General features: G+C 70.1%; 55 protein-coding genes and 1 tRNA gene (1 of these 56 cut by a window edge). 26 read left to right on the top strand and 30 right to left on the bottom strand.

Annotated features, from left to right (window positions below; genetic code table 11):
• Positions 1 to 11: 11 nt before the first annotated feature.
• Positions 12 to 3,257, bottom strand: a complete 3,246-nt coding sequence (locus A5713_RS17625) for a thioester reductase domain-containing protein (protein WP_068097580.1) — start codon at positions 3,255 to 3,257, stop codon at positions 12 to 14.
• 457 nt (positions 3,258 to 3,714) lie between these two features.
• Positions 3,715 to 4,701, bottom strand: a complete 987-nt coding sequence (locus A5713_RS17620) for a diacylglycerol kinase family protein (RefSeq protein WP_068097578.1) — start codon at positions 4,699 to 4,701, stop codon at positions 3,715 to 3,717.
• Positions 4,702 to 4,792: 91 nt separating this feature from the next.
• Between A5713_RS17620 and A5713_RS17615 the strand changes: the two genes are divergently transcribed.
• From A5713_RS17615 to A5713_RS17605, 3 genes are all read left to right on the top strand, one after another.
• Positions 4,793 to 5,692 carry an oxidoreductase gene (locus A5713_RS17615; protein ID WP_068097575.1) on the top strand — a complete coding sequence of 300 codons (900 nt, stop codon included), beginning with the start codon at positions 4,793 to 4,795 and terminating at the stop codon, positions 5,690 to 5,692.
• An 18-nt stretch (positions 5,693 to 5,710) separates the two neighbouring features.
• Complete coding sequence (locus A5713_RS17610) at positions 5,711 to 6,637, top strand: DMT family transporter (RefSeq protein ID WP_067917697.1); 927 nt, start codon at positions 5,711 to 5,713, stop codon at positions 6,635 to 6,637.
• Between the two features lie 293 nt (positions 6,638 to 6,930).
• Complete coding sequence (locus A5713_RS17605) at positions 6,931 to 7,857, top strand: cytochrome P450 (protein WP_197509012.1); 927 nt, start codon at positions 6,931 to 6,933, stop codon at positions 7,855 to 7,857.
• An 18-nt stretch (positions 7,858 to 7,875) separates the two neighbouring features.
• Here A5713_RS17605 and A5713_RS17600 read toward each other — a convergent pair.
• A tRNA-Tyr gene (locus A5713_RS17600) sits at positions 7,876 to 7,959 on the bottom strand.
• Positions 7,960 to 8,028: 69 nt separating this feature from the next.
• Here A5713_RS17600 and A5713_RS17595 point away from each other — a divergent pair.
• Together A5713_RS17595 and A5713_RS17590 are read left to right on the top strand one after the other, a co-directional pair.
• A complete protein-coding gene (locus A5713_RS17595; protein ID WP_068097571.1) occupies positions 8,029 to 8,520 on the top strand; it encodes a YajQ family cyclic di-GMP-binding protein in 492 nt (163 codons plus the stop codon).
• Positions 8,521 to 8,689: 169 nt separating this feature from the next.
• Positions 8,690 to 10,201, top strand: coding sequence for an NAD(P)/FAD-dependent oxidoreductase (locus A5713_RS17590; protein WP_067917703.1), 1,512 nt, complete (start codon positions 8,690 to 8,692; stop codon positions 10,199 to 10,201).
• An 18-nt stretch (positions 10,202 to 10,219) separates the two neighbouring features.
• On the opposite strand, the gene A5713_RS17585 is transcribed toward A5713_RS17590, so the two are convergent.
• Positions 10,220 to 11,590: a trypsin-like peptidase domain-containing protein gene (locus tag A5713_RS17585; protein ID WP_231980476.1), complete on the bottom strand. Its 1,371-nt coding sequence runs from the start codon at positions 11,588 to 11,590 to the stop codon at positions 10,220 to 10,222.
• 294 nt (positions 11,591 to 11,884) lie between these two features.
• Here A5713_RS17585 and A5713_RS17580 point away from each other — a divergent pair, with 294 nt between their 5' ends.
• The gene (locus tag A5713_RS17580; protein ID WP_067917705.1) at positions 11,885 to 12,910 is read left to right on the top strand and encodes an NAD(P)H-dependent glycerol-3-phosphate dehydrogenase; all 1,026 of its coding nucleotides are present in this window, start codon (positions 11,885 to 11,887) and stop codon (positions 12,908 to 12,910) included.
• Between the two features lie 245 nt (positions 12,911 to 13,155).
• Entirely contained in the window at positions 13,156 to 14,709 is a 1,554-nt protein-coding gene (locus tag A5713_RS17575) for a SulP family inorganic anion transporter (protein WP_067917707.1), read from the top strand.
• Positions 14,710 to 14,725: 16 nt separating this feature from the next.
• Here A5713_RS17575 and A5713_RS17570 read toward each other — a convergent pair whose 3' ends face one another.
• From A5713_RS17570 to grcC1, 3 genes are all read right to left on the bottom strand, one after another.
• Positions 14,726 to 15,082: a type II toxin-antitoxin system HicB family antitoxin gene (locus A5713_RS17570; RefSeq protein ID WP_067917709.1), complete on the bottom strand. Its 357-nt coding sequence runs from the start codon at positions 15,080 to 15,082 to the stop codon at positions 14,726 to 14,728.
• 196 nt (positions 15,083 to 15,278) lie between these two features.
• Complete coding sequence (gene htpX, locus A5713_RS17565; protein WP_067917711.1) at positions 15,279 to 16,139, bottom strand: zinc metalloprotease HtpX; 861 nt, start codon at positions 16,137 to 16,139, stop codon at positions 15,279 to 15,281.
• 82 nt (positions 16,140 to 16,221) lie between these two features.
• Complete coding sequence (gene grcC1, locus A5713_RS17560) at positions 16,222 to 17,238, bottom strand: nonaprenyl/(2E,6E)-farnesyl/geranylgeranyl diphosphat synthase (RefSeq protein ID WP_068097566.1); 1,017 nt, start codon at positions 17,236 to 17,238, stop codon at positions 16,222 to 16,224.
• Positions 17,239 to 17,253: 15 nt separating this feature from the next.
• Here grcC1 and menJ point away from each other — a divergent pair, with 15 nt between their 5' ends.
• Both menJ and A5713_RS17550 read left to right on the top strand, forming a co-directional pair.
• Positions 17,254 to 18,501: a menaquinone reductase gene (menJ, locus tag A5713_RS17555; RefSeq protein WP_156751926.1), complete on the top strand. Its 1,248-nt coding sequence runs from the start codon at positions 17,254 to 17,256 to the stop codon at positions 18,499 to 18,501.
• 92 nt (positions 18,502 to 18,593) lie between these two features.
• A complete protein-coding gene (locus A5713_RS17550) occupies positions 18,594 to 18,947 on the top strand; it encodes a DUF732 domain-containing protein (RefSeq protein ID WP_067917714.1) in 354 nt (117 codons plus the stop codon).
• Between the two features lie 7 nt (positions 18,948 to 18,954).
• Here A5713_RS17550 and A5713_RS17545 read toward each other — a convergent pair whose 3' ends face one another.
• Positions 18,955 to 19,647, bottom strand: coding sequence for a demethylmenaquinone methyltransferase (locus tag A5713_RS17545; RefSeq protein WP_067917716.1), 693 nt, complete (start codon positions 19,645 to 19,647; stop codon positions 18,955 to 18,957).
• Positions 19,648 to 19,747: 100 nt separating this feature from the next.
• On the opposite strand from A5713_RS17545, the gene A5713_RS17540 reads away from it, so the two are divergent.
• Positions 19,748 to 20,572 carry an SDR family oxidoreductase gene (locus A5713_RS17540; RefSeq protein ID WP_068097563.1) on the top strand — a complete coding sequence of 275 codons (825 nt, stop codon included), beginning with the start codon at positions 19,748 to 19,750 and terminating at the stop codon, positions 20,570 to 20,572.
• Positions 20,573 to 20,581: 9 nt separating this feature from the next.
• On the opposite strand, the gene A5713_RS17535 is transcribed toward A5713_RS17540, so the two are convergent.
• Genes A5713_RS17535 through A5713_RS17510 form a run of 6 tightly spaced genes read right to left on the bottom strand, consistent with a single transcriptional unit; the run spans position 20,582 to position 27,366 of the window.
• Positions 20,582 to 21,736, bottom strand: coding sequence for a glycosyltransferase family 1 protein (locus tag A5713_RS17535; protein WP_068097561.1), 1,155 nt, complete (start codon positions 21,734 to 21,736; stop codon positions 20,582 to 20,584).
• A gap of 38 nt (positions 21,737 to 21,774) precedes the next feature.
• Positions 21,775 to 22,308 carry a DUF3592 domain-containing protein gene (locus A5713_RS17530; RefSeq protein WP_156751925.1) on the bottom strand — a complete coding sequence of 178 codons (534 nt, stop codon included), beginning with the start codon at positions 22,306 to 22,308 and terminating at the stop codon, positions 21,775 to 21,777.
• Positions 22,309 to 22,315: 7 nt separating this feature from the next.
• The gene (gene menD, locus A5713_RS17525) at positions 22,316 to 23,941 is read right to left on the bottom strand and encodes a 2-succinyl-5-enolpyruvyl-6-hydroxy-3-cyclohexene-1-carboxylic-acid synthase (RefSeq protein ID WP_068097558.1); all 1,626 of its coding nucleotides are present in this window, start codon (positions 23,939 to 23,941) and stop codon (positions 22,316 to 22,318) included.
• A 55-nt stretch (positions 23,942 to 23,996) separates the two neighbouring features.
• Entirely contained in the window at positions 23,997 to 24,779 is a 783-nt protein-coding gene (locus A5713_RS17520) for an alpha/beta fold hydrolase (protein WP_067917722.1), read from the bottom strand.
• Complete coding sequence (locus A5713_RS17515) at positions 24,776 to 25,756, bottom strand: o-succinylbenzoate synthase (protein ID WP_068097555.1); 981 nt, start codon at positions 25,754 to 25,756, stop codon at positions 24,776 to 24,778. The genes A5713_RS17520 and A5713_RS17515 overlap by 4 nt, the downstream gene beginning before the upstream one ends.
• Positions 25,753 to 27,366 carry an amidohydrolase gene (locus A5713_RS17510; RefSeq protein WP_068097552.1) on the bottom strand — a complete coding sequence of 538 codons (1,614 nt, stop codon included), beginning with the start codon at positions 27,364 to 27,366 and terminating at the stop codon, positions 25,753 to 25,755. Before A5713_RS17510 ends, A5713_RS17515 begins: the two co-directional genes overlap by 4 nt.
• A 77-nt stretch (positions 27,367 to 27,443) precedes the next feature.
• Between A5713_RS17510 and fadD8 the strand changes: the two genes are divergently transcribed.
• A complete protein-coding gene (fadD8, locus tag A5713_RS17505; protein ID WP_068097550.1) occupies positions 27,444 to 29,045 on the top strand; it encodes a fatty-acid--CoA ligase FadD8 in 1,602 nt (533 codons plus the stop codon).
• 58 nt (positions 29,046 to 29,103) lie between these two features.
• Here the strand turns inward: fadD8 and A5713_RS17500 are convergent, their stop codons facing one another.
• A complete protein-coding gene (locus A5713_RS17500) occupies positions 29,104 to 29,667 on the bottom strand; it encodes a TetR/AcrR family transcriptional regulator (protein WP_068097548.1) in 564 nt (187 codons plus the stop codon).
• Between the two features lie 82 nt (positions 29,668 to 29,749).
• Here A5713_RS17500 and A5713_RS17495 point away from each other — a divergent pair, with 82 nt between their 5' ends.
• Genes A5713_RS17495 through A5713_RS17485 form a run of 3 tightly spaced genes read left to right on the top strand, consistent with a single transcriptional unit; the run spans position 29,750 to position 32,056 of the window.
• Complete coding sequence (locus A5713_RS17495; protein WP_068097545.1) at positions 29,750 to 30,673, top strand: aldo/keto reductase; 924 nt, start codon at positions 29,750 to 29,752, stop codon at positions 30,671 to 30,673.
• Positions 30,674 to 30,684: 11 nt separating this feature from the next.
• Entirely contained in the window at positions 30,685 to 31,140 is a 456-nt protein-coding gene (locus tag A5713_RS17490) for a nitroreductase family deazaflavin-dependent oxidoreductase (RefSeq protein ID WP_068097542.1), read from the top strand.
• A 13-nt stretch (positions 31,141 to 31,153) separates the two neighbouring features.
• Positions 31,154 to 32,056 (top strand): 1,4-dihydroxy-2-naphthoyl-CoA synthase, encoded by a 903-nt coding sequence (locus A5713_RS17485; protein ID WP_068097541.1) that lies wholly within the window; start codon positions 31,154 to 31,156, stop codon positions 32,054 to 32,056.
• A gap of 3 nt (positions 32,057 to 32,059) precedes the next feature.
• Here the strand turns inward: A5713_RS17485 and A5713_RS17480 are convergent, their stop codons facing one another.
• The gene (locus tag A5713_RS17480; RefSeq protein WP_068097540.1) at positions 32,060 to 32,965 is read right to left on the bottom strand and encodes an AEC family transporter; all 906 of its coding nucleotides are present in this window, start codon (positions 32,963 to 32,965) and stop codon (positions 32,060 to 32,062) included.
• A 131-nt stretch (positions 32,966 to 33,096) separates the two neighbouring features.
• Between A5713_RS17480 and A5713_RS17475 the strand changes: the two genes are divergently transcribed.
• The 7 genes from A5713_RS17475 to A5713_RS17445 all read left to right on the top strand — a co-directional run bounded on the left by A5713_RS17475 (position 33,097) and on the right by A5713_RS17445 (position 38,936).
• The gene (locus A5713_RS17475) at positions 33,097 to 33,993 is read left to right on the top strand and encodes an SDR family oxidoreductase (protein ID WP_067917736.1); all 897 of its coding nucleotides are present in this window, start codon (positions 33,097 to 33,099) and stop codon (positions 33,991 to 33,993) included.
• Between the two features lie 30 nt (positions 33,994 to 34,023).
• Positions 34,024 to 34,434, top strand: a complete 411-nt coding sequence (locus A5713_RS17470) for a VOC family protein (protein ID WP_067917738.1) — start codon at positions 34,024 to 34,026, stop codon at positions 34,432 to 34,434.
• A 93-nt stretch (positions 34,435 to 34,527) separates the two neighbouring features.
• Positions 34,528 to 35,769 carry an inorganic phosphate transporter gene (locus A5713_RS17465; protein WP_068097538.1) on the top strand — a complete coding sequence of 414 codons (1,242 nt, stop codon included), beginning with the start codon at positions 34,528 to 34,530 and terminating at the stop codon, positions 35,767 to 35,769.
• Positions 35,769 to 36,068, top strand: coding sequence for a hypothetical protein (locus A5713_RS17460; protein ID WP_068097536.1), 300 nt, complete (start codon positions 35,769 to 35,771; stop codon positions 36,066 to 36,068). Before A5713_RS17465 ends, A5713_RS17460 begins: the two co-directional genes overlap by 1 nt.
• A 50-nt stretch (positions 36,069 to 36,118) precedes the next feature.
• Positions 36,119 to 36,421 carry a DUF3349 domain-containing protein gene (locus A5713_RS17455; protein ID WP_067917744.1) on the top strand — a complete coding sequence of 101 codons (303 nt, stop codon included), beginning with the start codon at positions 36,119 to 36,121 and terminating at the stop codon, positions 36,419 to 36,421.
• 68 nt (positions 36,422 to 36,489) lie between these two features.
• Positions 36,490 to 37,572: an o-succinylbenzoate--CoA ligase gene (gene menE, locus A5713_RS17450; RefSeq protein WP_068097535.1), complete on the top strand. Its 1,083-nt coding sequence runs from the start codon at positions 36,490 to 36,492 to the stop codon at positions 37,570 to 37,572.
• An 11-nt stretch (positions 37,573 to 37,583) separates the two neighbouring features.
• Positions 37,584 to 38,936 carry a hypothetical protein gene (locus A5713_RS17445; RefSeq protein WP_067917748.1) on the top strand — a complete coding sequence of 451 codons (1,353 nt, stop codon included), beginning with the start codon at positions 37,584 to 37,586 and terminating at the stop codon, positions 38,934 to 38,936.
• A gap of 6 nt (positions 38,937 to 38,942) precedes the next feature.
• On the opposite strand, the gene A5713_RS17440 is transcribed toward A5713_RS17445, so the two are convergent.
• The 3 genes from A5713_RS17440 to A5713_RS17430 are packed head-to-tail and all read right to left on the bottom strand — an operon-like array spanning position 38,943 to position 41,998.
• A complete protein-coding gene (locus tag A5713_RS17440) occupies positions 38,943 to 39,605 on the bottom strand; it encodes a DUF2064 domain-containing protein (RefSeq protein ID WP_068097534.1) in 663 nt (220 codons plus the stop codon).
• Positions 39,602 to 40,255: a glycosyltransferase family 2 protein gene (locus A5713_RS17435; RefSeq protein WP_067917752.1), complete on the bottom strand. Its 654-nt coding sequence runs from the start codon at positions 40,253 to 40,255 to the stop codon at positions 39,602 to 39,604. The genes A5713_RS17440 and A5713_RS17435 overlap by 4 nt, the downstream gene beginning before the upstream one ends.
• A 6-nt stretch (positions 40,256 to 40,261) precedes the next feature.
• Positions 40,262 to 41,998 (bottom strand): hypothetical protein, encoded by a 1,737-nt coding sequence (locus A5713_RS17430; protein ID WP_068097533.1) that lies wholly within the window; start codon positions 41,996 to 41,998, stop codon positions 40,262 to 40,264.
• A 278-nt stretch (positions 41,999 to 42,276) separates the two neighbouring features.
• Between A5713_RS17430 and A5713_RS17425 the strand changes: the two genes are divergently transcribed.
• Entirely contained in the window at positions 42,277 to 43,947 is a 1,671-nt protein-coding gene (locus A5713_RS17425; RefSeq protein WP_068097530.1) for a hypothetical protein, read from the top strand.
• Between the two features lie 5 nt (positions 43,948 to 43,952).
• Here A5713_RS17425 and A5713_RS17420 read toward each other — a convergent pair whose 3' ends face one another.
• Positions 43,953 to 44,981 carry an NAD(P)-dependent oxidoreductase gene (locus A5713_RS17420; protein ID WP_068097527.1) on the bottom strand — a complete coding sequence of 343 codons (1,029 nt, stop codon included), beginning with the start codon at positions 44,979 to 44,981 and terminating at the stop codon, positions 43,953 to 43,955.
• The gene (locus A5713_RS17415) at positions 44,978 to 45,754 is read right to left on the bottom strand and encodes an S-methyl-5'-thioadenosine phosphorylase (protein WP_068097524.1); all 777 of its coding nucleotides are present in this window, start codon (positions 45,752 to 45,754) and stop codon (positions 44,978 to 44,980) included. The genes A5713_RS17420 and A5713_RS17415 overlap by 4 nt, the downstream gene beginning before the upstream one ends.
• Before the next feature lie 74 nt (positions 45,755 to 45,828).
• Between A5713_RS17415 and A5713_RS17410 the strand changes: the two genes are divergently transcribed.
• Positions 45,829 to 46,701 (top strand): 1,4-dihydroxy-2-naphthoate polyprenyltransferase, encoded by an 873-nt coding sequence (locus A5713_RS17410; RefSeq protein WP_067917805.1) that lies wholly within the window; start codon positions 45,829 to 45,831, stop codon positions 46,699 to 46,701.
• Between the two features lie 145 nt (positions 46,702 to 46,846).
• Entirely contained in the window at positions 46,847 to 47,854 is a 1,008-nt protein-coding gene (locus tag A5713_RS17405; RefSeq protein WP_067917762.1) for a beta-ketoacyl-ACP synthase III, read from the top strand.
• A gap of 7 nt (positions 47,855 to 47,861) precedes the next feature.
• Here the strand turns inward: A5713_RS17405 and A5713_RS17400 are convergent, their stop codons facing one another.
• Positions 47,862 to 48,233, bottom strand: a complete 372-nt coding sequence (locus A5713_RS17400; protein ID WP_082973007.1) for a DUF4229 domain-containing protein — start codon at positions 48,231 to 48,233, stop codon at positions 47,862 to 47,864.
• 46 nt (positions 48,234 to 48,279) lie between these two features.
• On the opposite strand from A5713_RS17400, the gene A5713_RS28380 reads away from it, so the two are divergent.
• Positions 48,280 to 48,441: a hypothetical protein gene (locus A5713_RS28380; RefSeq protein WP_102418829.1), complete on the top strand. Its 162-nt coding sequence runs from the start codon at positions 48,280 to 48,282 to the stop codon at positions 48,439 to 48,441.
• An 8-nt stretch (positions 48,442 to 48,449) separates the two neighbouring features.
• Here A5713_RS28380 and A5713_RS17395 read toward each other — a convergent pair whose 3' ends face one another.
• The 8 genes from A5713_RS17395 to A5713_RS17360 are packed head-to-tail and all read right to left on the bottom strand — an operon-like array spanning position 48,450 to position 56,113.
• Positions 48,450 to 49,745, bottom strand: coding sequence for a MinD/ParA family protein (locus tag A5713_RS17395; RefSeq protein WP_067917807.1), 1,296 nt, complete (start codon positions 49,743 to 49,745; stop codon positions 48,450 to 48,452).
• A 43-nt stretch (positions 49,746 to 49,788) separates the two neighbouring features.
• Positions 49,789 to 50,766, bottom strand: a complete 978-nt coding sequence (gene ccsB, locus A5713_RS17390) for a c-type cytochrome biogenesis protein CcsB (RefSeq protein WP_068097518.1) — start codon at positions 50,764 to 50,766, stop codon at positions 49,789 to 49,791.
• Entirely contained in the window at positions 50,763 to 52,352 is a 1,590-nt protein-coding gene (locus A5713_RS17385) for a cytochrome c biogenesis protein ResB (protein WP_067917768.1), read from the bottom strand. Before A5713_RS17385 ends, ccsB begins: the two co-directional genes overlap by 4 nt.
• Positions 52,353 to 52,399: 47 nt before the next feature.
• On the bottom strand, positions 52,400 to 53,179 hold the full coding sequence (locus tag A5713_RS17380; protein WP_067917770.1) for a cytochrome c biogenesis CcdA family protein: 780 nt from the start codon (positions 53,177 to 53,179) through the stop codon (positions 52,400 to 52,402).
• A complete protein-coding gene (locus A5713_RS17375; RefSeq protein ID WP_068097515.1) occupies positions 53,176 to 53,763 on the bottom strand; it encodes a TlpA disulfide reductase family protein in 588 nt (195 codons plus the stop codon). The genes A5713_RS17380 and A5713_RS17375 overlap by 4 nt, the downstream gene beginning before the upstream one ends.
• Positions 53,764 to 53,765: 2 nt before the next feature.
• Complete coding sequence (locus A5713_RS17370) at positions 53,766 to 54,374, bottom strand: histidine phosphatase family protein (RefSeq protein ID WP_067917774.1); 609 nt, start codon at positions 54,372 to 54,374, stop codon at positions 53,766 to 53,768.
• Positions 54,374 to 55,717 (bottom strand): glutamate-1-semialdehyde 2,1-aminomutase, encoded by a 1,344-nt coding sequence (gene hemL, locus A5713_RS17365; RefSeq protein WP_068097512.1) that lies wholly within the window; start codon positions 55,715 to 55,717, stop codon positions 54,374 to 54,376. Before hemL ends, A5713_RS17370 begins: the two co-directional genes overlap by 1 nt.
• Positions 55,718 to 55,768: 51 nt before the next feature.
• Positions 55,769 to 56,113, bottom strand: a complete 345-nt coding sequence (locus A5713_RS17360) for a hypothetical protein (protein ID WP_068097508.1) — start codon at positions 56,111 to 56,113, stop codon at positions 55,769 to 55,771.
• 73 nt (positions 56,114 to 56,186) lie between these two features.
• Between A5713_RS17360 and A5713_RS17355 the strand changes: the two genes are divergently transcribed.
• Positions 56,187 to 56,199, top strand: partial view of a nitroreductase family deazaflavin-dependent oxidoreductase gene (locus A5713_RS17355; RefSeq protein WP_068097502.1) — the 5' end (the start) only. Its footprint extends 380 nt past the window's final position; only the first 13 of its 393 coding nucleotides appear in the window; the start codon lies at positions 56,187 to 56,189; the stop codon falls past the right edge of the window.

Here is a 56,199-nt window from a genome sequence, read left to right as displayed (position 1 = left end):
ACCCCCTTGAGTCAGGCGCTGCGCGCCTCGTCCTCAGCCTCGGTGATCAGGCGCTCGCTACGCAAGAACCGGACCAGGTTGTCGACCGTCTCGGTCAGGGCCGGTTCGCGCAGGCGGATATCGGCCAGGGCGCGCGCTCGCTGGTATTGGGTGTTGCCGTAGCGCTTGTCCCGCATCGCCGCGATCTTGTCCGCCGAGCGCGTCAGGAAGTCGACCAGCGGGTAGATCGGGTCCCTGGGCGTGCACCGACGGTTCATCTCGGCGGCGAACGACGGAATGTCGTGGTAGTCGAAGCGGTAGCCGTAGCGCTCCGACAACACCCGGGTGATGTCGGTCAGGTTGTAGTAGTCGTCGGCCGTCATATTAAAAACGTTGCCGCACACGGTGTCGTCCTTCGGCAGGTCCATCAGCGCCACGATGTGGTCGGCGATCAGGTCCGCCGGCAGCAGGCTGAGCTGGTTGAGCGCGTCGGCGGCGACGCCGTGCTCGATCATGAACGCCATGGTGCGCACCAGGATGTCGTCCTGGCTGCCGAAGCCCGCCCCGGTCGGTGAGATCAGCGAGGGCCGGAAGATGCGCACGTCCAGCCCTTGCCGCTGGGCGGCGAAAGCCAGCTGTTCGGCGACCCACTTGGTCTGCGAGTAGCCGAAGTCCAGGGCGTTCATCTCCAGGTTGGCGTCGGACTCGCCAACCACCGGTTTGACGCTCCACCCGTAGATGAAGGTGCTGGACACCAGGTGGAAGGTCTTCCGGTGCCCCGTCATGGCCAGCCGCAACAGCTCGTGCGTCCCGGCCACGTTGGCGGGCCGCAGGGCGTCGTAGGTGCGCACGTAGTTGACGAGGGCGCCGTTGTGGACGACGGCGTCGACGCTCCCGGCCAGCCGCCGGAACCCCGCCTCGCCCAGGCCCAGCTGCGGCTCGGCGAGGTCTCCGCAGACCACGCGCACCCGCTCCCGGACCTGCGCTTCCAGGGCCGGAGACCACAGCCGGGCCTTGCGCAGCGACGCGACGATCCGGTCCAGCCCGTGCGCGGTGTCCGTGGCGCGGATCAGGGCGTGCACGGTGTGAGACGTGCGGCCGAGCAGGCTGCTGACCAGGAACGGCCCCAGGAAGCCCGTCGCCCCTGTCAAGAGGATGTCGCTGGGCGTGCCCGGCCGCGCCGGCGGTAGCGCCGGCAACCGAAGCTGGGCGTCGGCCCGCATCCGCGCGACCTCGTAGGCCTCGTACTCGGCCGAAATCTGGTCCAGCGCCTCGCGCAGCGCGTCGAGCGGTTGCCCGGACCCCTCGCCGAACTGCCGCATGAGCCGGAAGAACTCGGCCACCGTCAGCCGCTGGAGCAGGCGCGTGTTGACGTCTTCGGCCAGCTCCCCGGCGCCGTGCTCTTCCAGCAGGGCCTGCAGGTCCGCCCGCAGCTCGGCGAGCGCCAGCGAGTCGATGCCGAGGTCCGCGAAGGAGCAGTCCTCGTCGCCGGTGAGGTCGTAGCTCTCGATCAGGTTGCGGAACCGGTCCAGTGGGCCCGCACCGTCCTGCGCCGCATCGTGGGGCTGATGGGTGTAGGTGGCCAACACCGGCAGTTGACCGTCCAGCCAGAGCTGGCGCGTGGACGAGCGCCGGATCTTCCCCGAGGTGGTCTTGGGGATGCTGTGCGCGGGCACGAACGCGATGGCGTGCGGGTCGATGTGGCCGTGCCGGCGGATGGCCCGCGCCAGTGCCTTGCCGTCCGGCAGCGCGTCCGCGTCGCGGACCTCGGCCACCACGGTCAGCACTTCCTGCTCGTCCTGCTCCACCGCGAAGGCGGCGACACAGCCACCGCGGACCTGCGGGGCCGACCGCTCCACGATGCCCTCGATGTCCGAGGGGTAGCAGTTGACGCCCCGCACGATGATGAGGTCCTTGCTGCGGCCGCAGACGAACAGCTCACCCTCGTACAGGAAGCCGAGGTCGCCGGTGCGCAGGTAGGTGTGCACGTCGTCGCCGGGGATGCGGGCGGCGAAGGCCTCCGCGGTCAGTTCCGGGCGGTTCCAATAGCCGCCCCCCTTCGAGGGCCCGTCCAGCCAGACCTCGCCGACCCGGCCCTCGCCGAGCGCGTGCCCGGACTCCGGGTCGACGATCCGGACCACGTTGCCGTCAATGGGCTTGCCGCAGCTCACCACCGGGGCCTGGTTGCGGTTCTCGGGCTGCGCCTTTTCGACCCGCGCAAGGTTCTTCTCCAGGGCGCGCTTGTTCAGCGCCAGCGTCTGGCGTCCGCGAAGCGAGACGATCAGGGTGTTCTCCGCCATGCCGTAGGCGCCGGTGAGCGCGTTGGGCTCCAGGCCGTAGGGGGCGAAGCGCTGCCGGAAGCGGGCGAACGTGCTGGCGCGCAGCGGCTCGGCGCCGACGACGATGCTCTGCAGGCTGCTCAGGTCGACCCCTTCCAGCTCGGACGTGGGCAGCTTGTCCTCCCGCAGGCACAGCTCCAGGGCGAAGTTGGGCACCGGGGTGTGGGTGGCGCGCACGTCGCTGATCAGCCGCAGCCACGCCGAAGGCCGCTTGAGGAAGTCCAGCGGCGACATCGCGTGCGTCGTCCCGCCGCCGAGCAGGACGAAGAGGTATGCGGAGATCAAACCCATGTCGTGGTGTTGGGGCAGCCAGCTGACCAGGACCTCGCCCCCGGTGAAGGCCGAGGCGTTGGCGATGACGTTGGCGTGGGTGACGACGACGCCCTTGGGGTCGCTGGTGGAGCCGGAGGTGTATTGCAGGAAGAGCACCGGAGCCGGTGTGTCGGGGACGGGGGCGCCGCCGAACTCCTGCGTGCCATCGGTTCCGAACCACGGCAGTTCCGGGGGACGTTGGGTCTCCGGCCACGGCGACTCGCTCTCGAGGTGATTGACCAGCAGGCGGTAGTCGTACTCGAACTGCTTGGTCGACAGCACCGCCTTGGCCTGGCAGTCCCGCGCGATGAAGGCCAGTTTGGCCAGTCCCGACTCGAACGACATCGGCAGCGGTGGGCTGACCGGCACGGCGATCACCCCGATGCGGGCGCAGGCGTAAAACGCCGCGACCATCTCCAAGCTGGGCGGGTATACCAGCAGCACGCGATCTCCCCGGCGCAGCCCGGCCTCCGTCGCCAGGTAGGCGGCCAGCTCACGTGTCCGCTCGGCGAAAGTCTGGTAGGTGTAGTGCTCCTGCTCCCGGCCCTCGGCGTCGACGAAGCGGAAGAGGGTCTTGTCAGGCGTTAAAGCTTCCCACTTGTGCAGATGATCGATGAGCGTCTCCATCGCAGGAGCCACCCCCTTCTGGGTTCACTATGAGCGATAAGGGCTTTCGTACCAATGGATAAAGCCCAATGTAACGCCGCTGGAGCAGCCCAGGCAAAGTAAGCAGGCGCATTTTGGGCGGTGCACATTAATCTCACAGCATAGGCTTGGCTACGGTGACTGACTTCTGGCGAACAAGGGCGTAACTACTGACCTCAGTATCCGCGATAACGGTCCCTACCAGGTGATTCCACCGGACAGCGCTCCGCCAACACGGACATACTGATGTTTGCATTTGCGCGCTTCCTGAATTTTCGCTTCGCAAATCGCACGTGATTCGGGCCTCATTTCGTATCGCCACCGCAAACGGCGTAAATCCATCCAATGGATATGGAGCTCCCGCGCGGGATGGCGGCATGAAAGTGATTTCCGCCACGGCCTTCCGGCGCCGGCGTTGCTGATCTACTGAGATACGCAGTCAGCCGGTCCGGGCGACGCGGATGAGCGGGCCGGCGCGGGCCACCAGCCTGGTGACGCCGACGTATCGTTCGCCGTCGATGATCGGCGACAGCGGCTCACCCTCGGCCTCGATCACCATCTCACGTCCGTTGACGTCGCGTACCCGACGGCCGTGGACCGTCCCGTTGGTGAGCGCCGACGGAAGCTGCGTGACGATCCTGGACGGCCTGACCTCGCCGGCCTGAAAGTGCAGCGCACCGGGGCTTTCGGCCTTCGGGAAAAGCCGGAACGGCCCGCCGATCCGCAGGTCGATCGCACCGGCGTGCAGCAGGCGGTGCGTCCGCGTCGGAACCTCCTCACCGTCGATGACGACTCGGGCGCGCGTCGGCGCGAACAGCACGGACGCGTAGTTGGACGCCTGCGAGCGCCCGACCTTCGACGCCAGATAGTCACGGAACGACCGACCGATCACCTTCGCGACTTCGCCGCGGCCGTGGTCGGGCTTTCCGTAATACATGTCGTAGAACCGGTTTCCGACGCCGCCGGCGGCCAGCCCGAAGCACAGCCGGTGGAACGGCGCGCCGTCCGCGGTTTCGCCGTCGAGCCGCAAGGTGTCAAGGCGGATCTCGGGCGGGGGGCGGTCGGCCGCCGCGGCGGCCGCCAGCGCGCGGATGACGGCGTCGGGCCGCCCACGAACCCCTGCCTTGCGGGCGACGGCGTTGACGCTGCCCCCATTGGTGGGCACGAAGGCCGGCCAGCGGTCGGGATCGCTCTCGCAGCGCTCGGTCTCGTTGATCAACCAGTGCAGCGCGCCGTCGCCGCCGTCCCCCACCAGGTGGGTGACCCGCGGGTGAAGCCGGTCCAGGGTCTTGCCGAGCTCCTCGATGGACGCCGTCTCGTGCACCTCGCCCCACGGGCCGACGATGCGGCGCAACTCGGCGACGCGGTCGCCCCGCCCGCGGCGGTTCTGGCGCGCGAGCGGATTGACGATGACACCTAGATACATCCGTGGCGTCCGGGTGAGTTTCCGCTGGCCATCCCACGCACGATACCTGCGGCGTTCGGATGGACGAGATCACGTAGTTAGGGTGGGCTGCATGCCGGGTTGGACCACAGCGCAGCTGCCTTCGTTCGCCGGACGCACCGTCGTGATCACCGGGGCCAACGCCGGCCTGGGCGAGGTCACCGCCCGCGAATTGGCGCGGGTCGGTGCCCGCGTCGTGCTGGCGGTGCGCAACACCGAGAAGGGCAAGGCCGCCGCCGAGCGGATGACCGGCTTCAAAACCGGCCAAGTCGAGGTGCGCCAGCTCGACCTGCAGGACCTGGGCTCGGTGCGGCGCTTCGCCGACGAGATGGGCACGGTCGACGTGCTGGTCAACAATGCCGGCATCATGGCCACCAAGCACGCGGTGACCGCCGACGGCTTCGAGGGTCAGATCGGCACCAACCACCTCGGCCACTTCGCGTTGACCAACCTGCTGCTGCCGAGGCTGACCGACCGGGTGGTGACGGTGTCGTCGCTGATGCACCACTTCGGTTACATCAGCCTCAGGGATTTGAATTGGCGGTCCCGCCCGTATTCGGCGTGGCTGGCCTACAGCCAGTCCAAGCTGGCCAACCTGCTGTTCACCAGCGAGCTGCAGCGGCACCTGGACGCCGCCGGTTCCGGGCTGCGCGCGGTGGCCGCCCACCCGGGCTGGTCGCACACGAACCTGCAGGGCAATTCCGGCCGCAAATGGGGCGACGCGGCGGTACTGGCCGTCGACCGCATCGTGTCCACCGACGCCGATTTCGGCGCCCGGCAGACGCTGTACGCCGTGTCGCAGGATCTGCCGGGGAACACCTTCGTCGGCCCGCGCTTCGGTCTGTATGGCCGCACCCAGCCGACCTGGCGCAACTGGCCCGCCAAGCGGGCGGGCACCGCCGCGGCGCTGTGGGACCTGTCCGAGCGGCTGACGGGCACCGCGTTCCCGCTCCCGGCGGGCGGTTTGCCGTGACACGACTAGATTGGTGGCATGTCGAGGGCTGATCTGGCGGCGATTCTTGCCCTGTGCGCCGCACTGGCGTCGGCGATCGGCAACGTCGTGCGCCAGCGTTCCGCGCAGGAGGTCACCGACAAGCCGGTCGGGCACCTGGCGCTGTTCGGCATGCTGTTGCGCGATACCCGTTGGTGGATGGGCGGTCTCGGCGACATCGCCAGCTACATTCTGCTGGCCGCGGCCCTGGACAAGGGCTCGGTGCTGTTGGTGATGTCGCTGCAGGTGACCTCGCTGCTGTTCGCCCTGCCGCTCTATGCGCGGATGAGCCGCCACCCGGTCACCCGCGGCGAGTGGATGTGGGCGATGTTGCTGACCGCGGCGCTGGTGGTCGTCATCGCGGTCGGCCAGCCGGTGGGCGGCCAGGAGCGCGCCGCGGCCCAGGTCTGGTTGATCGTGGCCCTGGCGATGGCCCCGCCGCTGCTGTTGGCGATGCTGGGCGCCCGCGTCTGGTCTGACCGCCCGGCGGCGGCCGTCTTGCTCGCCGCGGTCGCCGGCTCGTTGCTGGCGGTGTTCGCAGTGCTGATGAAGGGCGTCGTCGACATCCTCGAACACAACCCCGACCAGTTGTGGAGCAGACCCGAGCTGTACGGCTGGGTGTTCTGCGGGGCGGCCGGGATGGTGATTCATCAATCGGCCTACCGCGCCGGCGCGCTGACCGCCTCGTTGCCGACGATCATCGCCGCCAAGCCCATCGTGGGCGCGGTGCTCGGGATCACCGTGCTGGGCGAGACGTTGGACGCGCACGGCTTCGATTGGGTGGTGCTGGCGGTGGCCGCGGTGTTGGTGATCGTCGCGACGGTGGGCCTGGCCCACGGTGAGGCCGCGACAGTGTCGGCGGGCGCGGGTCGCGACGTCAGAATCGCCGACGAGCCGGAAGCGTCTCCGCAACGCTTGAGCGGGTAGCGATGGCCGGTACCGACTGCCCCGCAGTCCAACTGCCGTTGCCGCGCCCTAACGTCTTGGCTCTCGCGCCGCAATACCATGCGCTTCGCCGCGACGCGCCGCTTACCGGGGTTTTGACGCCGACGGGTCGGCCGGCATGGCTGGTGACCAGCTATAAAGAAGCCCGCGAGATTTTCGCCGACGCGGCGCGCTTCGGTCTTCACGCCCCGGTGGATCCAGAGGCCTTGGGAGACAACCCTTTCGAACGTGACATGGCGAGAATGGTCATGGCCTACGAAGGTCAGGTATCGAGAATGCGGAAGCTGATGCTGCCGTGGTTCGCCCCAAAGCGGCTCGCGCCGTTCAGTGGCCGGATCCAGGAATTGACCGACGGCTGCTTCGACGACATGGCCGCGGCGCACGACCGCCATCCCGGCCAGCCCGTGAACTTCCATGACCTGGTGGGATTCCGGCTTCCGGGCCTGGTGATCTGCGCCATGCTGGGTGTCCCCGACGCGGACCGCGACCACGTGATCGGCCTGTCCGGGCGCCTGGGCAGCACCGCCGACGCCGATGACAAGATGGCCGCCATCGCCGAACTCCGGCAATGCGTAACCCGTCTGCTCGAGACCAAGCGGCATGCCCGCGGCGAAGACGTCTTCTCGCATCTGTTGGCCGCTCAGGATGCCGATCCCCACCTGCTCTCCGATTCCGACCTGAGATACTTCGCGGTGGGCCTGGTCTCTCCCGGTCACGAAACCATGGTGGCCCGAATGGACTTCGCGGTGCTCTACCTGCTCAGCGAGCCGAGCCGGCGGGATTGGCTGATGGCCGACGTCGGCGCACGGTTGGACAAGACCGTCGAGGAGATCCTGCGGATGACCTCGCCCCACCACACGGGCCGGCCGCGGTACGCGCTCGAGGACGTCGAGATCGGCGGTGTCACCGTACGCCGCGGCGACCTGGTGATCGTTTCCGAAGGGGCGGCGAACCGCGACCCATCCGTGTTCGACGACCCCGACGTGTTCAACCCGGACCGAATGCCCAACGGCCACATCGCCTTCGGTCATGGGCCGCATTACTGCATCGGGCAGAACCTCGCGCGCATCGAGCTGCGGATGATGGTCAGGTCGCTGTTCCAGCGGTTCCCGGACATCCGCCTGGCCGTCGACGTCAACGATCTCGAGATCATCACCGACCGCATCGACGGCGGTGTCGCGGCGGTTCCGGTCACCTGGTGACAGGCGGCCGCGAGCTGGTGGTGGCAGGTACAGGATTCGAACCTGTGAAGCTTTCGCGACGGATTTACAGTCCGCTCCCATTGGCCGCTCGGGCAACCTGCCGCCAGACAGGTTACAACGAGGGGGTAGACAAAGCACAAACGGCCATCACGGGATGAAGGGACGGATCGAATGGCGGACTCATCGTTCGACGTTGTCAGCAAAGTCGAGCGCCAAGAGGTCGACAACGCACTCAACCAGGCCGCCAAGGAGCTGGCCACCCGCTTCGACTTCCGCGGCACCGACACCACGATCGCGTGGAAGGGCGACGAGGCTATCGAGCTGACATCGTCCACCGAGGAACGCGTCAAGGCGGCCGTCGACGTCTTCAAGGAGAAGCTGATCCGCCGGGACATCTCGATGAAGGCCTTCGACGCCGGCGAGCCGCAGGCGTCCGGCAAGACCTACAAGGTCAGCGGCACCCTGAAGCAGGGCATCGACAGCGAGCACGCCAAGAAGATCACCAAGCTGATCCGCGACGAGGGGCCGAAGGGCGTCAAGACGCAGATCCAGGGCGACGAGATCCGCGTGACGAGCAAGAAGCGCGACGACCTGCAGGCCGTCATCTCGATGCTCAAGCAGGCGGACCTGGACGTCGCGCTGCAGTTCGTCAACTACCGCTAGGCGGGCGGCGGCTTCGGGGGCACCGCGGCCGCGAGCGTAACCTCACCGCGAAATTGCGCCCGATTTTTCGCATTGTCGTTACGCTCGCGCTCGACGGGCGATTACTGGCCCGGCCAACCGGTGGGTGCCTAATGTAGTGACCAGCCCCACAATGTGAGCGAGGTTCACGATGACCGTGACTCCCCAGGAAGCCGGCGCCCCGGTACCGACCGAGGCCGAGTACTCGGACGTCATCATCGTCGGCGCCGGCATCTCCGGCATCGACGCGGCCTACCGGATCAGCGAGCGCAACCCGCAGCTGACCTACACCATCCTGGAGCGGCGCGCACAGATCGGCGGCACCTGGGACCTGTTCCGCTATCCGGGCGTGCGCTCGGACAGCAGCATCTTCACGCTGTCCTTCCCGTTCGAGCCGTGGACGCGCAAGGAGGGGGTGGCCGACGGTGTCCACATCCGCGAGTACCTGGTTGCCACGGCGCGCAAGTACGGCATCGATCGTCACATCCGGTTCAACGCCTACGTCCGCTCGGCCGACTGGGATTCGGCCACCGACACCTGGACGGTCACCGTCGAGCAGGACGGCGCGCGCAAGCTTTACCGCGCCCGATTCCTGTTCTTCGGCAGCGGCTACTACAACTACGACGAGGGCTACTCCCCCGACTTCCCCGGTATAGAAACGTTCGGCGGCACGGTGGTACACCCGCAGCACTGGCCGGAGGACCTGGACTACACCGGCAAGAAGATCGTGGTGATCGGCAGCGGGGCCACCGCGGTCACGCTGCTGCCCTCGCTGTCGGACCGGGCCGCCAAAGTGACCATGCTGCAGCGCTCCCCGACCTACCTCATCTCGGCCTCCAAGTACAGCAAGGTCGCCGCCGCCGCGCGGAAAGTGCTGCCCCGCAAGCCGGCTCATCTCGTCGTCAGGATGTACAGCGCGCTCACCGAGGCGGTGTTCTTCGCCCTGTCGCGCAAGGCGCCGGGGCTGGTGCGGTGGCTGCTGCGGCGCAAGGCGATCAGTAGCCTGCCCCCCGGCTATGACGTCGACACCCACTTCAAGCCGCGGTACAACCCGTGGGACCAGCGGATGTGCCTGATCCCCGACGCCGATCTGTACAACGCCATCACCGCCGGCCGCGCCGACGTGGTCACCGACCACATCGACCATTTCGACACGAGCGGCATCGCGCTGAAATCGGGCGCGCACCTCGACGCCGACATCATCGTCACCGCGACCGGCCTGCAGCTGCAGGCCCTGGGGGGGACGGCGATCAGCCTGGACGGCAACGACGTCAAGACCAACGACCGCTTCGTCTACAAGGCGCACATGCTCGAAGACGTGCCCAACCTGTTCTGGTGCGTCGGCTACACCAACGCGTCGTGGACGCTGCGCGCCGACATCACCGCTCGGGCCACGGCAAAGCTGCTGGCGCACATGGCCGCTCACGGCTACACGCACGCCTACCCGCATCGCGGCAACGAGCCGATGACCGAGAAGCCGTCGTGGGACATCAACGCCGGTTACGTGTTGCGGTCGGTGCACGCGTTGCCGAAATCGGGCACCAAGCGGCCGTGGAACGTGCGGCAGAACTACCTCGCCGACGCCATCGATTACCGCTTCGACCGCATCGAGGAGGCGATGGTGTTCGGGCGGGTTTCCGATCGGGAGGCGTTGGCGGGCTAGGGCCGGCGCTCGGCCGGCTCACCCGGCAGAGATCTGCTTCCCGCAGTTCGGGCAGAACCTTTCGGCGGGATGGTGCTCGGCGCCACAGCCCGCGCAGAAGTGGGGTTCGGCTGCCGTCGACGGTTGTGCAACGGCTATGCCCGCAGGCTGCGCGGCGCCGGGCGGTTCCGGCGTGCCCGGCACCGGCGCCGGTGCAACGGGCGGCGCGGGCTGCGGGGCGAAGGGTCCGGCTTGCGGCCCGCCCGCCGGGAACTGCCCGCCCGGGACCGGCTGGAAGCCGGTCACCCCGGCTGGGGCCGGCCGCCGCCGACGGGTTGTCACCACCACCAGGACGACACCGGCGCCCACGGCGAGCAGCAGCGCAACGCCGCCCAGGAGGTACCACCGCGATTTCGAGCTTCCAGACGCCGACACATCACCGTACTGCGCCCGCAGATTGACCGCGTTCGTCTTCAGATCGGCCACCCCGGGATAGTCGGGTGACATCGACAGGGCCTGGTCGAAATGTTTGATCGCGTCGGTGTAGTGACCCGTGTAGTACGCGTCGAGCCCTTTGCGGTAGGACACGTCGGCGGGCCCGAGCGTCGCCTTGACACCCTTGCCCGCCAGGACCGCGGCCAGGCCGTCCGCGGGCGCGATGAAGTTGAACGCCTGCGGCTCGCCGGTGGGGCCGAAGCTGTTGAGCCCGATCACCTTGCCGTTGAGCTCGATGGTCGGGCCGCCGCTCATGCCCGGGGACACCGCCGCATCGATCTCATACTCCGGAATGGTTCCCATGGAGGACTTTTTGCTGACCTTGCCGCTCTTGTTCGTCGGGTCCAGGGAGGGATCGGTGACACGCTCGGTGCTCCCCGGGAATCCCACGGCGAGAACCGAGGTGCCGATGTTGACGTCGGCGTCGGTGGCCAGCTCGGACGACGGCATATTGTGCTTCTCCACCTTCAACAGGGCGACATCGCCCTTCTCGAGGGGCTTGAAGTCGACGACGTTCGCGGGCATCTTGCCGGCGACCTTCGTCCCGGTGCCGTACAGGAGCGTGATGCTGATCTCGGGGCCCCGGTCGGCGGTGGTGCCTTCAACGTGAGCGTTCGCGCGCAGCCATTCCACCGCCCGCTCGGGATCCGCCGCCTCGGGCGAGTCCGGGAATTCGGCGATGTAGTCGTTGGCGGCATGCCTGAGGATCGCGCTCTTGGCTTCCTCCGGGTCGACGCAGTGGCCGGCGGTCGCCACCCAGCCGTCGGGATTCACGACGAAGGCGGTGCAGCCCCAGGCGGCATCGAAGGCCCTGTTGACGTTGGGTTCGCTGTAGTGCGGCAGGAGGTCGCCGTTGGGTAGCCGGACCCACCCGGCGGCTTCGGCGGCGAAGTACATCACGGCGGGCCTTATCATGGCCGCCGCCCTTTCCTCCGGGTTGGTCTGCGGACGACCGCCATCGGCGGATGCGATGCCTGGCGACCCAAGCAGCGAGAGGGCAGCCGCAGACAGCAAGGCCAAGCTGCGGCCCGGTAGGCGCCTCTTGGTCAAGAGGCCGGCTGGGCGGGACATGATTTCTCCTTTACAGGTTGTTGACGTTGACGATCCGGCGCGCCACGCCACGGGGCTAGGGACAGAAGTCCCTGGGTGCCGGGTCATTGGTTCGTGAACTGCTTCTAAATCGTTGGTGTCGGCAATACGCTGATCGCCATGGCGGCACAGATGCGCGAACCCAACGTCGTTGTCCTCGGTGGTGGTTCCTGGGGAACCACGGTGGCGTCCATCTGTGCGCGCCGGGGACCGACGCTGCAGTGGGTGCGGTCGGAGGAGACGGCGAAGGACATCAACGAGAACCACCGCAACAGCCGTTACCTCGGCGACGATGCGGTGCTCAGCGACACCCTGCGCGCCACCTCCGACTTCGCCGAGGCGGCCAACTGCGCCGACGTCGTGGTGATGGGCGTTCCCTCCCACGGGTTCCGGGGCGTGCTCACCGAGCTGGCCAAGGAGCTGCGGCCCTGGGTGCCGGTGGTGTCTTTGGTCAAGGGGCTCGAGCAGGGCACCAACATGCGGATGTCGCAGATCGTCGAGGAGGTGCTGCCCGGTCATCCGGCGGGAATCCTGGCGGGCCCGAACATCGCGCGCGAGGTCGGCGAGGGCTACGCCGCGGCGGCGGTGCTGGCCATGCCCGACCAGCATCTGGCGACCCGGCTGTCCGGGCTGTTCCGCACCCGGCGTTTCCGGGTCTACACCACCGACGACGTCGTCGGGGTGGAGATGGCGGGGGCGCTGAAGAACGTCTACGCCATCTCGGTCGGGATGGGCTACTCGCTGGGCATCGGGGAGAACACCCGGGCGCTGGTGATCGCCCGCGCCCTGCGCGAGATGACCAAGCTGGGGGTGGCCATGGGCGGCAACCCCGACACCTTCCCCGGCCTGGCCGGCCTGGGCGACCTCATCGTGACGTGCACCAGCCAGCGCAGCCGCAACCGGCATGTGGGTGAGCAACTGGGCGCCGGCAAGCCGATCGACGAGATCATCGCCTCGATGAACCAGGTCGCCGAGGGCGTGAAGGCCGCCAGCGTGATCATGGAGTTCGCCAACGAGTTCGGACTGAGCATGCCGATCGCCCGCGAGGTCGACGCGGTGATCAACCACGGTTCGACCGTCGAGGAGGCCTATCGCGGCCTGATCGCCGAAGTCCCGGGCCACGAGGTGCACGGTTCGGGCTTCTGAGCTGGCCGTGCGGCGACGCGGAATTTAAATCTTTGCGTTCCATATGGGCTTGACCCATCGGCTTGACCCGGCGTTTGCCAGCAAAATACCGTCGACGAAGCAGCCAGGGGTTCCCGGCCGCGGCTCCATGGGTCCGGACGGGTTATAACTTGCTGTGCGCCAAGGTGTTACGCCGACGTAATACAGCGCCACTCGGGGCGGATATCGGAACATCCCCCGCTAACTCCTAACGAGGGACGAGACCGATGCAGGACATCGAACAGCTCGGCAATCAACCTCAAGGCCACGGCACGCACGCGCGCAAGGACAGGGTGCGATCGATCATCCGCCACGACCTGCCTTCGTCGCTCGTGGTCTTCCTGGTCGCACTCCCGTTGTCCTTGGGCATCGCGATCGCTTCCAACGCCCCGGTGCTCGCCGGCCTGATCGCCGCGATCGTCGGGGGCATCGTGGTCGGCGCCATCGGCGGGTCACCGCTGCAGGTCAGCGGCCCCGCCGCCGGGCTGACCGTCGTCGTCGCCGACCTGGTCTCCGACTTCGGTTGGGGCGTAACGTGTTTGATCACCGTAGCCGCGGGCGCGCTGCAGGTGTTGTTGGGACTCAGCCGCGTCGCGCGGGCGGCCCTCGCGATCTCACCGGTGGTCGTGCACGCGATGCTGGCGGGCATCGGCATCACGATCGCGCTGCAGCAGGCGCACGTGTTGCTGGGCGGAAAGTCCAAGAGCACAGCCTGGCACAACCTCATCGGGCTGCCGGGTCAGATCATCGGCGCGCATCGTCCCGGGGTCATCCTCGGCGTGCTGGTGATCGTCATCCTCGTCGGGTGGCGGTGGGTTCCGGCCAAGGTGCGCCGCGTTCCGGGCCCGTTGGTCGCCATCGTCGCCGTGACCGTGGTGTCGGTCGTCTTCCCGTTCCACGTGCGCCGGATCGACCTCGAGGGGTCGCCGCTGGACGCGCTGCAGCTGCCCGACCTTCCGCACGGCAATTGGGGCGCGGTTGCGATCGGAGTGATCACCGTCGCGCTCATCGCCAGCGTCGAGAGCCTGCTGTCAGCGGTGTCGGTCGACCGGATGCACAACGGGCCGCGCACCGACTTCAACCGGGAGTTGGTGGGACAGGGCGCCGCCAACATCGTCTCGGGCGCCATCGGCGGGCTGCCGGTCACCGGGGTGATCGTGCGCAGCTCGACCAATGTCAACGCCGGCGCCCGATCCCGGGCCTCGGCCCTCCTGCACGGCGTGTGGATCCTGCTGTTCACCGTCCCGTTCGCGGAGCTCGTCGAAGAGATCCCCACCGCCGCGCTGGCCGGACTGCTCATCGTCATCGGCGTTCAGCTGCTCAAGCCGGCTCACATCGAAACCGCAATGAAGCACGGCGATCTCGCCGTGTACGTCGTGACCTCGGTCAGCGTCGTCTTCCTCAACCTGTTGCACGGCGTGATGATCGGTCTGGCGCTGGCCATCGCGTTGACCGGTTGGCGGGTCATCCGCGCCAGGGTTGAGGCGAAGCCGGTCGACGACGAGTGGCAGGTGGTGATCGAGGGTGCGGCGTGCACGTTCCTGGCGCTTCCGCGGCTGACGCGGGTTCTGGCGTCGATCCCCAGCGGAAGCGTTGTCACCGTGGAGGTTTCGGTGCACTACCTGGATCACGCTGCGCATCAGGCGGTCAGCGACTGGCAGCGCCAGCACGAGGCCAACGGCGGCGCGGTCCGGATCCGGGGCAGGCTGGAGACGGGCCACGCGGCTCGCAGGGATGCAAGCGAGCTGATCGAACGCGAAAGACCCGGGGCCGCAGCCTGATCGGGCACCGGGCTAGCTAGTCCCACCCCGAGAGGCCGAAGGTCTCGCTCGGCGCCCGCCCGCTGAGTTTCTGGACTATCCATTGGTTCATCGGCACGCCCTGCTCGATGGCTTCCAGCGCGAGGCGGGCATGCAGCTGCGGTGAGGTTCTGACGAGGATTCTCCCACTGTAGCGGCGTTCGGAAAGCGGTTCGGGGGGCACCTCTCCGGTTTCTCGCAGGGCTTCCACGTGGACCTTGACAGCCTCCTCGATGGCGGCCACGGCCTGGGGCGCCGTCGGCGCTTCGCGCCTCATGTAGGGCAATTCAATGCATACGCCCAGGTATTCGTTGTAGTCGGGCAACCATTGCGCGCGGTAGGTGTAGCGGTCCACGCGGGACTTGATAGCACGGGCGATATCAAATCGGGGAGTCACTCATCCCCAGCTGAGGGGGCGTGCGGCGGGCGGGGTGGCGCGGGCGTCGGGCGGGTGGCCCGGCTCTCCAGACCATGTGGCTCACTCAAAATTTGATAGCGCGGGTGATATCAAAAGATCGGCAACCCACTCGTACCGCGGAGAGCGTCGACAGCTAGCCGCGCGCCATCGCCTCCAGCCGCCGGATGCGGTCTTCGATCGGCGGGTGCGTCGAGAACAGCGACCCGATTCGCTCGCCCGCCCGGAACGGGTTGGCGATCATCAGGTGCGCCTGGCTGGCGAGCTGCGGCTCCGGCGGCAGCGGGGCCATCTGCACCCCGCCGGAGATCTTGCGCAGCGCGGACGCCAGGGCCAACGGGTCGCCGGTCAGCACGGCGCCGGATTCGTCCGCCTGGTACTCCCGTGACCGGGATACCGCCAGCCGCACCACGGTCGCGGCGATCGGGCCCAGCAGCGAAACCAGCAGCAGCGCAAAGGGATTCTCGCCGTCGCGGTTACCGCCGAACATGCCGGCCCACATGGCCATGTTGGCCAGCGCGGTGATGATCGACGCCATCGCGCCGGCGATGCAGGAAATCAGGATGTCGCGATTGTAGACGTGGGAAAGCTCGTGACCCAGCACCGCGCGCAACTCACGCTCGTTGAGGATGCCCAGGATGCCGGTGGTGCAGCAGACGGCGGCGTTGCGGGGGTTGCGGCCCGTCGCGAAGGCGTTGGGGGCGTTGGTGTCGCTGATGTAGAGCCGGGGCATCGGCTGGTGCGCGGCGGTGGCCAGCTCGCGCACGATCCGGTACATCACCGGCGCCTGCAGTTCGGACACCGGTTGCGCGTGCATGGCCCGCAGCGCGAGCTTGTCGCTGTTGTAGTACGTGTAGATGTTCATCCCGACGGCGAACAGCACCGCCAGCAACATGGCCGTCCTGCCGAACAGCGATCCGACAAACACGATCAACGCGGACATACCGACCAACAGGGCGAAGGTCTTCAGCCTGTTGGCATGGGGATGCCAGGTCATCGGTGTCCTCCTCGGAGCACTCAGGAATTGACTACTACAGCCAATTGAACGCCCGAGATGGGTCGTTGGGTTCCGCGACCCGCTACCCGTGCCGGCTGATGGTGTAGTCGACCAGCGTTTGCAGCGCGCGCCGGCCGGCCACGTCGGGCAGAAGGGCCAGCTCGTCGCGGGCCTCGCCCGCATATTCGGCCAGCGTCTGCTTGGCCTTCGCCATGCCCGGGGACGCCCGAAGCAGGGCGAGGGCCTCGGCCACCGCGTCGTCGTCGTCGATCGGACCCGCCAGCAGCTCCCGCAACCGCGCCGCGTCGGGGCCGGGTTCGCGCAGGGCGTAGAGCATCGGCAGGGTGTGCACGCCTTCGCGCACGTCGGTGCCGGGCAGCTTGCCCGACTCGTGCGAATCGCTGTCGATGTCGATGATGTCGTCGGAGATCTGGAACGCGGTGCCCACGATGCCGCCGAGGCGGCTCAGCCGCTCGACCTGCTCCGCGTCGGCGCCCGAGAACATTGCGCCGAACCGGCCGGCCGCGGCGATCAGGCAGGCGGTCTTCTCGTACACCACCTTCAGGTAGTGCTCGATCGGGTCCACGCCTTCGGCCGCGCCCGTCAGGCCGCGCGTCTCGCGCATCTGGCCCGTTACCAGCTGGGCGAACGTCTCGGCGATCAACCGCACCGCCTCCGGTCCCAGCAGGGAGACCAGCCGCGACGCCGTGGCGAACAGGTAGTCCCCGGCCAGGATCGCGACGTTGTTCCCCCATCGGACGTTTGCGGTGGGCGCGCCGCGGCGCACCTCCGCCTCGTCCATCACGTCGTCGTGGTAGAGCGTCGCCAGGTGCACCAGCTCGATGACCGCGCCGGCGATGGTCACATCGTGCGCCTCGGGGTTCGGCCCGATCTGGGCGGACAGCACCGTGAACAACGGCCGGAATCGCTTGCCGCCGGCCTTGAACAGGTGCGTCAGCGAGTCGGTCATCACCTCGTCGGCGCTGCGCAGCTCGGTGTCCATCAGCTGCTCGATCCGCCCGACGCCGTCACGCACGGCCGCCGCGAACGCGGCGTCGCCGAAGTCCACGCCCGCCACCACCGTCGCCGGAGTACTCACCCGACCAACATACTGGTGAGCGTGGAGACCAAAGCCGACCTGGTGGTCGCCGGAGCCGGGCCGGCCGGTTCGGCGGCCGCCGCGTGGGCCGCGCGCGCGGGCAACGACGTGCTGGTCATCGACTCCGCCAGCTTTCCGCGCGACAAGCCGTGCGGTGACGGGCTGACACCGCGCGCCGTCGCCGAGTGCGAGCGCCTCGGGCTGGGCGAGTGGCTGGACACCCGCATCCGGCATCGGGGCCTGCGGATGAGCGGATTCGGTGGCGAGGTGGAAGTCGGCTGGCCGGGCCCGTCGTTCCCCTCGACCGGCAGCGCGGTGGCCCGGCTCGAGTTGGACGACCGCATCCGTAAGGTCGCCGAGGACTCCGGCGCGCGGATGATGTTGGGAACGAAAGTCGTTGCGGTTCATCGTGACTCGTCGGGGCGCGTGGTGTCGCTGACGTTGGCCGACGGCACGGAGGTGGGCTGCGGGCGGTTGATCGTGGCCGACGGGGCGCGGTCTTCACTGGGCCGTAAGCTGGGCCGGCGCTGGCATCAGGAGACGGTGTACGGCGTCGCGGCCCGCGGATATCTGGCCACCGCGCGCGCCGACGACCCGTGGCTGACGTCGCATCTGGAGCTGCGCGGACCCGACGGCTCCAAGGACAAAGTGCTGCCCGGCTACGGCTGGATCTTCCCGCTGGGCAACGGGGAGGTGAACATCGGCGTCGGGGCGCTGTCGACGTCGAGGCGGCCGGCCGATCTGGCGCTGCGACCGCTGATCGACCACTACACCGACCTGCGCCGCGACGAGTGGGGCTTCGACGGGCCCCCGCGGGCCGTGTCGTCGGCGCTGCTGCCGATGGGCGGCGCCGTGTCCGGGGTGGCCGGACCCAACTGGATGCTGATCGGCGACGCCGCCGCCTGCGTCAACCCGCTGAACGGCGAGGGCATCGACTACGGCATGGAGACCGGGCGGCTGGCCGCCGAGCTGCTGGACTCCTGTGGCCTGTCCCAAGACCTGTCGCAGGTGTGGCCGTCCCTGCTGCAGCAGCACTACGGCCGGGGGTTCTCGGTGGCGCGCCGACTGGCCCTGTTGCTGACCTTCCAGCGGTTCCTGCCCGCGACGGGGCCGGTCGCGATGCGCTCCCCCAGGCTGATGACGATCGCGGTGCGGGTGATGGCCAACCTGGTCACCGACGACGACGCCGACTGGGTGGCGCGGGCCTGGCGGGGCGCCGGACGGCTGTCCCGGCTGATCGATCGCCGGGTGCCGTTCAGCTGAGCGCCTTTGACGTGCGCAAAAGGCCAACGGGCCTGGTAGCGGCCGCCGACAATTTTCCGCACGGTTCGGGCGCGCGGTGTATAGTCCGGCTAATGAAGGGAACGAAGCTGGCTACTATCGGCGGCCTGGCCGTCACCGCCATCGCGCTGGCCGCGCCGGCGCTGGCCTCGCCGCCGCCGTCCAACGACTACGACGCCCCGTTCAAGAACACGGTCAACGGCTTCGGCATCTATCAGCCGCAGGACCAGTTGGCGTGGCTGGGCAAGATCACCTGCGACCGGATCGGCCGGGGCGTGGACGGTGACCCGTACAAGTCGGCCAACTTCATCCAGCGCAACCTGCCGCGGGGCACCACCCAGGGCCAGGCGTTCCAGTTCCTCGGCGCCGCGGTCGACCACTACTGCCCCGACCAGGTCGGCTTCGTGCAGCGCGCCGGTACGCACTAGCTCGTTCTCAACGCAGGGGCTTATAGCCCGCGTGTAGTGCGACGATGCCGCCGGTCAGGTTGCGCCACCGCACCGCCGCCCACCCCGCCCGGGCTATCTCGCGCGCCAGGCTCGCCTGGTCGGGCCACGCCCTGATCGACTCGGCCAGGTAGACGTAGGCGTCGGGATTGCTGGACACCGCGCGCGCCACCCGCGGCAGCGCCTGCATCAAGTACTCCTTGTAGGCGGTGGCGAACAGCGCGTTGGTGGGCGTGGAGAATTCGCATACCACCAATCGGCCTCCCGGGCGCGTGACGCGCGCCATCTCGCGCAACGCCGCCTGCGGGTCGACGACGTTGCGCAAGCCGAAACTTATTGTGACAGCATCGAATACGTCGTCACCGAACGGCAGCCTGGTGGCGTCGGCGGCAACTTTCGGCACGTGGCGGGCCGCACCCGCCGCGAGCATGCCGACCGAGAAATCGGCCGCCACACACCAGGCCCCCGACTTCTGCAGCTCGACGGTGGATACCGCGGTGCCCGCGGCCAGGTCCAACACCTTCTGGCCCGGCCCGATCGTCAGCGCCGAACGGGTGGCCTTCCGCCAGTACCGGTCCTGCCCCAGCGATAGCACGGTGTTGGTCACGTCATAGCGGCGGGCGACGCCGTCGAACATCGACGCGACGTCCCGGGGGTCCTTGTCCAAGGCCGCGCGACTCATGGTGGAGACGCTACCGACTGGATAACGGACCACTCGCTTTCGCCCCCACGCGTGTGAGCTCTCGGGGAATTACGTGGCGACATCGGCGTTGCAACACTGCGTGACTCAAAAAGTTTGGTTTATCACCGGTACATCGCGCGGTTTCGGACGGGCGTGGACGATCGCGGCGCTGGAGCGTGGCGACAAGGTGGCCGCCACGGCGCGCAACACGGCGTCACTGGACGACCTGGCCGAGAAGTACGGCGACGCGCTGCTGCCGATCCGGCTGGACGTCACGGATCGAGACGCCGACTTCGCCGCGGTCAAGCAGGCACACGACCACTTCGGTCGTCTGGACATCGTGGTGAACAATGCCGGCTACGGGCAGTTCGGGTTCATCGAGGAACTCTCCGAGCGGGACGCACGCGATCAGATCGAGACGAATGTCTTCGGGGCGCTGTGGATCACCCAGGCTGCGCTGCCGTACCTGCGCGAGCAGCGCAGCGGGCACATCATTCAGGTGTCCTCGATCGGGGGCATCACCGCGTTCCCCTTGGTCGGCATGTACCACGCGTCCAAGTGGGCGCTGGAAGGCTTTTCGCAGGCGCTGGCCCAGGAGGTCGCCCCGTTCGGCGTGCACGTCACGTTGATCGAACCGGGCGGTTTCGACACCGATTGGGCCGGAGATTCGGCCAGGCACGCCGACCCCCTGCCGGCGTACGACGACGTGCGCGCGGCCGTCCAGGCGGAACGCAGCAAGCGGTGGGCCAGCCCGGGCAACCCGGAGGCGTCCGCAGCCGCGCTGCTCAAGGTTGTCGACGCCGAAAATCCGCCGCTGCGAGTGTTTTTCGGCTCGTCGCCGCTGGGAACCGCTAAGGTCGACTACGAGAACCGACTGCGCACCTGGGAGGAATGGCAGCCCGTCGCCGAACTGGCGCAGGGCTGAGGCGTCAGCTCACTCGCCTTGCGCGTACCGCTTGGCGAACACGCGCCGTCGGGCGAACGGCGATAGCACCGCCTCGTAGTGGCCGAGCAGCTCGTCACAGATGACCGGCCAACTACGGCCGAGCACGCTGCGCCGGGCGGCCAGTGCGTAACGCTGCCGTTCGTCGATCAAATGGGTGACGGCCGCAGGCAACTTCGTCTCGAACTCGTCGACGCCCAGTAACAAACCGGTGCGCCACGGCGTGACGAGGTCACGTGGGCCGCCGGCGTCGGGGGCGATCACCGGCAACCCCGACGCCAGCGCTTCCTGCACGACTTGGCAAAATGTCTCGTGCTCGCCGGGATGCACGAAGGCGTCCATGCTGGCGTATGCCGCCGCGAGTTCGTCACCGTACAAGGCCCCGGTGAAAACCGCTGTGGGCATGGCCTTTTGCAGCTTGGCGCGGTCGACACCGTCACCGACGATGACGAGTTGCAACCCGTCCCGCGCCGCCAGCGGGATCAGCCGCTCGACGTGCTTCTCGGGCGCCAGCCGGCCCACGAAGCCGACGATCGGCTTGCCCTGTGGCGACCATCGCCGCCTGAGCTCCTCATCACGCGCCGACGGGGCGAACCGCAGCACGTCCACCCCGCGCGCCCAGTGGTGTACCCGCGGGAAGCGGTGCGCCACAAGCGATTCCATCGTCACGCTGGAAGGGGCCAGCGTGCGGTCGGCGAGACTGTGCAGATGACGGAACCAGGCCCACGCGGCGCGAGACGTCATGGGAATGCCATAACTGGCCGCGAAACCCGGCACGTCCGTTTGATACACGGCGACCGTCGGCACCCCCAGCCACCGCGCCGCCTTCACGCCGCCGTAGCCGAGCAGCGCCGGCGAGGCCAAATGCACGACGTGCGGGTCGAATCCGCGCAGCACCTTCACCATCCGCGGCATCGGCACACCGAGCGGCAACGTGGTCACCTTCGGGAACATCCGCGACGGAACCCGATGCACGCGGATGCCGTCGTAAATCCGGTCGGCCGGGACCGCACCGGGCGGGGTGTCCGGGGCGATGACGAGGGCTTCGTGACCCGTCCGGCGCAGGTGCTCGAGAACCCGGATCACCGAGTTGCTGACACCGTTGACTTCCGGCAGGAACGATTCGGCGACGATGGCAACGCGCACAACACCACGGTGTCAGCACCGACTTTCGACAAGGTTGCCTACGGGCATACGTCGTGCGAAATCTGCTGGTCGGACACCTCCGGGCGCCGGTCCAGCAGCTTATCGAGCAGCGCCAGGCCGATCAGCAGGAGCGTCGCCACCAGCCAGCCCACCACCGCGATGGAGCCCGCCGGGATGATGGCCAGCCCCGCGTTGCGGTGCTGCACGCGAACCAGATTGGGGTCGTTCTTGTTGTATTCGACGTAGATGCGCATGCCCGTGGCCAGATGCGACGGATACAGCACGCCGAGCTCCGGGCGATACGTGACCCGCTCGGGTGTGACGAATTCGATGGTGGAGCGCCGCGGGCCGGCGCTGAGCACCTCGGCCTGCGCCACCCCCATGTTGTGTTGGATCGCAAGGTCGTTACGCCAGGCGCCGGCGACCAGCAGGATCGACTGCAGGGTGACCAGGGCGGCCACGATGAGCACCGCAATGCGGGCCCAGCGCAACGCAATCCTGGGCCGGGTGCTCGGCGGTTGGTCGCTGCGGCCGTGAATCAGTATGTGCAGCAATCTCTTCGGGAAATTCACCGAGCCCTCACAGGGCCGCCTTGATCGCGGCGTGGAGCTGGCGCAGCGACGAGCGGTCGGCCTTGACCTCCAGCACCCGCATGCCGGCCGCGGGTTCGTCGAGGGCCGCGCTGAGCTGGTCGACCTCGATCTGCCGGCTCTCGACGTGATAGGCGCGGCACAGCGCCCCCACGTCGACGTCGTGCGGAGTGCCGAAGATCCGCGACGACACGTCCGAGAACCTCGGATCGCCCTGCTCGAGCAGTTCGAAGATGCCGCCGCCGTTGTCGTTGGAGACCACGATGGTCAACCGGCGCGGCGTCGGCTCGGTGGGGCCGATCAGCAGCCCGGAGCTGTCATGGACGAACGTCATGTCGCCGATCAGCGCGACGGTGCGCCCCTCGTGAGCCAACGCGGCGCCGATCGCGGTCGAGACGGTGCCGTCGATGCCGGCGACGCCGCGGTTGGAGCGCACCCGGATGCCGTGGGTGTCGAGGCCGACCAGCGCCGCGTCGCGGACCGGGTTGGAGGCCCCCAGCACCAGCTGGTCACCGGGCCGCAGCGCGTCGGCCACGGCCGCCGCAACGTGCAGGCCCGTGGTGAGCGGGTGCGCCTCGAGCTGGCCGCGCACCGCGTCGATCGCGTGGCTGTTGACCTCCGCGCAGCGCCTCAGCCAGGCGGGATTCGGGGCGCCGGTGGTCACCGCCCGGGTGCCGGTGGCCTGTGAGTTGCCCGAGACGTCTGGCCAGCGCGGTCCGGTGGTCAACGCGTACACCGGGACCTTGGGGTCGGCCAGCAGCGCCGACACCGGCCTGTGCAAGGTGGGGCGGCCGAGCATGATCACCTGCTTGGGGCGCAGCAGCGGCAGGGCCAGGGGATGCAGGGGGTTGGCCGGCGCCGGGGCCGTCGGCTCGGCGACGGTCGGCAGCTCCGCGAGGTTGGGCTGGGCGCCCGCACCGTGGCCGGCGATGACGACCGTGTCGGGCGTCAGGTCGATGTCCAGCGGCTGGTCGAACGTCACGGGCGGCGTGTAGGTCCACGGCAGCCCGCCGGGCCGTCCCTGGGGGATGACGGCGCCGTGCGGCTCGGGATCGGGCACCAGCGGTTCGCGCAGCGGGATGTCGAACTGCACGGGGCCGGCGTTGGCGGTGCGAGACCCCGTGGCGGCCACCAAGACCCGGCAGGTGGCCGATCGCCAGGTGGCGTTCAGGGCGTCCAGCCGTTCGGGGGCGTCCTCGGCCAGGCCGAGGCTGATGGCGGTGCGGACCTGGGTGCCGAAGTAGCCCAGCTGCTCCATGGTCTGGTTGGCCCCGGTGCCCAGCATTTCGTAGGGCCGGTTGGCCGACAGCACGATCAGCGGCACCCGGGCGTAGTTGGCTTCCACGACGGCCGGCCCGAGGTTGGCGACGGCGGTGCCCGACGTCATCGCGACACAGACCGGGGCGCCGGCGGCGATGGCCAGCCCGATGGCCAGGTAGCCGGCGGTGCGCTCGTCGATGCGGACGTGCAGCCGGATCCGCCCGGACCGGTCGGCGTCGGCCAGCGCGAACGCCAGCGGCGCGTTGCGCGACCCGGGGCACAGCACCACGTCGCGCACGCCGCCGCGGATCAGCTCGTCAACGACGACGCGGGCCTGTGTCGTCGAGGGGTTCACTCATACAGAGTGTCACAGCCGGCCAACCGGGTGCGTGGAGCAGCGGGGTCGGGACTTAGTTGCTGGCGAAGAACTTCAGCGCCGCCTCGTTGACGGCGTCCGGACGCTCGAAGAACCCGAGGTGGCCGGCGTCGGCGATCTGCACGTAACGGCCATTGGGCAGCGCGTCCGCGACCTCTCGGCCCAGGTAGGGCGGCGTCAACACGTCGTCGGAGAAGCCGATCACCAGCACCGGCGTCGTGATGCCGCGGTAGGCCGGCAACCGGTTGGTGTACGGGGCGATGTCCAGCTGACACCGCATTCCCGGGGTGGACTTGACCGGCCACATGGAGAACATCGCGATCCAGTCCGCGACCGCGACGTCGTCGTTGAGCGTCCTGTGCGAAAAGTTTTCCAGCAGGCGGATTTTCGCCTCGTACGAGCTCGGCACCTGGACACCGGCATCGGCCAGCTCGGCCTCCGCGTCGCGGAAGAACTCACGGGTCTTGTCCATGCGGCCGCGGGTGCCCATCAACACCGCGGAGCTGACGAGTTCGGGCCGGGCGAGCATGAGCTCCTGGGCGATGAACGCGCCCATCGACATCCCGACGATGCGGGCCGGGGCGGCGTCGAGCCCTTCGATCAGCGCCGCCGTGTCGGCGACCATGGTCTGCGTCGTGAACCCCTGGGCGTTCTCGGTGGCGCCGATCCCGCGGTTGTCGAAGGTGATCACGCGGTAACCGGCCGCCAGGAACGCGGGAAGCTGATACGGGTGCCACGTCCGACCGGCGCCGCCGTGACCGCTGATGAACACCACGGGCTCACCGGAGCCGCGGTCGTCGTAAGCCAGGTTGATCACTCCGACGACGGTACAAGCAGTCCGTGGCAGGCCTTGACCCGGTCGATCCACCATTGCCGCCGCTGCGCGGGCGCGGCCAAGGCGCGCAGCCGCGCCAGGTCGGGCGTGACCGGGCCCACCGGCAGGGCGCCGTCGATGGGCGGGGCGACGTCGGCCACGTCTTCGGTGAACAGCCCACCGGTGCCCAGGCCGCACGCGTGGTCCAACACCGGCAGGGCCGCCGCGGCGGCCAGCCCGGCGGCGATCCCCACCGCCGAGTCGATCGCGCTGGAGACCACGACCGGGATGTCGATCTGCGCGGCGATCGCCAGCATGGCCGAAATGCCGCCCAGCGGAGCGACTTTCAGCACGGCGATGTCGGCGGCACGGGCGCGGACCACGGCCAGCGGGTCGTCGGCCTTGCGGATGCTTTCGTCGGCGGCGATCGGCACGTCCGGCATGTCCGGCCGCAGGCGCAGGGCCGCGAGCTCGGCGACGGTCGCGCACGGCTGTTCGAGGTATTCCAGCGGGCCGTCGGCGATCAGGGCGGCGGCCGCCTGCACCGCCTGCTCCACGCTCCAGCCCCCGTTGGCGTCCACCCGCACGGTTGGTACGAGTCTGCGCACCGCGTTGACCCGGTCGACGTCGTCGGCCAGCGTCTGGCCGGGTTCGGCGACCTTCACCTTGGCCGTGCGGGCGCCCGGGAAGCGGGCCAGCACCTCGCCCACCCGGGCGGCCTCAACGGCCGGCACGGTGGCGTTGATCGGGATGCGGTCGCGCCGCGGCGGCGGCGGACGGCGGTAGGCGGCGGCGATCGCCGACGCCAGCCAGTGCGCGGCCTCGGGCGGGCGGTATTCCAGGAAGGCCCCGAACTCACCCCAGCCCGCGGGCCCCTCGATCAGGGCGACCTCCCGGGTCGTGATGCCGCGGAACCGCACCCGCATCGGCAGCGCGACCACGTGCAGGCGGTCGAGCAAGTCCTGGGTGGATGGAATCACTCGCCGTAAACCTGGCGGCCGGCCAGATACGTCGCACGCACCTGCAGGTCGGCGATCTGCTCGGGCGGCACGGTCCGCGGGTCGGCGGAGAGCACCACCAGGTCGGCGTACTTGCCCACCTCCAGCGAGCCGGTCACGTCGTCGGCGAACAACTGCCAGGCCGCGTCGATGGTCTGCGCGCGGATGGCCTGCTCGACCGTCAACCGCTCCTCGGGTGCCAGCACCCGACCGCTGGGCGCCGTGCGGGTCACCGCGACGCTGATGTTGCGCAGCGGCTCCTCGGGCGTGACCGGGGGGTCGTTGTGCAGGGAGATGCGCATGCCGGTGGCCACCGCGGAACCCGCCGGCATCCAATGGGATCCGCGCTCGGGACCGAACAGGCCGTCGACCAGGATGTCGCCCCAGTAGTGGATCTGGTCGACGAAGATGCTGCAGGTGACCCCGAGGTCGGCGGCGCGCTGCAGCTGTTCGGGCCGGATGGCGCCGACGTGCTCGAGCCGCAGCCGGTGGTCGGGGCGCGGGTGACGCTTGAGCGCCTCCTCGTACACGTCGAGGATGGTGTCCACCCCGGCGTCACCCTGCACGTGGCAGGCCATCGGCCAGCCCAGCGGGAAGTAGGCGCCGACGATCTCGCTGAGCTGCTCGCGCGTGTAGTTGGCGTGTCCGCAGGAGCCGGGCGCCACCCCGATGGTGCGGGTGGCGTCGGTGTCCAGGTACGGGAAGGACAGCGCGATGTTGCCCACCCACGGGGAGCCGTCCACCCAGATCTTGATGCCGACCTGGCGCAGCATGTCGTCGCCCTGACCGGGGGTGGCGTCGGTGTGCATCTGCGGGTTGGAGATCTCGTAAGTGCGCAGCCGGACGGTCAGCTCGCCGCGCAACTGCTCGACCAGCGGCCCGAACGCCGGGTCGAAGGCCATCTCCGAGCAGGTGGTGAGGCCGGCGCGGTTGAGCCGGGCGCATTCGGCGCGCAGCATCGCCGGGTAGTCGCTCGGCGCGATGGCGCCGGCCAGCAACGGAAACACCGCGCCGGTTTCCTCGGCGGTGCCGTCCAGGTCCCCGTGCGCGTCGCGGCCGAAGCGGGCGCCCTTGGGATCGGGGGTGTCCCGGGTCAGGCCTGCGTGCCGAGCCGCGTGCGAATTGAAGAAGGCCTTGTGCCCGGAATTGTGGATGATGATCAGCGGCCCGTCCGGCGCCATCTCGTCGAGCCAGGCCAGCGTCGGCCGGGGCAACCCGGGCTGCAGCAGCGGATCCCAGCCGTTGAGGAACGCGCCGGCTTCGCCCCGCTTGGCGACCTCGCTCCGGACGGCGGCGACGACGGCGTCGGCGTCGGCCACCGTCACGGGCCGGATATCGACGATCCGGTCCGACAGCGCCAGCGCCTCCATCAGCGGATGGCCGTGTGCCTCAACGAATCCCGGCATGACGCAGCCTCCACCTAACGAGCCGACGTCGACGGTCTGGGTGTCGGGGCCGACGAGTCCCGCGACGTCCGACCGGCTCCCGACGGCGACGATGCGCCCGTCGGCGACGGCGAGCGCCTCGGCCGTGGGGCGTTTGTCGTCGACGGTGAGCACGGTCCCGGTGATGACGAGGTCGGCGTCGGCCATGAGAACGGATGCTAGTGCTCCTGGGTGCCATGGAGGGTCTGGCTGACCGGAATTGCAACACGTTCTAGTCTGGCCACATGAGTGACGAGCTGCTGCGCCATCCCATTCATTCCGGACACCTGACCGTCGGTGCGCTCAAGCGCAACAAGAACAAGCCGGTGCTGCATCTCGGCGACACCACGCTGACCGGCGGTCAGCTCGCCGAGCGCATCAGCCAGTACATCCAGGCGTTCGAGGCGCTCGGTGCGGGCACCGGCGCGACCGTCGGGCTGCTGTCGCTGAACCGGCCCGAGGTGCTGATGATCATCGGCGCCGGCCAGACCCAGGGTTACCGGCGCGTGGCCCTGCACCCCCTGGGCTCGCTGGACGACCACGCCTACGTGCTGGGCGACGCCGGCGTGACGTCGCTGATCATCGACCCCAACCCGATGTTCGTCGAGCGGGCGCTGGGCCTGCTGGAGAAGGTGCCCGGCCTCAAGCAGGTCCTGACCATCGGCCCGGTCCCCGAGGCGCTCGGCGATTCCGCGGTGGACCTGGTGGCCGAGGCCGCGAAGTATTCGCCCAAACCGTTGGTGGCGGCCGACCTTCCGCCCGATCACATCGGCGGGATGGCCTACACCGGCGGCACCACCGGCAAGCCCAAGGGTGTGCTTGGCACCGCGCAGTCGATCACCACGATGACCACGATCCAGCTGGCCGAGTGGGAGTGGCCGGAGAACCCGCGCTTTTTGATGTGCACCCCGCTGTCGCATGCCGGGGCGGCGTTCTTCGTGCCGACCATCATCAAGGGCGGCGAGCTGGTGGTGCTGACCAAGTTCGACCCGGCGGAGGTGCTGCGGGTGATCGAGGAGCAGAAGATCACCGCGACCATGCTGGTGCCGTCGATGATCTACGCGCTGATGGACCACCCGGATTCGCACACCCGCGACCTGTCCTCGCTGGAGACCGTCTATTACGGCGCCTCGGCGATGAACCCGGTGCGGCTGGCCGAGGCCATCCGCCGCTTCGGGCCGATCTTCGCCCAGTACTACGGGCAGTCCGAGGCCCCGATGGTGATCTCGTATCTGGCCAAGAAGGACCACGACGAGAAGCGGCTCACCTCCTGCGGGCGGCCCACCCTGTTCGCGCGCACGGCACTGCTGGACGCCGACGGCAACCCCGTGCCGCAGGGCGAGGTCGGTGAGATCTGCGTGTCCGGGCCACTTTTGAGCGGCGGGTACTGGAACCTGCCGGAGGAGACGGCCAAGACGTTCAAGGACGGCTGGCTGCACACCGGCGACATGGCCCGCGAGGACGAGGACGGCTTCTGGTTCATCGTCGACCGGGTGAAGGACATGATCGTCACCGGCGGGTTCAACGTGTTCCCGCGCGAGGTCGAGGACGTCGTCGCCGAGCACCCGGCCGTCGCGCAGGTGTGCGTGATCGGCACGCCGGACGAGAAGTGGGGCGAGGCCGTCACCGCGGTGATCGTGTTGCGGCCCGACCATCCCTCCGACGAGGAGTCGGTGGCGCGGGTGACCATCGAGATCCAGTCCGCCGTCAAGGAGCGCAAGGGTTCGGTGCAATCGCCCAAGCAGGTGATCGTCGTCGAGTCGGTGCCGGTGACCGCTCTGGGCAAGCCCGACAAGAAGGCCGTGCGCGCGCGGTTCTGGGAGGGCGCCGACCGCGCCGTCGGCTGAGCGGCTCTCGCCGAGCGTGAAATTAACTTCACGCTCGCGCCCGAGCGTGAAACTGGCTTCACGTTCGGGGCGCGCCGGGGCTAGGCGCAGTCACCCCAGCGACCAGCAGGTCGAGCATGCGACCGGTCTGCTCCGCCGAGCCGCTGGCCAGGAAGATGCCGATCAGGCTGGACACCACGTCGTCGGCCCGCACGTCGGAGCGCAGGCTGCCGTCGTCGGCGCCGGCCCGCAACAGCAGGTCGACGGCGCCGACGATGCTGTCCCGAGTCTGGCTGGGCTGCATGGCACCCGAGTCGAAGATTGCGTGCAACGACTCGGCCATGCCGCGCTTGGCGGCCACGAAGGCGGCGTAACGATCCATCCAATTGCGCAGCGCGGTCTTGGGTGGATGCCGCCCGAGGAGCCGTTCGGCCGCCGCGGCCACCTCCGCGAGCTCGGCGCGGTAGATGGCCTCGACCAGCGCCTCCCGGTTCGGGAAATGGCGGTAGAGCGTGCCGATCCCGACGCCGGCCTCGCGCGCGATCGACTCCAGCGACACCGGCCGGCCTTGCGAGAACGCCGCCGTCGCCACCTCGAGCAGCCGCTCACGGTTCCGGCGTGCGTCCGATCGGATCTCGGCCAAAGCGGAGGATCCTCCGTTTCTGCTACGCTCGAATAAGCGGAGGATCCTCCGCATCTTCTCCAGTCTGGCACGAGGGAGCACCATGACGGACAAACCACAACCCGGCGGTCTCGGCACCATCGGCACGTCGACCGTCGCACGCGTGGGCTACGGCGCGATGCAGCTGTTCGAGGCGGCGTCCGCCGACGACGCGGCCGTGGTGCTGCGCCGCGCGGTCGAACTCGGCGTCAACCACATCGACACCGCGTCGTTCTACGGCCCCGGCGAGGTGAACCGCCGGATCCGCGCCGCGCTGGCCCCCTACCCCGACGACCTCGTCATCGTCAGCAAGGTCGGCGCGCGATACACCGGCGAAGAGCCGATACCCCTGGCCGCCGCCCAGAAGCCGGCGGAGCTGCGCGCCGCGGTCGAGGACGACCTGCGCCAGCTCGGCCTGGACCGCATCCCGGTGGTGAACCTGCGGCGCATGGACCTCGGGCCCGGCGTGGCCGCCGAGGGCGACCAGGCCGTCGACCTCGACGACCAGCTCGCCGAGATGATCGCGCTGCGCGACGAGGGCAAGATCGGCGGCATCGGCATCAGCGCCGTGCCACTCGACGTGGTGCGCCGGGCGTTGCCGGCCGGCATCGCCTGCGTGCAGAACGCCTACAGCGTGCTGGACCGTTCGCAGGAAGACACGCTGCAGCTGTGCGCGGCCGAGGGCATCGCGTGGGTGCCCTACTTCCCGCTGGGATCGTCGTTCCCCGGCTTCCCGAAGGTCGCCGACCATCCCGTGGTGGCCGAGATCGCCGGCGAGCTCGGCGTCACGGGCGCCCAGGTCGGCCTGTCCTGGCTGCTGTCCCACACGCCGAACACGCTGCTGATTCCCGGCACGCGATCCGTCGCGCACCTGCACGAGAATCTCGGCGCCGGAGACGTCACCCTGGGCGCCGACGCCATGGAAAGGCTGGACGCCGTCGGCACAACGGAGCCCCAGCCCCACGGGGTCGAGCCGTTCCAGAGGTAACGTCGCTGCCTATGGGAAGCGGCAAACCGGTCAAGCCGCCGTGGTGGCTGAAGCCGGCCAACAAGGTGTTCATCCAGATGTCGCGGCTGGGACTGAGTTTCGGCGGCGAAAGCCCCGTGGTGCTGACCGTCACCGGCCGCAAGTCGGGCGCACCGCGCTCGACACCGGTGACCCCGATGACGGTTGACGGGCAGCAGTACGTCGTCGCCGGGTTCCCGGGCGCCGACTGGGTGGCCAACGCGCGGGCCGCCGGCGAAGCGACGATCGCGCGGGGGCGGCACGTCCAGAAGGTGCGGATGGCCGAGCTGGCCGCCGACGACGCCCGGCCGATCCTGCGCGCCTTCCCGGCCGAGGTGCCCACGGGCGTCGGCTTCATGAAGCGGGCCGGACTCGTCACCGAAGGCCGGCCCGAGGAGTTCGAGGCCCTGGCCGGCCGCTGCGCCGTCTTCCGCCTGGACCCGGCATAGGAGTTCAACCACCTTGACCGACAATCCCTTTGACGCGCAGTCCTGGCGGCCCGTCGCCGGGTTCGACGACCTGACCGACATCACCTACCACCGCCACGTCGAAGACGCGACCGTACGGGTGGCGTTCGACCGGCCCGAGGTGCGCAACGCGTTTCGGCCGCACACCGTCGACGAGCTGTACCGGGTGCTCGACCACGCCCGGATGGCCCCGGATGTGGGCGTGGTGTTGCTGACCGGCAACGGCCCCTCCCCCAAAGACGGCGGCTGGGCGTTCTGCTCCGGCGGCGATCAGCGCATCCGCGGACGCAGCGGTTATCAATATGCAAGCGGCGACACCGCGGACACCGTCGACCCCGCCCGCGCCGGGCGGCTGCACATCCTCGAGGTGCAGCGGCTGATCCGGTTCATGCCCAAGGTGGTCATTTGCCTGGTCAACGGCTGGGCGGCCGGCGGCGGGCACAGCCTGCACGTGGTCTGCGACCTCACCCTGGCCAGCCGCGAGCACGCCCGGTTCAAGCAGACCGACGCCGACGTGGGCAGCTTCGACGGCGGCTACGGCAGCGCATACCTGGCGCGCCAGGTGGGCCAGAAGTTCGCCCGCGAGATCTTCTTCCTCGGCCGCGCGTACACCGCCGAGCAGATGCACCACATGGGCGCCGTCAACGCGGTCGTCGACCACGCCGATCTGGAGAAGGAGGCGATCGCGTGGGCCGCCGAGATCAACGGCAAATCCCCGCAGGCGCAACGGATGCTGAAGTTCGCCTTCAACCTCCTCGACGACGGGCTGGTCGGCCAGCAGCTGTTCGCCGGCGAGGCCACCCGGCTGGCGTACATGACCGACGAGGCCGTCGAGGGCCGCGACGCCTTCCTGGAGAAGCGGCCGCCGGACTGGAGCCGGTTCCCGCGCTACTTCTAGCGTTCACAGCCCCAAGATCACCGGCCACCAACACCAGGTCGTCAGGATGGACAGCGGCACCCCGACACCGATCAACAAGGCGACGAGCTCGGGCTCGAGATCGTGCTCCATGGCGATGATGCTGGCGCCGAGCATCGGGGGCATCCCCATCTCCAGCATCGCCACCTTGGCGACGGGATCGTGCGCTTGCCCGAGGGCGCAATACATGGCCACCAAAGCCAGCGGAGCCACCAGCAGTCGATAACCCAGGCCGACGCTCAGTGGTGCGAGACGCCCGGCGATGTGGTCCAGCCGCAGGGCATAGCCCACCGCCGCCATCGCCAGCGGCGTCAGCGTGAGCGCCAGCGCGTCGATCACCTGGGTCACCCACGTCGGGCGATCGACATGATTGGTGGCGAAAGCGGCGAGGATGGCCAGGAAAGGCGGGAAGGTCACGATCCTCTTCACCACGTCACGCCAGTCGAGCCTGCTGGCGCCCGCGATCGACGCGACGGCGATACCCAGGGTGGAGACCGCCAGATAGGACCCGCACAAGTCGATCACCATGCCCAGAGCCATCCACTGATCACCGGCGTACGCGGCGATCAGCGGGAGCCCCACGAACGACGTGTTGCACCAGCCCCCGGCGAGCAGCAGAGCGCCGGTGCGTCGCCGCGACCATCCAAATGCACGGCTCAGGGGAACGATGACCACGACGGCAAGGGCGACGTCGAGCCACGGCGTTGCGGCGGCGAACCACCAGTCGTCGCTGACGCGCAGGTTGTGAACACTGTGGAAGGCCGCGGCCGGCAGCGCGATGTTGATCACCCAGCCGCCCAGCACGCTGCCGGCGTTGTCCGGTAGCCGTCCCGAGAGCCGCAACAGGAAACCGAGGATCAGACAGACCAGGACCAGTGCGATCTCCCGCATGCAGCCCGCTTCCTCCGGCGGCCCGGGCCGCGTGCCGACAAGAAGTAACCGACGGTCGGGGATCGTATTGAAGGGGCGATCGCCAAGCACGGCGGGGTAAGCCGCGCGCCACGCCCCTAGACTGCCCACCCGTGAGTAAAAGCCCGCTGCGCCGCTTCACCGATCAGCTCGTCCTGGCCAGCATGCGACCGCCGATGGCGCCGCAGGTGCTGGTCAACCGGCCCGCCATGAAGCCGGTCGAGCTCGAGGGCAAGCGCGTCCTGCTCACCGGGGCGTCGTCGGGCATCGGTGAGGCCGGCGCCGAACTGCTGGCCCGCGCGGGGGCGACGGTGGTCGTTGTCGCCCGAAGGCAGGAACTGCTCGACGCGCTCGCGGACCGGATCACCGCGGCGGGCGGCACCGCGCTGTCCATGCCGTGCGACGTCTCCGACATGGACGCGGTCGACGCACTGGTCGCCGACGTCGAAAAGCGGCTCGGCGGGGTGGACATCCTGATCAACAACGCCGGCCGGTCGATCCGCAGACCGCTGGCCGAATCGCTGGAGCGCTGGCACGACGTGGAGCGGACCATGGTGCTCAACTACTACGCGCCGCTGCGGCTGATCCGCGGGCTGGCGCCCGGCATGCTCGAGCGCAAAGACGGCCACATCATCAACGTCTCCACCTGGGGGGTGCTGTCCGAGGCGTCGCCGCTGTTCGCCGTCTACAACGCGTCGAAGGCCGCGTTGTCGATGGTGAGCCGCGTCGTCGAGACCGAGTGGGGCGGCAAGGGTGTGCACTCGACGACGCTGTACTACCCGCTGGTGGCCACCCCGATGATCGCGCCGACCAAGGCCTACGAGGGCATGCCGGCGCTGACGTCCGAAGAGGCCGCCGAATGGATGCTGACCGCCGCGCGCACCCGACCGGTGCGGATCGCGCCGCGGATGGCGATCGCCGCCAAGGCCATCGACACCTTCGGCCCCCGGCTGGTCAACACGCTCATGCAGCGGCAAAGGCTCCAGCCGAACCGCGCAGAGAGCGACTAGATCCCACCGCGACGTGATAGACACGACGTCATGGAGATCCTGGCCAGCCGGATGCTGTTCCGGCCGGCGGACTATCAGCAATCGCTGTCGTTTTACCGGGACCAGATCGGCCTCGCGATAGCCCGTGAATACCCCGGGGGCACAGTGTTTTTCGCCGGCCAGTCGTTGCTGGAGCTCGCCGGCTACGGCTCACCGGACCACTCCCGCGGCCCTTTCCCGGGCGCGCTGTGGCTCCAGGTCCGCGACATCGAGGCGACCCAGGCCGAGCTTCGCGGCCGGGGCGTGGCGATCGCCCGCGAAGCGCGCCAAGAACCCTGGGGTCTCTACGAAATGCACGTGACGGATCCCGACGGCATCACGCTGATCTTCATCCAGATCCCGCCGGACCACCCGCTGCGCCGCGACACCCGCGGTGATCAGGCGGAACGGCCGGTTAACTAAGGGCTAACATCTGACGACAAGTCGAGGTACACCCGCAATTCGACTGGTCCACCGTTCGACAATCGAATCTCCCAACTACGAGAATCAGGCGCTGTGAACATCCAATTGTTCCTCCTCAGCATTGTCGTAATCACGGCACTCGCTTTCGATTTCACCAACGGCTTCCACGACACCGGCAACGCGATGGCGACCTCTATCGCCAGCGGCGCGCTCAAGCCCAAGGTGGCGGTCGCGCTATCCGCGGTGCTGAACCTGGTGGGCGCGTTCATGTCGACCGCCGTCGCCGCCACGATCGCCAAGGGCCTCATCGACGGGCACATCGTGACGCTGGAGCTGGTGTTCGCCGGCCTGGTCGGCGGCATCGTGTGGAACCTGCTGACTTGGCTCTTCGGTATCCCGTCCAGCTCGTCACACGCGCTGATCGGCGGCATCGTCGGCGCCACGATCGCCGCCGTCGGTGGACACGGGGTGCTCTGGAAGGGCCTGGTGTCCCACGTACTCATCCCGGCAGTGGTGGCCGCGATCCTGGCCATCGCCGTCGGGGCGATCGCGACCTGGCTCGTGTACCGGATCACCCGTGGCCTTGAGACTGGACGCACCGAGGCCGGGTTCCGGTACGGCCAGTGGGGCTCGGCGTCGCTGGTTTCGCTGGCGCACGGGACCGGCGACGCGCAGAAGACGATGGGCATCATCTTTCTGGCGCTGATGTCTTACGGCTCGATCAGCCGGAACGCCGCCATGCCGCCCCTTTGGGTCATCGTTGCGTGCGCGCTGTCCATGGCGGCGGGCACCTACCTGGGCGGCTGGCGCATCATCCGCACCCTGGGCAAGGGGCTGGTGGAGATCCAGTCGCCGCAAGGCATGGCCGCCGAGTCGTCCTCGGCCGCGGTCATCCTGCTGTCCACCCACTTCGGCTACGCGCTGTCGACGACGCAGGTCTGCACGGGTTCGGTGCTGGGCAGCGGGCTGGGCAAGCCCGGCGGCGAGGTGCGCTGGGGCGTGGCCGGCCGGATGGGCGTCGCCTGGCTCGTGACGCTGCCGCTGGCCGGTTTGGTCGGCGCGGTCACCTATTGGATCGTCCACCTGATCGGCGGTTACCCCGGCGCCATCGTCGGCTTCGGATTGTTGGTCGCGACGTCGGCCGCCATCTACATCCGGTCGCGCAAGGTCAAGGTCGACCACAACAATGTCAACGCCGAATGGCAGGGCGACCTGACCGCCGGGCTGCAGGATGCCGCCGAGCATCAGCCGCCATCCGACGTGCATCCGACGAACGGCAGCGGCGCCGCCGGCCGGTACGACTCCGACGACCCCACGATGAAGGCGAACGCCTGATGAGTCACTTCAGCGACTGGTTCAACTACCAGGCATCCCTCAAGATCCTGATCTTCTCCATGCTGGCCGGAGCCGCGTTGCCGGGGCTGTTCGCCCTGGGGCTGCGATTCCACGCGGTCGGCGCCGGGCAGGTCACCACCGGTGGCAGCGCGCCACAGAAGAACCCGGCGCTGCTCGCGATCGCCTGGCTGATCTATGCGGTCGTGCTGCTGGTGATCGTCTTCGCCCTGCTGTACATCTCCCGCGACTTCATCGCCCACCACACCGGCACGGCGTTCCTCGGAGCAAAACCCAAGTAGCATCGATTGATGCCCACCGCGTTACCGCGCCGTACACCGGGGGGAACAGCGTGAACGGATTTCTCAACTCGATCGTCTCGTGGCTGCGAGCGGGATACCCGGAAGGGATCCCGCCGACGGACACCTTCCCGGTGCTCGCGCTGCTGACCCGCCGGCTGTCCCATGACGAGGTCAAAGAGGTGGCCTGCGAGCTGGTCCGGCGCGGCGAGTTCGACGACGTGGACATCGGGGTGCTGATCACCCAGATCACCGACGAGCTGCCGACACCCGACGACGTCGAGCGCGTCCGGGTCCGGTTGGCGGCCGTCGGCTGGCCGTTCGACGACGCGGAGCAGGCCGAGGACCCCGCATAGCCGTACTGCGCGCCCTCACCGTCCCGCCGGGCTCGGCCGTATCGACGCTGTTACCCGCCCTGGAACGGGTGCTCGACGCCCGCGACCCCGCACTGGTCGCCCTCGACCCCGCCTCGGACGCGCTGCGGGCGGCCCTGCGGGTCGGCGAAGAGATCGACGACGACGTGGCCCTGGTGGTGACGACGTCGGGGACCACGGGTGCGCCCAAGGGGGCCCTGCTCACCGCGGCCGCGCTGACGGCCAGCGCGACGGCCACCCATAACCGCCTCGGCGGGCCGGGCAGTTGGTTGCTGGCCTTGCCGCCGCATCACATCGCCGGGCTGCAGGTGCTGGTGCGCAGCGCCCTCGCCGGCTCGACGCCCGTGGAGCTGGACGTCTCAGCGGGCTTCGACGTCGCCCAATTGCCCGCCGCGACAAGGCGATTGGCATCCGGGCGGCGATACACGTCGCTGGTAGCCACGCAGCTGGCCAAGGCGCTGACCAATCCGGCGGCCGCGGCCGCCCTCGCCGAACTGGACGCCGTCCTGCTCGGCGGCGGACCGGCCCCGCAGGGCGTGCTCGATGCCGCGGCGGCGGCCGGCATCGCCGTGGTCCGCACCTACGGCATGAGCGAGACCGCCGGCGGCTGCGTGTACGACGGCGTGCCGCTGGACGGCGTCCGGGTCCGGGTGGCCGACGGCGGGCGCATCGCCCTCGGCGGCGCGACCCTGGCGAAGGGCTACCGCAACCCCGTGCACCCCGACCCGTTCGCCGAGCGGGGCTGGTTCCGCACTGATGACCTCGGCGCCCTCGACGGGGCTGGCGTGCTGACCGTGCTGGGCCGCGCCGACGACGCGATCAGCACGGGTGGGTTGACCGTGCTGCCGCAACTGGTCGAGGCCGCGCTGGGCAGCCATCCCGCCGTCGGGGACTGCGCGGTTTTCGGCCTCGCCGACGACCGGCTGGGCCAACGGGTGGTGGCCGCGGTCGTGGTGGCCGCGGGCCGCCCGGCGCCGACCCTGGACGCGCTGCGCGCTCATGTGACACGCGCCCTGGACGCCACCGCCGCTCCGCGCGAGATGCACATCGTCGACGCGCTGCCGCGACGCGGCATCGGCAAGGTCGACCGCATGGCGTTGGTGCGCCGCTTCGCCGGTTCGGCCGGTCAATAGGCTGGTCGACCGTGAGGGTGGCACGTCGGGAGGCAGCGGCCGTCGGGGTCGGGGCGGTGCTGGTGGTGGCGGCGTTCGTGTTGCCGCGGCTGCACTGGGGCGTCCGGCCGCGCACCGATGTGGGGCAGGAGCGATTCGGCACGCACACCGGGGCCCCGCCGATTTTCGGTGCCTGGGAGGTCCACGCCAGCTGGGGCACTGGGCCGGCCATCGCCATCGCGGTGGCCGCGGTGGTCTGGGGACCGATTCTGGCGCAACGCCTCTCGTGGCGGGTGTTGACGCTGGGCACGTGGGCCACCGCCTGCGGATGGGCATTCGCGCTGGCGATGATCGACGGCTGGCAGCGCGGCTTCGCCGGCCGGCTGACCACCAGGGACGAGTACCTGTCGCAGGTGCCCGGCATCACCGACATCCCGGCCGCGGTGCGCACGTTCGCCAGCCGGATCGTCGACTACCAGCCGAACTCGTGGACCACGCACGTCTCCGGGCATCCGCCCGGCGCGCTGCTGACGTTCGTCTGGCTCGACCGGATCGGCCTGCACGGGGGCGCCTGGGCCGGGCTGCTGTGCCTGCTGGTCGGGTCCAGTGCGGCGGCCGCGGTGCTGATCGCCGTCCGCGCGCTGGCCGACGAGCAGACCGCGCGCCGCGCCGCACCGTTCGTCGCCGTCGCGCCCACGGCGATCTGGGTGGCGGTGTCGGCCGACGGGTACTTCGCCGGCATCGCCGCATGGGGCATCGCGCTGTTGGCCCTGGCGGTGCACCGGCCGGTCCGGTTCCCCGTGTGGGCGGCCGCCGGCGCGGGCCTGCTGCTGGGCTGGGGCGTGTTCTGCAACTACGGGCTGATGCTGATGGGGCTGCCGGCCGTGGCGGTGCTGGCGTCGGCCGCCGACTGGCGAGCCGCGCTTCGGGCGCTCGGCCCGGCGACGCTGGCCGCCGTGGCGGTGGCCGTGGCCTTCGCGGTCTCGGGGTTCTACTGGTTCGACGGCTACACCCTTGTGCAGCAACGCTATTGGCAGGGCATCGCCAAGGACCGGCCGTTTCAATACTGGAGCTGGGCCAACCTGGCGTCCGTCGTGTGCGCGATCGGGTTGGGCAGCGTCGCCGGGGTCACCCGGGTGTTCGACTGGGCGGCTATCCGGCGCCGCTCCGGGTTCCACCTGCTGCTGCTGGCCGTGCTGGCCGCCATCGCCTGCGCGGATCTCAGCATGCTCAGCAAGGCCGAGGTCGAGCGGATCTGGCTGCCCTTCACCATCTGGCTCACCGCGGCGCCCGCGCTGCTGCCCGTCCGGTCACACCGGCTGTGGCTGGCGCTCAACGCCGCCGGCGCCGTGGCGCTCAACACCCTCATCGTCACGAACTGGTAGGCGCGGCTACAGGCCGGCCGCGCGGGTGAACCTGGCGAAACGACTGGCCTGCCCGCACGCCTCGCGCACCGCGGCAACGTCGTCGAGCACGTCGATGTCGGCCAACCGCGGCACGGGCGTGACGTGGATATCATTGTTGCGCAACGCTTTCAGGGTGAGCTCCCCGGTGTCGGGCTGGGACATCGGGACGGTGCGCAGGCATTCGGCCATGGCTGGCGCCGCCACGCCGAGCACCCACCAACCGCCGTCGTGGGCCAATCCCAGCACGGCCGGCGCCTCCAGCAGCCGGCGCGCGCAATCGGCCAGCAGCTCGGCGGTCACCTGCGGGGTGTCCATCCCGATCTGCAGCACCGGAAACCCGTCCGCGGCGTCGGCGTGGGCGTTGGCGAGCCGGTCCGCGAAGTCCTCGCCGCGCTGCGGAATCACGGTGAAGGACCGCAGCCGTCGCCGGATCTCGACCGCGCCGGCCGCGGAGTCCAGGTCACCGGTCATGGCGACTACCCGGTTGGCCACCGGCGCGGCGGCCACCGCGTCCAGCGTGTCCAGCAGCGCGGCCGCGGCGATCTCGGCGGCGACGGCGTCCCCGACGCTGGCCGCAAGCCTGGTCTTGGCGCGGCCCGGCTCCGGCGCCTTGGCGACCACCAGCAGCGTCACCGGCAGGACGCTCACGAGATCACCTTCCAGAAGTCGAGGATCGCGGTGATGCTCCCCCGCAGCGAACCGCTGACCTTCGACTTACCGCCCGTCCGGGGGCCGTAGCCGACGTCGAGTTCGACCACGCGCCAGCCGGCCGCGGCGGCGCGCACCAGGAGCTCGAGCGGATAGCCCGAACGCCGGTCGACGACGCCGAGGTTCAGCAGCGCCTCCCGCCGGGCCACCCGCATCGGCGCGATGTCGTGCACAGGCAGTCCGTGGCGGGTGCGCAGCCGCCAGCTCATCACCACGGTGCCGACCCGGGCGACCCAGGGCCAATGCAGTCCGGCCACCGGCCGGCGCCGCCCGACCACCAGGTCCGCGCCCTGCTCGAGCGCGGCGACGAGCCGCGGCAGGTCGCCGCCATCCATGGAGCCGTCGGCGTCGATCACCGCCACGATCGGGGTGGTCGCGGCCACCACGCCCGCGTGCACCGCCGAGCCGTACCCGGCCCGCGGCTCCACGACGACCTCGGCGCCGTGCCGCCGCGCGACCCCGGCGGTGTCGTCGGTGCTGTTGTTGTCGACCACCAGCGCCCGGTATCCGGCGGGTATGCCGGCCAGCACGCCGGGCAGCGACTCCTCTTCGTTCAGACAGGGCAGCACCACCGTGACGGCGTCGGGCATGACGCCTCAGAACCCGCGATGGCTGCGCGGCTGCTGCGGGACGAGCGTCTCCTGCGAATGCGTGGGCGGCGCGGTCTCTTGCGTGTGCGGCGGCGACGAGTAGGTGGTGGGGGGCTGCTCGTGCGAGGTCGGCGGCGGGGAGTACGACGTCGTCGGCGGCGAGTACGACGTGGTCGGCGGCGAGTAGGAGGTTGTCGGGGGCGAGTACGAGGTCGTCGGCGGGCTGATCGAGGTCGTCGGCGGGCTGATCGAGGTCGTCGGCGGGCTGATCGACGTCGTCGGCGGGCTGATCGAAGTCGTCGGCGGGCTGATCGACGTCGTCGGGGGCTCGTAACTGGTCGTGGGCGGGGTGATCGTCGTCGTGGACGGCGGGTTGTACGGCGGCTGCGGGTAGCCGGGTTGCCAGCCCGGGAACGGAACGATGACCGGAACGGGAACGGGCACAACGGGATTCGGGTTGGGCACGCCCCCCGGGGCGCCGGGCTCCACCGGCGCGGCGGGCGCCGCCGGCGCCCCTCCCCCGGCGGGCGGCGCCACCTGTTGCGGAACGGCGGTGGGGGCCGGGAGGGTGCCTCCCTGGAACCCGGCGTTGGGCTGGTCGACCGGGGGCGGCGGCACCGGCGCCTGCTGCTGCGTCGGCAATAGCGGCATGAACTTGCCCGGAGCGGCGTTCTGGTGCCCGACGACGGGCTGTTGACTCGCGGTGGGACGGACGGCGATGGCGATCGCGGCGGCCAGGGACGCGAACCCGACGACGGCGAAGGCGATCACGGCGTTGCCGACCACCAGGGAGCGTCGGCTCAGGCGCGAGGGGATCGCCTCGGTCTGGTCGACGTGGTCGTAGTCGTCGAATTCGGGGCCGTACTCGTCGCCGGCGAACGGCTCGGCGTCATCCGCCATCGAATAGGCCAGCTGCGGCTCCTCCTCGGCCGGCGGCGGCACGACCGTCGTCTCGTCCCCGGTGAGCCCGGGCGCCATCGCCGTCTCGTCCCCGGTGAGCCCGGGCGCCATCGCCGTCTCATCGCCGGTGAGCCCGGGCGCCATCGCCGTCTCGTCCCCGGTGAGCCCGACGGCCGGCGCCATCGCCGTCGCATCGGCACCGGCCGCGGCCGCCATCGCGGCGCCGCGGGCGACCGCGAACGCGGGTTCGTCGGCGACCTGCACCCGCATGGTCGACGACGCGTCGCGCAACTGGTCGGCAACCTGGGCCAACTCGGGCGAAGCCCCCGCCAGGTACACCTCGCCCGGGGCATCCGGCCGGGCGCTGAGTTGGGCCATCATCGTGTTGAACGTCGCGGTGACGTCGCCGCCGGCGAGTGGCTCCCTGGCCAGCACGGTCGGGGGGGAGTTCTGGTCGTCGGCGGAGCCTGGCACCGACAACGTCGCCGTCGCGTCGTCCATCACCAGCGCGGCGCCCGGCCGGCCCGCCGCGCGCATCAGGGCGGCCACGGCCTGCGACTCGGAGAGCACTGCGACGTTGGAAACACCGGAGTCTTGCAGCGCCTGGCGCAGCTGGCCGGCACGCGGATCGTCGCTCCAGCACACGCGGGTGCCGACCAGCCGGTGATTCTCATCCGCCAGGAGCCGATTGGTGCCGACCACCGTCTCGGTGAGTTTTCCGACCGGGTTGTCCTCCAGGTTGACGACGGATTGGTCGATCACGTCGGCGCCCTGCGCGCCCGGCCCGACAAGCGCCAAGCGGGCAACGGGGCCCGTGACCGCGACCCCCAACACGACGTCCATCCCGGTTCTCCTTCGGCTGGTTACCCCACGACCAGCAATGTCCCGGCATCATTACACTTGCGATACCGTTGGCAGTATCAGTTATTCGGGCGACAAGGTTTGCCCATAGCGCAGCGTAACCAGCTTCTCGAACTACAGGACGGTCGCCGCGGAATCCGCCACGGCGTCCGAACGGAGAATATGTTCGCAAGCGAGCAGTGCGGCCGGCTCGGCAGGGCGATCACCCGCCGCGCAACCGAACCTGCGCCACAACCGACCGTCGTCGAATCCCGGGGGGCATGGTGAGCCAGAGCAGCGACGACGCCCCTACCGGCCCCATCGATCACGGGCAGGCGCAGCGGACCACTCGCATCATCCGGCCGGCCGCAGGCGATTTGACCCCGCCCGGGAATTCCACGCGACGCTGGCACGTCGTCAGCGATCTGACCGCCGTCGCGCTCCTGATCGTCGCCCTGTTGCTGCCGTGGAACCTGGACTTCGGCGTCGGGATTCCCGGCAGCAGCCCGGTTCTCTTCGCGGTGCTCGTCGCGGCGACCGCGCTGTCCGTCATCGCCGTCGCCGCGGCCGGTTCCTGGCGGTCGTCCGGTGCGCGGTTCAACCCCGCGGCGGCGGCCCGCCTTCGCCTGGGGCTCAACGTCCCCTATGCGCTGCTGGTGCTGGCGTTCGTGGGATTCGACGCGTTCGAGACCGTCAAGTTCGGCGGCACGGTGAACGTGCCGGGCGGCGTCGGGCCGGGCGCGTGGGCCGGCATCGCCGGCTCCCTGCTGAGCGCGCAGGCGGCGGCCACCGGCGCCCGCTCCGGACCGGTCCCCGAGGGCGACGAGTACACCGGCTGGCTGAGGTCGGCCCGGGTCATCGGCTACGCGTCGATGCTGTTGGCGGTGCTCAGTTTTGGCTTCAACCTGTATTGGCGGGTGCGCTACGCGCTGCAGAACGTCGGCGGCGCAGCCGCTTTCGGCACGCAGAACGTCGCGGTGATCGTGACGGCGCTGGTGTACGGCGTGGTGGCGTTGGTCGCCGTGCTGGTCGCCGCCAGGTGGTTGCTGCGCGGCACCCGGGCCTCCCGGCTCGCCACCGTCGCGCTCGGCGCGTCGACGCTGGTCGCCGGGATCGGAGTGTGGATCCTGCCCGCGGGGCGGAACATCGACGCGTTCCACGGCATCGCGCAGAACACCTCGACCGCCGGGGTCGGCTTCGAGGGCTATCTGGCATGGGCGGCCGCCGCGGCGATCTTCGCACCCGGGACGCTGTTCGGTCACCGGAACACCACCGGGGCCGAGGAGGGCGCCTGGCGGGTGGCGGCCCGAAACGGCTTGCTGCTCATCGCCGTATGGGCCCTGGGCTCGATGGCGATGCGGCTGACGGATCTCTTCGTCTCCGTGAGCCTGAATTACCCCTTCTCCCGCTACGACAGCGTGGTGCTGGCGGCGTTCGACCTGGCCACCGCCGTCCTGGCGATCTGGCTGCGCGTCAACCTGGGCAAGGCCGCCCGCTCCGCGCGGCTGATCACGGCGCTGTGCGGGCTGGTCGCCACGCTGAGCGTCGCCCGCGTCGTGGTGGGGGTGGTGTTGGCGCCGCGGTTCGCGGATTCACCCAATTCGCCTGCGCAGCACCCGGTCTACGGCAACAACCTCGCCCAGCAGATCACCAGCACCTTCGACGTGACGCTGTGCGGCCTGGCCCTGTGCATCCTGGGGGCCGCCGTGGTCACCGGACAGCTGCGCGGCCGCCGCCTGCGACGCCGCCGTGCCGTCCCCGGGCCCGCCGTCCCGCCGCCCGGCGCTCCCGCCGCGCCCAGGGCGCGAGTCCCGGTGGGCCACGCGGCCGCGCCGTCGGCCACGGCGACCACGCGGATCGCCACCGGCCCGCGGATCTTCCGGGGCGACGACTCCGCGACGCGCCAGATACCCGTGCAGCGGCCCAAGATCTACCGGCCGCCGCAGGGGTAGGACGCTCAGCGCAGCGGGGCGAACGCGAATTCGCGCAGCCCCTCGGCCGGGTCGATGGCCGCGCGGAAACCCAACACCCGCTCCGCCCGCGACGGGTCGGCGACGATGTGGCGCACGTCGCCGCTGCGGTACTGGCCGGTGATCACCGGTGCGAGCCCACCGCCCCGCGCATCGCAGAGCGCGCCGGCCACCTGCAGGATCGAGACCGGCCGCCCCGAACAGACGTTCACCGCGGTGAAGCCGTCCGTGTGCCGGGTGGCCGCGAGGTTGGCGGCGGCCACGTCGTCGACGTGGACGAAGTCCCGCATCTGGCCGCCGTCCTCGAAAACCCTTGGCGGCTTGCCCTTTTCGAGCGATGACCGGAAGATCGCCGCCACGCCGGAATAGGGGGTGTCGCGTGGCATCCCGGGGCCGTACACGTTGTGATAGCGCAGCGCCACCACCGAGCCGCCTGTCGCCTCCGACCACGCCAGCGCGTAATGCTCCTGCGCGGTCTTGCTGGCCGCGTACAGGCTGCGCGGGCGCAGCGCGGCGTCCTCGTCGACCAGGCGCCACTCGAGTTGCTCGCCCCCGGCCGGGCAGCGGTGTTCGAAGAGCCCGGCGTCCAGGTCGGCGCGCCGCCGCGGCAGCGGGTCGACGAGCCCGTGTCGCCCGCATTGGTACCGGCCCTGGCCGTACACCACCATCGACGACGCCAGCACCAGGCGGCGCACCCCGGCGGCGAACATCTGCGCGAGCAGCACCGTGGTGGCATAGTCGTTGTGACCGCCGTAGGCGGGGGCATCCGCGGCGTCCACGCCGGCCCCCACCATCGCCGCCTGATGACACACCAGGTCCACCCCGTCCAGCAGCGGCGCCAACGCGTCGGCGTCGCGGACGTCGACGCGGTGACAGCCCTGCGGCAGCACCGGATTCGGGCCGTGCGCGGCCGGCAGCAACGCGTCGACACCGACCACGTCGTGGCCCGCGGCCCGCAGCGCCGCGTCCACCCGCGAGCCGATGAAGCCTGCCGCACCGGTCAGCAACACCCTCATGGCAACTCGAGGGGCAGCGTGACGCCGGTGTGCGGCAGGCAGTGTGCGCAGTCGCGTTCGCCGGCAACGCGGCCGATCGCGTCGCGCACCAGCCCTTTGAACGGACCGATGTTCTTCTCGAATTCGGCGAACACCTCGACGGTCGTCACACCCTCGCCGGCCGCCACACCGGCGTCCAGGTCGGTCACCAAAGCGATTGCCGCATAGCACATTTCGAGCTCCCGAGCGAGCACCGCCTCGGGGTAACCGGTCATGTTGACCAGCGAGAACCCGGCCGACGCGAACCATTGGCTTTCCGCGCGCGTGGAGAACCGCGGGCCCTGGATCACCACCATGGTGCCGCCGTCGACCACCCCGGGCAGGCCGGTGACGGCGGCGCGCAGGGTCGGACAGTACGGGTCGGCGAAGTCGACGTGAACACCGCCGGAGTCGAAGTAGGTGTCGGGGCGGCCGCTGGTGCGATCCACCAGCTGGTCGGGCACCACGATGGCGCCGGGACCGTTCTCGGGTTTGAGGCTGCCGACGGCGCACGGGGCGAAGATGCGCCGGACCCCTAGCTTGCGCAACGCCCACATGTTGGCCCGGTAGGGCACCGTGTGCGCCGAGAACTGGTGGGTGAGGCCGTGCCGGGGCAGGAAGGCGACCTGGTGTCCCGCCACGGCGCCGATCGTCACCGCGGCGCTGGGCGGGCCGTACGGGGTGTCGACGTCGACGACGCGGGTGTCCGACTCGAAGAAGGTGTAGAAGCCGCTGCCGCCGATGACTCCGAGCATCCGCCCATTGTGGTGCATGGCCCGTGTCCGATCGCGGGTGCGGGGGCGCGGCCCACTCCTGGCAGGATGCGTGCGTGGCCAGTTTCGGGCAGTGGATCTCGGGTGCGCGTCCGCGGACGCTGCCCAACGCGGTGGCCCCGGTGGTCGCGGGCACCGGCGCGGCGGCATGGCTGGGATCCGCGGTGTGGTGGAAGGCGCTGCTGGCGCTGGCGGTGGCGCTCGCATTGACCATCGGGGTGAACTACGCCAACGACTACTCCGACGGCATTCGGGGCACCGACGACGACCGGGCCGGCCCGGTGCGCCTGGTGGGTTCGCGGCTGGCCACCCCGCGGTCGGTGCTGGCGGCCGCGGTCGCCAGCCTGGCGATCGGGGCGGCCGCCGGCGTGGCGCTCGCGCTCGTCAGCGCTCCGTGGCTGATCGCGGTGGGCGCGGTGTGTATCGCCGGCGCGTGGCTGTACACCGGCGGCTCGAAACCGTACGGCTACGCCGGTTTCGGCGAGGTCGCGGTGTTCGTGTTCTTCGGCCTGGTGGCGGTGCTCGGCACGGAGTACACGCAGGCGTTGCGGGTGGACTGGGTGGGGCTGGCGCTGGCGGTGGCGACCGGGGCGCTGTCGTCGTCGGTGCTGGTGGCCAACAACCTGCGCGACATTCCCACCGACGAGCGGTCGGGGAAGATCACCCTGGCGGTGCGCCTGGGCGACGCCCGCACCCGCGTGTTGTATCAGGCGCTGCTGGCGACTGCCGGGGTGTTGACACTGGCGCTGACGGCGGCCACGCCGTGGTGCGCGGTGGGCTTGGTGGCCACGCCGCTGGCGCTGCGCGCGGTGCGTCCCGTGCGGTCGGGGCGCGGGGGCCCGGAGTTGATTCCGGTGCTGCGCGATACCGGCCTGGCGATGGTCGTCTGGGCGATCGCGGTGGCCGCGGCGCTGGCGCTGGCCCGCTGATCGGGCGTCCGCCCGCGGCGGGTTGTACCGGCGTGTCGCCGCCGTGGATGCACACTCGGGTGCACGAGCGGGACCGGATCCGATAACAATGGAGGACCGGCGTCGGGACGATGGCCGTTGTAGCGAGGACCGATCGGGGACAGCAATGAAGCAGATCGCCGCGACCAGTGGGCCGACGAACGTCGGGTTGCTCAGCGTCGGGGCCTACCGCCCCGCGCGCGTGGTCACCAACGACGAGATATGCGAGAACATCGACTCCTCGGATGAGTGGATCTTCTCCAGGACCGGGATCAAGACGCGCCGATTCGCCGCCCGAGAGGAATCCGCCGCATCCATGGCCACCGAGGCCGGGCGAGAGGCCATCGCCAAGGCCGGGTTGACGCCGCCGGACGTCGACTGCGTGATCGTCGCGACGAGCACGCATTTTCTGCAGACCCCGGCCTGCGCGCCCGCGGTCGCCGCGGCGCTGGGCGCGACCGGCGTGCCCGCGTTCGACGTCTCGGCGGGGTGTGCGGGCTTCGGTTACGCGCTCGGCGTCGCCGCGGACATGATCCGCGGCGGGACCGCCGGCAAGGTACTGGTCCTCGGTTCGGAGAAGCTGTCGCCCACGGTGGACATGCAGGACCGCACCAACTGCTTCATCTTCGCCGACGGCGCGGCGGGCGTGGTGGTCGGCGAGACGCCCGATCAGGGCATCGGCCCGACCGTCTGGGGCAGTGACGGCGAACAGGCCCTGGCCATCCGCCAGGACATCGACTGGATCGACTACATGGACAGCCCGACGGGCCCCCGCCCGTTCCTGCGGCTGGAAGGCAGCGCGGTGTTCCGCTGGGCGGCGTTCGAGATGGGCAAGGTCGGCCGGCAGGCCATGGACGCGGCGGGTGTGCGGCCCGACGAGATCGACGTCTTCGTGCCGCACCAGGCCAACAGCCGCATCAACGAGGTCCTGGCGAAGAGCCTGGAGCTGCGGCCGGACGCCGTCGTCGCCAACGACATCGAGCACACCGGGAACACCTCGGCCGCGTCCATTCCGCTGGCGATGGCCGAAATCCTGGCCACCGGGGCGGCTGAGCCGGGCGACCTGGCGCTGCTGATCGGGTACGGCGCGGGCCTCAGTTACGCCGCACAGGTCGTGCGGATGCCCAACTTCTGATCGGTCTTCACCCGTCATCGCTCCCCTCGTCGGGCGGCGCGTCGCCGTGCAACCGCGCCCGTAGCTGTTCGCGCTCCCGGCGCCGGCGCTCACCGGCGATCGCCAGCGACGCGGTGGCGCGCCGGCGCAGCGGGCCGAACAGCCAGATGCCCAGGGGCATCGCGATGATCAGGGCGAACAACGCGGCGACCGCGATCGGGAACTCGCGGACGCCCATCAGGCGCGCCGCCCCGTAGATCGCGGCGGCGAGCGCCACCGCCAGCAGCAGTCGCGCGGCCGCGTAGAGCGAAACGTCGACGACCGCCCGATGGCGGGTGCCCCGCGCGCCGCCTTCGTCCGCGCGGTCCCCAGTGCTGTTGTCGCTAGCTCCTTCTGGCACAGGGGAGAGCCTACGACGCGGGTATATTCGTCAAAGGAGGTGTTGAGTGCTCTACCTGCTGCTCGTCCTGATTCTGGGGACGCTGATCTACGTTGGCTGGCGTACGGCGCGGTCGCAAATCAATCGGCCCAAGACCCGCGTCATCGGGCCCGACGACGATCCAGAGTTCTTGCGGCGGTTGGGTCACGGGGACAACAACCCCCGCTAAGGCTCGCTCTAGGCGACCCCGGGGTTGCGCTGGTCGCCCGGGAATCCGTCGGCGACGATGGCCGCCAGTTCGGTGAGCGCCTCGCGGGTCGACCGCTTCAGCCGGTCCAAGTCGATCTCGGCGCCCTCTTCGAGGTGCGGGTCGAACGGCACCACCTGGACCGCGCGGCAGCGGCGGGAGAAGTGGTCGACCACCTTGTTCATGTCGACCTTGCCCGTCCGTGACCGGACCCCGTTGATGACCGCGATCGAGTTGCGGACCATCTCCTCGTGGCCGTGCGCGTCCAGCCAGTCCAGCGTCGCCGACGCGCTGCGCGCGCCGTCGATGGACCCGGAGCTGACGACGACGAGCACGTCGGCCTTGTCCAGCACCGAGGACATCACCGAATGCAGCAGCCCGGGCCCACAGTCGGTGAGCACCAAACCGTAGAACCGCTCCAAGACGTCCAAGACCCGCGTGTAGTCGTCGGCGCCGAACGCCTCCGAGATGGCCGGGTCGGTTTCCGAGGCCAGCACTTCCAGCCCGCTGGGGCCCTTGGAGGTATAGCGGCGGACGTCGCTGTAGCGCTCGATGCTCCCGGCGTCGTGCAGCAGCTGACGCACCGTCGCCGCCGTCTCCAGCGGGATCTTCTGGCTCAGGGTGCCCCGGTCGGGGTTGGCGTCGACCGCGATCACCCGGTCACCACGGATGGAGGCGAAGGTCGCGCCCATGGTCGCGGCGATGGTCGTCTTGCCGACACCGCCCTTCAGCGACACCAGCGCGATCCGGTAGCAACCGCGCAACGGCCGGTTCACCTGCGCCACCAGGTTGTTGTAGCGGGCTGCCCGGGGGCTCTCCCCCAGGTTGATCAGGTGGCCGGACAGGTCGTAGAGCATCCGGCGCCAGCCCGCCGACGGTGGCGGCTTGACCGGCCGCAGCAACATACCGGTGGACAGCTCCGGGTACGGCGTGTGCGGCAGCGGCTCGGGCCGCGGCGGGACCGGCATGGGCGCCGCTTCGGCCGGGCCCGTGTAGTAGGCGCCGTACGCCGTCGGGTCGACCCGTGGGATACCGGTCACCGGGGTGGAATCCCACGGCGGCATCCCGGCGGGCCTGGGCATGGTCGGCGGCGCCGCCTCACGCCGCTCGGGGCCGGAGGCCCGCCCCTGGGTGCGGAACCCGGCGAAGGCGCGGGTCGGCGCGTCGCCGGCGTCGGCCGGCGCCTCGTCCGCGGCTGGTGACGGCGGGTCCGACGGCCCCTGCGGAGCCAGTTGCGTGGTCGGTTGATCGGGCGCCCCCACGCCCGCCGATGGCTGGTCTGACACGTGCACTCCCCCTTGTTGTGTTACCCGGGTCGGTCGCTGGCGGTCACCCCACGCCCGCATACGAATGCAGGCCCACGGTGACCAGGTTAACGAAGAACAGATTGAAGACCATGGCCACGAACCCGGCGACGTTGATCCAGGCCGCCTTCCTGTCCCGCCATCCCGCCGTCGACCTGGCGTGCAGGTAGGCGGCGTAGATCACCCATGCGACGAAGGACACGGTCTCCTTGGGATCCCAGCCCCAGTACCGGCCCCAGGCCTCCTCGGCCCAGATCGCGCCGAAGATGACCCCGAAGCCGAACACCGGGAAGGCGAAGATCGTGGTCCGGTAGGCGACGCGGTCCAGCGTCTGCGCGTCGGGGAACCGCCGCAGCATCCGGGCCACGGCGCCGTCGGAGTCGTCGTCGCCCAGGCGTGAGGTCCGCAGCAGGAACAGGATGCTGGCGATGCCGGCGACCATGAACACCCCGGAACCCAGGCTGACCACCGACACGTGGATGGGCAGCCAATAGGACTGCAGCGCGGGCATCACCGGGGCGGCGTTGGTGTAGAGCCAGCGTCCGGAGACCGTCAGCAGGATCAGCACCGGCACCAGCAGGAAGACCCACAGCGGGCGATACTGCGGGCGGCGCAGCACGAACGCCCCGGCGAGCAGCCCGCACATGCAGGTCAGGTTGATGAACTCGTACATGTTGCCCCACGGCGCCCGCAGGGTGGCCAGGCCGCGCAGCACGATGCAGGCGAACAGCAGCCCGATACCGAGGTAGACGACGGCCAGCCCGGCCCGCCCGACACGCTCGTCCAGCGGCCGCCGGGGGGCGTCGTCCACGATGCCGGGGGTGAAGCCGTCGGAGGACACCGCGCCCGCCAGCACCCGCTCGCGCTGGTCGACGCGGCGGCCGCCCGCGTAGGCCAGCTCGAAGGCCAACAGCAGCAACGCGATGACCAGCGCCACGACGGCCGACGTGAACGCCCAGTCGGAGTACCGCGCCAAGCCGATGTTGACGTGCACCGTGTTCATTTGACGTCCACCTGAGAACTCCTTCCGGAGGCGGGGGGGTTGAGTAACTGCGCCGCGCCGGGCTCGCCCAGACCGTCCAGCACCCGCTCCGTCAACCGCTCGAACTCGTCGCCCCACCCGGAGTTGTCGGTGCGCGCGAGCCCGCCCAATTCGACGTTCACCGTACCGGCCGCCTCGCCACCCACCTCAGTGAGCCTGACCCACACCCGGCGGCGGCGCACCAGCAGCGATACCACCAGCCCGGCCATCATCGTGATGGCGAAGACCAGCACCCAGCTCTGCCCGGGATCGTGGGAGACCTGCAGGTTGACGAACGGCACCGCGCCGTCGAAGCGGACGACGGTGCCCGCCGCCGGCCCCTGGTCGATGCGCACCTCCTGCCCCGCGCGCAGGTTGACCCGCTTCTCCCTGGTCAGCCGGCCCTGCTGGATCAGCCGGGGATCCAGCGTGAACAGCGATTGCGGCCGCCCGGTGTCCAGCCCGGTGTCGCCCCGGTAGATGTCCACGGCCACAGCGGGGGCGTTGAGCGCCGGGAAGCGCGACGACAACAGCGTCCCGTCGAGCTGCTCGGTGGGCGCCAGCAGGCCCTGGATGGCGATCTCGTGCTGGCGGCGCTCGGCGGCGCCCGGGTAGCTGCCGGCGGGCGGGTCGATGCGCACCACCCCCGACGAGAGCAACGTCTGCGGGTTGTCGGGCCGCCATTGCACGGTCGACGTGCGGGTCTGCCCGCCCGGGAAGGTCACGGTGAACGTGGGCGCGTAGCCGTGGCCCTGCAGGTACACCCGGTCACCGCCGACGCGCAGCGGGTGGTTGACCTCCAGCAGGTAGTGCCGCCAGCTGTTGGCCGCCAGGTCCCGGCCCGCCTGGTAGTCGATGTCGGCGGCGAACGACGTGGCCTGCCCCGACGGCAGGTAGTGGGCCTGAAAGTCGTTGACGCGGATGCAGATCGGGTTCAGCGACGTGCCGTCGACGGTGTTGCCGGCCCGGAACGAGTCGAACGCGGCCGGCGAGGCCGAGCAGAAACCCGGCCCGGAGTCGGCGATGACGATGACGTTGCCCTCGTAGCCGAACAGCTTGCCGACGGCCACCGCGACCAGCAGGCCCAGCAGCGAGAAGTGGAACACGATGTTGCCGAACTCGCGCAGGTAACCCTTCTCGGCGGACACCTCGACGACTTCGCCCTCGTGCCGGATCGCCGTGCGCCAGCCGCGGAGCCGGCCGGTGATCGTGTTGGCCAGGGCGTTGAGCTCGTCGGCGTCGGCGTGGATCTGGGCGCTGGCGTGCTTGGGCAACCGGGCCAGGTTGCGCGGCGCGGCCACCGGGATGGCCCGCAGACTCCGGGCGTGCTCGATCATCCGCGGGGTCAGGCAGCCGACCAGCGAGACGAACAACAGCACGTAGACGGCGGTGAACCAGAAGCTGGAGAACACGTTGAACGCCTGCAGCCGGTCCAGCCACGGCCCGATCAGGGGGTGGGCTTTCAGGTAGTCGTCGACCTTCCCGGCGTTGAGGCTGCGCTGCGGCAGCAGCGCACCGGGGATCGCGCCCAGCGCGAGCAGGAACAGCAGCACCAGCGCGGTGCCCATCGAGGTCAACGCGCGCCAGGTGTTGCGCCCCCAGGCGAGTGCGCGCCTCAAATCGGCAGCCTCACGTCGGACACGAAGGCGTCGCGCAGCCAGGAGATGAAGTCGTTCCACACCCCGGTCACCAGCAGGGCACCGACCGTGATGAGCAGCGCGCCGCCGAAGATCTGGATGGCCCGGGTGTGGCGGCGCAGCCAGCCCAGGGCCCCCACGGCGCCCGCCGAACCGAGGGCCAGCAGCACGAACGGGATGCCCAGGCCCAGGCAGTAGGCGATCACCAGGACGATTCCGCGGGCCACGCTCGCGCCGTCGGTGGCCGAGGCCACGGTGATCACGCCGGCCAGCGTGGGCCCCAGGCACGGGGTCCAGCCCAACGCGAACACCGCGCCCAGCAGCGGCGCGCCGGCGACGGTGGTGAGCTGGCGCGGGCTGAACCTGGCCTGGCGCTGCAGGGCCGGGATGAGGCCGACGAAGGCCAGGCCCATGACGATCGTCAGCACGCCGCCGGCCCGCTGCAGCAGCAGCTGGTTGGTGATGAGTGTGGTCGTCATGCCGAGAACGGCGACCGTGCCCAGGACGAACACCGTGGTGAAGCCCGCGACGAACAGCGCGGCCGAGCCCGCGACCCGCCACCGCGCCGACGGCGGCGCCTTGACCTGGCCGGGTAGCGGCTGCTCGTCCACGCCGACCACGGCCGCCAGGTAGGACAGGTAGCCCGGCACCAGCGGCACCACACAGGGCGAGGCGAACGACACCAGACCGGCCAGCACGCACACACCCAGGGCCACCAGGAGCGGCCCGGCGGCGGCGATCTGGGTGAATCCGGTCACTCGCGGGCCACCTTCTGGACCACGGGCTGCAGGTCGGCGGCCAGCAGTTCGCGCAGGAACACGGCCGCGACCCGGTGCTGGCGGTCCAGCACGAGCGTCGACGGGATGACGGTGGTCGGGTACTTGCCGCCGAACGCGATCAGGGTGCGCATCGCCGGGTCGTAGATGGAGGGGAAGGTGACGTGGCGGTCGTTGACGAAGTCCAGCGCCGCCTGCCGGTTGCTGTCGCGCACGTCGATGCCGAGGAAGGACGCCCCGGCGTCGCGGGTGGCGTCGTACACCTGTTGCAGTTGGCTGACCTCGGCCCGGCACGGGCCGCACCACTGCCCCCAGATGTTGATGACGACGACCCGGCCGGCGAAGATCGGATCGTCCAGCGACAGCGGGTGGGCCGGGTCGGCCAGGTCCGGCCCGGACAGCGGACCGGGGTGGCCGCGGCCCGACGGCGGGTTGTAGTAGATGTCCGTCTTCCCGCCGGGCGAGACGAATTCGAAGGTGCCGCCCTGGGCCACGGCGTCGCGACCGGAAGAACAGCCGGTGACCAGGGTCGTCAGCACGACCCCGGCCATCGTCAGCCGCCGCATGATCAAGGCGCCGCCGGTTCGGCGTACTCGACGTCGACGAGCCGGTCGCCCTGGTACACCAGCGTGGTGATCGAGCACAGCCCACACTCCCGGCGACGCGGGTCGTGCCACAGCCGCCTGCCGGTCAGGTGCAGCCGCAGCGTCCACACCGGCAGTTGATGGCTGACGCACACCACCTCACTGCCGGCTCCGCGGGCGCGGGCCTTGTCCACCGCCGTGCTCATCCGCGCCGCGATCTCGGCGTACGGCTCGCCCCACGACGGGGTGAACGGGTTGCGCAGCTGCCACCAGAACCGCGGGTCGCGCCAGGCGCCGTCACCCGGGCCGACGCGGCGGCCCTCGAAGAAGTTGGCCGATTCGATCAGGTCGGGGTCGGTGTCCACGGCGACGCCGTGCTTGGCGGCGATGGGCGCGGCGGTCTCCTGGGCCCGCTGCAGCGGGGAGGCGACCACCGCGACGATGTCCCGGCCGGCCAGCGCGTCGGCGACCGCGGCCGCCTGTTCACGGCCCCGGTCGGACAGGTGGAATCCGGGCAGCCGGCCGTAGAGGACGCCGCTGGGGTTGTGCACCTCGCCGTGACGCACGACGTGGACCCGGGTCTGCTCGGCCATCAGGGTTTGTCCTCTCCGGCGGCCGCTTCGGCCGCCGCGCGGGCTGCGTTGGGCAGGGCGTCGGCGAGTTGGTCGAACGCCGCGTCGTCCAGCGCGGCGGAGACGAACCAGGCCTCGAAGGCGCTGCACGGCGGGTAGACGCCCGCGTCCAGCAGGGCGTGGAAGAACGGCGGGTAGCGCCAGGTCTGGCTGGCCCGCGCGGACGCGAAGTCCGTCACCGGCTCCTCGGAGAAGAACACGCTCAGCATGTTGCCGGCCCGCGAAAGCTGATGTGGCACAGCGGCGTTCGTCAACGCCTCGGTCAGCAGTGCGACCAGCCGGTCGGCGTTGGCGTCCAGAGCGGCGTAGACCCCGGAGTCGGCGGCGCGCAGTGTCGCCAGGCCGGCGGCCACCGCCACCGGGTTGCCGGACAACGTGCCGGCCTGATACACCGGCCCCAGCGGCGCCAGCCGCTCCATCACCTCGGCGCGCCCACCGAACGCGGCGGCGGGCAGCCCGCCGCTCATCACCTTGCCGAAGGTGAACAGGTCAGCCGCGACGGGATCGATTCCATACCAACCACTTCGGCTCACCCGGAACCCGGTCATCACCTCGTCGACGATCAGCAGCGCGCCGTGCTCGGCCGTGATCGCGCGCAGCCCGGCGTTGTAGCCCGGCGCGGGCGGGACGACGCCCATGTTGCCGGGGCTCGCCTCGGTGATCACCGCGGCGATCTGATCGCCGAATTCGGCGAACGTCTGCCGCACCGCGTCGATGTCGTTGTACGGCAGGACGATCGTGTCGGCCGCCGCCGCGCCGGTGACCCCGGGCGAGGACGGCAGGCCGAGCGTCGCCACCCCCGAACCCGCGTCGGCGAGCAGCGCGTCGACGTGGCCGTGGTAGCAGCCGGAGAACTTGACGAGCTTGGGCCTGCCGGTGAACCCGCGCGCCAGCCGGATCGCGCTCATGGTGGCCTCGGTGCCGGAGTTGACCAGCCGTATCCGTTCGACCGGCGGCACCCGCGCGATGATCTCGGCGGCCAGCTGGCTCTCCCCCGGCGTGGGCGCGCCGAACGAGAGGCCGTGGGTCGCCGCCTGGATGACCGCCTCGACGACCGCGGGGTGCGCGTGGCCGAGGATCATCGGCCCCCAGGAGCAGACCAGGTCGACGTAGCGGTTGCCGTCGGCGTCGGTGAGCCGGCAGCCCTGCGCCTCGGTGATGAAGCGCGGGGTCCCGCCCACCGCGGTGAACGCCCGCACCGGCGAGTTGACCCCGCCGGGGATGACGGCGCAGGCCTGCTGAAACAGCCGGGCCGACGCCGCCGTCGTCGCGGCGTGCGCGGTCGCCTGGTCACTGCTACCCATGACTACCAGTGTCCCAGCCTCCGCGGCCGGTTCAACTACAGGGTGTAGCAGTCAGCCTTCGCCTTGCCGGTCGGCTTCTTGCGCGGCCTGAAAGTTGCGGCGCGCGGCCTCGCGTTCTCGTTCCGCCGCGCGGCGGTGCTCGTCGACGTTGCCGAGGCCCTCGACGACCGCGAGCTCGTGGATTTCGGCGGCCCGTTCGTGCGCGGCGGCGGCCTCGTAGTGCCGGCGCAGTTCGCGGCGGTGAGCCTCCTGGTCGCGCTCGTGGGCGTGCTCGGCGCGGTCGGTGGCGCGCTCGACGTCTTGGGGGGTGATGGGCTTGCGGGCGGCGAGGTCTCGGCCCCGGCGCAGCCGCTCGTCGGCGCGCTGGCCCGCTTCGTTACCCGGCGAGTCGCTCATGTTAAGACACTAGACCCGAACGTCTCGAAAAGTTCGGTTGATGCCGGGCGGTGCAGGCGAGTTGGATGGCGGTATGCAGATGCCGC

Source organism: Mycobacterium sp. E2497 (assembly GCF_001668695.1).
Taxonomy (GTDB): domain Bacteria; phylum Actinomycetota; class Actinomycetes; order Mycobacteriales; family Mycobacteriaceae; genus Mycobacterium.
This window is presented reverse-complemented; position numbering and strand designations above follow the sequence as displayed.

Coding starts and splice junctions, on each gene's coding strand:
- A5713_RS17625 (WP_068097580.1), bottom strand. CDS start 3,257: ATGGAGACGCTCATCGATCATCTGCACAAGTGGGAAGCTTTAACGCCT.
- A5713_RS17620 (WP_068097578.1), bottom strand. CDS start 4,701: ATGTATCTAGGTGTCATCGTCAATCCGCTCGCGCGCCAGAACCGCCGC.
- A5713_RS17615 (WP_068097575.1), top strand. CDS start 4,793: ATGCCGGGTTGGACCACAGCGCAGCTGCCTTCGTTCGCCGGACGCACC.
- A5713_RS17610 (WP_067917697.1), top strand. CDS start 5,711: ATGTCGAGGGCTGATCTGGCGGCGATTCTTGCCCTGTGCGCCGCACTG.
- A5713_RS17605 (WP_197509012.1), top strand. CDS start 6,931: ATGCGGAAGCTGATGCTGCCGTGGTTCGCCCCAAAGCGGCTCGCGCCG.
- A5713_RS17595 (WP_068097571.1), top strand. CDS start 8,029: ATGGCGGACTCATCGTTCGACGTTGTCAGCAAAGTCGAGCGCCAAGAG.
- A5713_RS17590 (WP_067917703.1), top strand. CDS start 8,690: ATGACCGTGACTCCCCAGGAAGCCGGCGCCCCGGTACCGACCGAGGCC.
- A5713_RS17585 (WP_231980476.1), bottom strand. CDS start 11,590: ATGATAAGGCCCGCCGTGATGTACTTCGCCGCCGAAGCCGCCGGGTGG.
- A5713_RS17580 (WP_067917705.1), top strand. CDS start 11,885: ATGGCGGCACAGATGCGCGAACCCAACGTCGTTGTCCTCGGTGGTGGT.
- A5713_RS17575 (WP_067917707.1), top strand. CDS start 13,156: ATGCAGGACATCGAACAGCTCGGCAATCAACCTCAAGGCCACGGCACG.
- htpX (WP_067917711.1), bottom strand. CDS start 16,139: ATGACCTGGCATCCCCATGCCAACAGGCTGAAGACCTTCGCCCTGTTG.
- A5713_RS17550 (WP_067917714.1), top strand. CDS start 18,594: ATGAAGGGAACGAAGCTGGCTACTATCGGCGGCCTGGCCGTCACCGCC.
- A5713_RS17545 (WP_067917716.1), bottom strand. CDS start 19,647: ATGAGTCGCGCGGCCTTGGACAAGGACCCCCGGGACGTCGCGTCGATG.
- A5713_RS17510 (WP_068097552.1), bottom strand. CDS start 27,366: ATGGCCGACGCCGACCTCGTCATCACCGGGACCGTGCTCACCGTCGAC.
- fadD8 (WP_068097550.1), top strand. CDS start 27,444: ATGAGTGACGAGCTGCTGCGCCATCCCATTCATTCCGGACACCTGACC.
- A5713_RS17495 (WP_068097545.1), top strand. CDS start 29,750: ATGACGGACAAACCACAACCCGGCGGTCTCGGCACCATCGGCACGTCG.
- A5713_RS17490 (WP_068097542.1), top strand. CDS start 30,685: ATGGGAAGCGGCAAACCGGTCAAGCCGCCGTGGTGGCTGAAGCCGGCC.
- A5713_RS17480 (WP_068097540.1), bottom strand. CDS start 32,965: ATGCGGGAGATCGCACTGGTCCTGGTCTGTCTGATCCTCGGTTTCCTG.
- A5713_RS17470 (WP_067917738.1), top strand. CDS start 34,024: ATGGAGATCCTGGCCAGCCGGATGCTGTTCCGGCCGGCGGACTATCAG.
- A5713_RS17460 (WP_068097536.1), top strand. CDS start 35,769: ATGAGTCACTTCAGCGACTGGTTCAACTACCAGGCATCCCTCAAGATC.
- A5713_RS17435 (WP_067917752.1), bottom strand. CDS start 40,255: ATGCCCGACGCCGTCACGGTGGTGCTGCCCTGTCTGAACGAAGAGGAG.
- A5713_RS17430 (WP_068097533.1), bottom strand. CDS start 41,998: ATGGACGTCGTGTTGGGGGTCGCGGTCACGGGCCCCGTTGCCCGCTTG.
- A5713_RS17425 (WP_068097530.1), top strand. CDS start 42,277: ATGGTGAGCCAGAGCAGCGACGACGCCCCTACCGGCCCCATCGATCAC.
- A5713_RS17420 (WP_068097527.1), bottom strand. CDS start 44,981: ATGAGGGTGTTGCTGACCGGTGCGGCAGGCTTCATCGGCTCGCGGGTG.
- A5713_RS17415 (WP_068097524.1), bottom strand. CDS start 45,754: ATGCTCGGAGTCATCGGCGGCAGCGGCTTCTACACCTTCTTCGAGTCG.
- A5713_RS17405 (WP_067917762.1), top strand. CDS start 46,847: ATGAAGCAGATCGCCGCGACCAGTGGGCCGACGAACGTCGGGTTGCTC.
- ccsB (WP_068097518.1), bottom strand. CDS start 50,766: ATGAACACGGTGCACGTCAACATCGGCTTGGCGCGGTACTCCGACTGG.
- A5713_RS17385 (WP_067917768.1), bottom strand. CDS start 52,352: ATGGGCACCGCGCTGGTGCTGCTGTTCCTGCTCGCGCTGGGCGCGATC.
- A5713_RS17375 (WP_068097515.1), bottom strand. CDS start 53,763: ATGCGGCGGCTGACGATGGCCGGGGTCGTGCTGACGACCCTGGTCACC.
- A5713_RS17370 (WP_067917774.1), bottom strand. CDS start 54,374: ATGGCCGAGCAGACCCGGGTCCACGTCGTGCGTCACGGCGAGGTGCAC.
- hemL (WP_068097512.1), bottom strand. CDS start 55,717: ATGGGTAGCAGTGACCAGGCGACCGCGCACGCCGCGACGACGGCGGCG.
- A5713_RS17360 (WP_068097508.1), bottom strand. CDS start 56,113: ATGAGCGACTCGCCGGGTAACGAAGCGGGCCAGCGCGCCGACGAGCGG.